This window comes from Allobosea sp. P1_A7 (genome assembly GCF_056406775.1).
Map to the genome: position 1 here is coordinate 1 of NZ_JBFTZN010000019.1, position 43,519 is coordinate 43,519.

The following is a 43,519-nucleotide window of genomic DNA, read 5'->3' on the forward strand; positions in this document are numbered from 1 at the left end:
CCCCCCTGAAAGCATAGCCAGACTGCGTGAGCCGGATCAGCGCTTCGAGAACTGGAAGCTGCGGCGGGCCTTGGCCTTACCGAACTTCTTACGCTCGACGACGCGCGAGTCGCGGGTCAGGAAGCCTTCCTTCTYGAGCGGACCGCGCAGTTCCGGCTCGTAGAAGGTCAGGGCCTTGGAGATGCCGTGGCGCACAGCGCCGGCCTGGCCGGAGAGACCGCCGCCCTTGACCGTGACGACGACGTCGTACTGGGTCATRCGGTCGACGATCATCAGCGGCTGCTGCAGGATCAGGCGCAGCACCGGACGAGCGAAGTAGACTTCCTGGTCGCGGGTGTTGACCGTGATCTTGCCGGAGCCCGGCTTGATCCAGACGCGGGCGATGGCGTTCTTGCGCTTGCCGGTGGCATAGGCGCGGCCCTGCGCATCGACCTTCTTGACGTGAACGGGAGCGTCGGGCTGAGCCGTCTTGGCGACCTGGCCGAGCTGCTCGAGAGACTGAAGAACCTCAGCCATGATCAGAGCCTCGCATTCTTGCTGTTGAGCGCGGCGACGTCGAGCGCCTCCGGCGACTGGGCGGCGTGGGGGTGCTCAGCGCCCTTGTAGACGCGCAGGTTGCCCAGGATCTGGCGGAACAGCGGGCCGCGCGGGAGCATGCGCTCGACAGCCTTCTCGACGACGCGCTCAGGGAAGCGGCCTTCGAGCAGGAACTTGGCGGAACGCTCCTTGATACCACCCGGAAAGCCGGTGTGGTGGTAGTAGACCTTCTGGTCGCGCTTGCGACCCGTCAGGACCACCTTCTCGGCGTTGATGACGATGATGTTGTCGCCACAGTCGACATGCGGGGTGTAGGCGGCCTTGTGCTTGCCGCGCAGACGCATCGCCACAACGGAGGCGAGACGACCAACGACCAGCCCGGAGGCATCGATCACAACCCACTTCTTCTCGACGTCGGCGGGCTTGAGCGAGACGGTCTTCATCGCGGCACCCTTCGGTTGCTTGAAAAAGGACAAGCCGCCGGAAGGCCGGCGGCGGTGTGGGGCGGTGGATAGGGGCAAGCTGCCGTACTGTCAAGCACCACGATCACGGTCCAAGGCGAAAAATCGCATTGTTTTCAGTGCAATGGCAAAAACGGTATTTAGATACCGCATTCCGTTCCAGCGATCCCGCGAGGTCCGGCAGGGTTATCCCTTTCCCTGCGCTTCTCCCGGCCCTCCGATTCCCCCATGGAGACGGTTCTGCGGCCAGGACCAGCGCTCGAATCCTAGCGCTCCGACGGAATCGAGTAGGTGCCGGTCGCATGGCAGACCATCTCGCTGTCGCCCTGCGAGAACAGCGCGACCTCTCCTACGGCGAGCCGCTTGCCGAGCTTGAGCAGCCTGGCCTCCGCGATCAGCGCCACCGGCCCCGGCTTGCGCAGGAAATTGTAGTTGAGGCTCGTCGTCACAGCGAGGCCGACCGGGCCGATCTGGCCGAGGATCGCGACATAGAGGGCGAGATCAGCCAGCGCCATCATGGTCGGACCGGAGATCGTGCCGCCCGGGCGCAAATGCCGCTCGTGATAGTCGCAGCGCATGCGCGCCGTCAGCGGGCCGACATCTTCGATGAAATAAGTGCGCCCGCCATGATGGAGTTGCGGGAAGACCTGATCGAGATAGGTCTCCACCTCTGAGATCGTCATGCGGGGTGTCATGTGCGGGAAACCGGATGCCAGCGGGAAACTCCTCCCCTTGCAGCATGACGGTTGGGCTCCGACAATAGCCGCGGATGCGAAAGGCCATGCCATGAATGCCCATATCGAGCCCGACACCGCCCCGGTCCTGCTGCGCGCAGACCAGGACGGCATCGCGACACTGACGCTGAACCGTCCGCAGGCGCGCAATCCGCTTGGCGAAGCGATGCTGGACGCGTTGAGCGAGGCTTTCCTGGCCATTGCGGCAGACGATACGGTGCGCGCCGTCGTGCTGACGGCAGCCGGCCCGGTCTTCTCGGCCGGTCACGACCTCAAGGAGATGAGCGCGCATCGCGCCGATCCAGACCGTGGCCGCGCCTATTTCACCGATATCCTTGGCCGCTGCTCGGCCATGATGCAGCAAATCACCGCCCTGCCCCAGCCCGTCATTGCAGCGGTGGAAGGCACGGCGACCGCTGCGGGCTGCCAGCTCGTCGCGACCTGCGATCTCGCCGTCGCCGGCGCGCAGGCGCGGTTCTGCACGCCCGGGGTCCATATCGGGCTGTTCTGCTCGACGCCGATGGTGGYGCTCTCGCGCAACCTCGCGGCGAAGCATGCGCTGGAGATGCTGCTGCTGGGCGAGATGGTCCCGGCCGAGGAGGCCGCCCGGATGGGGCTGGTCAACCGGGTTGTTCCGGCGGGCGCAGCGCTTGCGGAGGCCTTGCGACTGGCGGGCGTGATCGCATCGAAATCGACTGCCACGGTGAAGGTCGGCAAGCGCGCCTTCTACCAGCAGCGCGAGATGGGCCTCGCCGCAGCCTATGATCGCGCATCGGCGGTCATGGTCGAAAACATGCTCGCCCGCGACGCCGAGGAAGGGATCGGCGCCTTCATGGGGAAACGCCAGCCGGTCTGGAGCGGCAACTAGCGGCTCGCGAGCCTCGGCCGGGCCCTCTCCATCGATCCGGAATCAGCGCCGCACGCGGCGACAACCGTGACACGCCGCGTGCAGCTATCCATCAGGCGCCTGTTCACAGGATCGCGGGGAAGTGCTCCGGCATCTCGGTTTGCAGGTGCTCCTTGGCCTCTTCTTCCGGCTGCGGCACGGCTGGCAACTGCAAAACGGTCGCCTTTTGTCCCGTAGACAGGTTCGTCAGCAGAATGACCTGCCCGTCGGGCAGCTCGAGCGCATCGTGATGCGCATAGGGCTTGTCGAGATCGATCTGACGGAAGCGGGCCATCGTCGCTGCCATCTTGCGATGCGGCAGGAAGCCGACCACCCGATCGCACTCGATCTCGCTCGCGAACGCCAGCTCCGTGCCGGGCAGCACGCAGACCGCAACCTCCGGCTGTGCCGAGGTGCAGAACCCGCGCGTGCTCGAATTCGGGAAGCTGGTGGTCGTCAGTTCGTCGCCCACTTTGGCGGGAGTGGACATCACATTGTGCAGGCTATAGTCGTTATCCCCGTCAATCCCGGCCTTGCCGGCCAGACGCTGCTCGGCAAGACGGTCTACGGCTCGTTGAAGGAGATTCCGGTTCCCGTCGACATGGTCGAGATCTTCCGCAATTCGGAAGCCGCCGGGCCGATCGCGGACGAGGCTTTGGCGCTCTCCCCCCTGCCGAAAGTGATCTGGATGCAGTTGTCCGTCCGCAATGACGCGGCCGCCGCCCGCGCCGAGGCCAAGGGCCTCACCGTGATCATGAACCGCTGCCCGAAGATCGAGTATGGCCGGCTCTCCGGCGAGATCGGCTGGCAGGGCATCAACTCGCGCATCATCTCGAACAAGAGGCCGCAACTGGCCGGCAAGGGCTTCCAGAAATTGTCGATCGACCGGCCCGGGACCTGACCGGGCCATCCCCAGGAGAACGGCGATGCGCGAGGAAACGACTACTTGCTGCATCGCCGGGGGCGGCCCCGCCGGGATGATGCTCGGTTTCCTGCTCGCGCGAGCCGGCATCGAGGTCACCGTGCTGGAAAAGCACGCCGATTTCCTGCGGGATTTCCGCGGCGACACGATCCACCCTTCGACGCTCGAGCTGATGCATGAACTCGGATTGCTCGAGGCCTTCCTGAAGCTGCCGCACAGCAAGGAAGACCATATCGTCGCCCGCTTCGGAGACGAAGAGATCACGCTCGCCGATTTCTGCCATTTGCCGGTCAAGGCTCCCTATGTCGCCTTCATGCCGCAATGGGATTTTCTCGACTTCCTGGCGGAACGGGGCCGCGAGCAGCCCTCCTTCCATCTGCGGATGCAGACGAAGGCCGAGGGACTGATCAAACAGAACGGGCTCGTGGCGGGTGTCACGGCCATGGCGCCCGACGGCCCGCTCTCGATCAGGGCCGATCTCGTGGTTGCGGCCGACGGGCGCAGCTCCGATCTGCGCGCGGCGTCTGGCCTCCCGGTGAAAGTGCTCGGCGCGCCGATGGACGTGCTCTGGTTCCGGCTGTCGCGCAGCAAGAGTGATCGCAACCAGACCTTCGGCCAGGTCGCGGGCGGCCGGTTCTTCATCATGCTCAATCGCGGCGACTACTGGCAATGCGCCTTCATCATCCCCAAGGGTTCGCTGGAATCCTTGCAGGTCCGGGGCATGCGGGCCTTCCGGGACGGTGTCGTCGCGCTCTCGCCCTTTCTCAAGGACCGGATAGCGGAGCTGCGCAGCTGGGACGACATCAAGCTGCTCTCGGTCGCGGTCGATCGCCTGACGCGCTGGTGGAAGCCCGGCCTGCTCTGCATCGGCGACGCTGCGCATGCGATGTCCCCGATCGGCGGTGTTGGGATCAATCTGGCGGTGCAGGATGCCGTCGCAACGGCCAACCTGCTGGCAGCGCCGCTCCGCGAGAGGCGGCTGACGGATACCGCGCTCGCAGCCGTGCAGCATCGCCGTGAATTCCCGGCAAAACTCACCCAATCCATGCAGATCGCCATCCAGAACCGGGTGATCACGCCGCTGCTCGCCAGCCGCGGACCGGTGGCGCCGCCGCTGCCGCTGCGCCTCCTGCAGCGCTTCCCGCTGCTGCGCCGCCTGCCGGCACGGCTGATYGGCCTGGGGATCAGGCCGGAGCATATCGGCCCCGCTCTCAGGCCCGTCCGGCCGAATTGACGCCGCACAGAGCGTTCGTTAAATCGAACGAGACCGTTTCACGATCAGAATTTGCAGGGAGCACGCCATGTCAGACCGCTCACCGGGTTTCCATACGCTCGCCATTCATGCCGGTGCAGCGCCTGATGCAGCCACCGGCGCGCGCGCCACGCCGATCTACCAGACGACATCCTTCGTCTTCGACGATGTCGACCACGCCGCATCRCTGTTCGGCCTGCAGGCTTTCGGCAACATCTATACGCGGATCGGCAACCCGACCAACGCAGTGCTCGAGGAGCGCGTCGCCGCGCTCGAGGGCGGCACCGCGGCGCTCGCCGTCGCATCCGGCCACGCCGCCGAGTTCCTCTGCTTCCACGCCCTGCTGCAGCCGGGCGACGAGTTCGTCGCCGCGCGCAAGCTCTATGGCGGTTCGATCAACCAGTTCAACCATTCCTACAAGAATTTCGGCTGGAACGTGATCTGGGCCGATTCCGACGATCTTGAGAGCTTCGCCGCCGCGGTGACCCCGCGCACCAAGGCGATCTTCATCGAGTCGATCGCCAATCCGGGCGGGGTGATCGTCGACATTGCCGGCGTCGCGGCCATCGCCAAGAAGCACAACATTCCGCTCATCGTCGACAACACGATGGCGAGCCCCTACCTGATCCGCCCGTTCGAGCACGGCGCCGACATCATCGTGCATTCCGCCACCAAGTTCCTGGGCGGGCACGGCAACTCGATCGGCGGCCTGATCGTCGATGGCGGCTCGTTCAACTGGGTGGGCGACGAGCGCTACCCGATGCTGTCCAAGCCGCGGCCGGAATATAATGGCATGGTGCTTGGCGAGACCTTCGGCAATTTCGCCTTCGCCATCGCGACCCGCGTGCTCGGCCTGCGCGACATGGGCCCGGCGCTCTCGCCCTTCAATGCCTTCATGATCCTGACGGGCATCGAGACCCTGCCGCTGCGCATGCAGCGCCACTGCGAGAGCGCGCTCGCCGTCGCAAAGCACCTCTCGACGCATCCGGCGGTGGAATGGGTCAGCTATCCCGGCCTGGACGGCGATAAGTATCACGACCTCGCAAAGCGCTACTCGCCGAAGGGAGCGGGCGCGGTCTTCACCATCGGCCTGAAGGGCGGCTACGATGCGGGTGTCAAGCTGGTCTCGAACCTGCAGCTGTTCTCGCATCTCGCCAATATCGGCGATACGCGCTCGCTGGTGATCCACCCCGCCTCGACGACGCATCGCCAGCTCTCGGACGCACAGAAGACCGCGTCGGGCGCCGGACCGGAGGTCGTGCGCCTCTCGATCGGGCTCGAGGACGTGGCGGACCTGATCGGCGATCTCGACCAGGCGCTGATCTAGCATCCGGCAGCGCTCCGACGGGGGCGTCCACCCGGCAAGAGAAACGCAGACCCGGGATCCCTGCCTGAACCATTCCGGCCGGGATCCCGGGTCTCTTTCTTTTGCCGTCCGGGGGACAGCGTTCAGGCGGCGTCAGGCCCGGACAGGATGCGCGGTGCCGGCCCCGCTCCGCGTGACATGTACGACTGTCATCGCCAGCACCATGAAGGCGAGCGCCTGATGGGCGAGCCCCGCCCAGAGCGGGACCACCAGCAGCAGCGTAACGACGCCGAGCGCGGCCTGTGCCAGGGTGAGGCCCGCAATCGCCGTTGCGCGCTTGGCGCTGCCCGACCCAGGCGCCGCGCGGCGCATCGCAACGGCATGCCAGAGCGCGGTCGCCAGCAGCAGATAGGCGCCGATGCGGTGGTTGAACTGCACCAACGCGACGTTATCGACAAAGTTCTCCCAGAGCGGCGTCTGCGCAAACAGCGTCGACGAAGCCGGAGCCAGCCCCCCATCCATCAGTGGCCAGGTGTTGAAGGTGAAGCCCGCACGGGAGCCGGCGACGAGGCCGCCAAGCGCGATCTGGGCGAAGGTGAGCACCAGCAACACCCAGGCGGCCAGGCGGCCCCTCGCCTGTTCGACCCGCCGCAGCGGCGTCAGCCAGGTGGCGAACGCGACAACGGCGGCGAAGAACAGGCCGGCGAAGGTGAGATGAAGCGTCRGCTTGACGGGGGCGACCGCGATCATGCCTGGCTGGAGCCCCGACGCGACCATGATCCAGCCGATCGTGCCCTGCAGGCCAAGCAGCAGCCCCATGCCGAACAGCACGGCGCTCTGGCGCCAGGGCAGGAGCCGGCGGAGGGCGACGACAAGGAAGCCGAGGAGATAGACCAGGCCGATGAAGCGGCCGAGCTGACGGTGCCCCCACTCCCACCAGAAGATGAACTTGAATTCCGACAGCGCCATGCCGGCATTGAGCAGCTGGTATTGCGGGCTGGCGCGATACTTCTCGAATTCAAGCGCCCAGGCGGCGTCGGAGAGCGGCGGGATCGCGCCGGTGACCGGTCGCCATTCGGTGATCGAGAGGCCTGAGCCGGTCAGGCGGGTCGCGCCGCCGACCACGACCATCGCGAAGACGAGTGCCGCGACGATCCAGAGCCAGCGGCGGATGCCTGCGTGGTTGGCGGAGCTGACAGCGCCGCCACGCGGCTGATCGAGAGCAATCGTCACGGGATGGGGACCTCGGGTCGCAAATGTCGCGCTTCACAAGCGTCGTTGGGGGTGACAGATAGACCCGCGCGAAGACGCGAACAACGCCCGCAATGCCGCAGCCGCGCCGGCATGGAGACGAGAGATGACCCAGAGCCACCGCAAGCTGATCGGCACCGTGGTGATCCTGATCTTCGTCTGCGTCTATGCGCTGGTCGCCATGGCACTGGCGCAGGGGCGGATCACGGACGCGCCCAAGCTGGTGCAGACCATCGCCTATATCGCGCTCGGCCTCGCCTGGGTGCTGCCCCTGCTGCCGCTCATCAAGTGGATGGAGCGGAAGGACGGGCCACGCTGACATCCGTCTGAAAATCGGATTACGGTCTTCGGAAAAGCCGTTGCAAACATGGAAGCCTAGATCCCATCGGACCGGATATCCGGTCCTGAGCCTAGGCGACATTCAGCCGCCGCCCCTTGTTCCAAAGCAGGAACGGCAGCCCCGACAGCAGCGCCCGCAGCGCTGCCTCGCTCTGGTGATAGCCGTTCAGCGAGACACGCGGCAGCGCATGCAGATGCCGCTCATGCCGATCGAAGAGATGGCCCGGCCGCGTGGTGACCGCGCTGGTGAAGCCAGCCGCCCTGGCAAGGGCGAATTCACGTTTGCCGGCGGAGCCCGGATCACCAACGGGATAGGCGAAATGGCGCATGGGCAGGCCGAGCTCCTGCTCGAGCCGTGCCTTGCTCTCGACGATCTCGGCTCGGGCAAAATCCTCGGGATGCTTGGCCAGCATCGGGTGGCTCAGCGTATGCGCTCCAATGGTCACGCCGGGCGCGCCGGCGAGCGAGCGCAGTGTCTCCCAGGGCAGGCATTCGCGCTCGACCAGGGCTGCGCTATCGATGCCGGCCTGACGTGCAAGATCGGAAATCGTTGACAGCAGAATCGCTTCCGGCCCTTTGCGCAGACGCCAGTAGAGCGTCTCGAAGGTCAGCTGCTTCTCGCGATCAGATTCGGTGCGGGCCGAGAACCCGCCATCCGGCAAGTCCAGGGTGAAGCGCGGCAGAGCCCGGATCGCCTCCTCCATTTCCAGCCACCAGAGCCGCGCTGTGCGCTCGGCAAAGCCCGTCGTCACGAACAATGTCCAGGGCACGCCATGCTTGGCCAGGACCGGCCAGGCATGATCGAGATTGTCGCGATAGCCGTCGTCGAAGGTCAGCGCCACGAAGAAGCGCTGGGAGAGCGGGCTCTGCAGCCGCGCCACCGCTTCATCGAGCGAGACGATGTCATAGCCCTGAGCCTTGATCAGTGTCAGCGTCTGGTCGAGGAATTCAGGCGTGATCTCCAGCAGACGATTGGGGGCGAAGCCCCGCTCGCGCCAGGGCCGGACATGATGCAGGGTCAAAATCATGCCCGCGCCCTGAGCGAGGTCCTTCGCCCATCGGTCGGCGCCGGTCAGCGCAATCGCCTTGAATGCGGCGGAAAAGGCTTGGTGTCGCAGGCTCATCCGGCTCCGGGAAGCAACCGCTCGCTAATATTGTTCGCCGATGCTTCGGCTGGTCGAAGCCAACCTGGCAGGTTCGTTCACAATAGCGGGTTAAGGACAGCGAGGAATGCCGCCATCCGAGGGTCCAGAGACGATGTCTGCACTTGCCGAACGCGCCGGAACTCCGGCCTCGGCCCTGAACCTGACAGCGGTCAGGAGCAGGGGGGAGCGCGCGCGCCCCTGGCACAGCATCACGATCAGCAGCGACCCTGCCGCCCTGGAAGCCGAGTGGCGCAGCCTGGAAGCGGCGGCCCTGGTAACCCCCTACCAGGCCTATGGCTGGATCAGACCCTTCGTCGAGACGGTCGGGGCAGCCAACGGTACGGAGTTCCGATATGCCGCGCTGCGCGACGCGGCCGGGAGCACCCAGGCCATCCTGCCGCTGGCGCTGACACGGCGTAACGGCGTTCGCTTCGGCGAATTCATCGGCGGCAAGCACGCCAATTATCATATGGGGCTCTATGCCCCGGATTTCGCTGCCGCCCTCGATACGGCCGCGGCGCGTGCCCTGCTTGTCGAGATCGGCACGGCCATTGGAGATCTCGACGCCTTCATCTTCGTCAACCAGCCGAAGGACTGGCAAGGCGTTCCCAACCCGCTCGCGCAGCTTGCCGCTGGACCGAGTCCGAGCGGAGCCTACAAGCTCGCGCTGGAGGGACGAGACTGCGAAGGCTCGCTGCGCCGCTCAATGAGCTCGCATGCCCGCAAGAAGCTGAAGAACAAGCGGAACCGCTTCGCCAGTTTCGGCAGCTCAGTTCTGCTCAGGGCCGAAACCCCGGAGGAAATCGAGCGGGTCGTTTCCGCTTTCCTGAGTCAGAAGGCGGCGCGGTTTGCCAGCATGGGCGTTCCAAACCCCTTCGCGGAGCCCGCCCTGCGTGACTTCCTGCGCCAGGGAGCAAGCCCTGACCGCACTGACAAGCCCGTTCTCGAGCTCTACTCGCTCGATCTCGACGGCCGCTGTGTCGCAACCTATGTCGGCGCCGTGCAGGGCTTGCGTTTCTCAGGCATGGCCACATCCTTCGACATGGACGGCGACCTCGCCAAGTCGAGCCCTGGCGAGATCCTGCTGGTCGACCTGATCAAGCTGAAATGTCGTGCCGGAATCGAGGTCTTCGACCTCGGCGTCGGCGAAGCCCGCTACAAGACGACGGTATGCGACGACCGGGACGAACTCGTCGACACCTTCCTGCCGCTGACGCCGAAGGGGCATGCCTTTGTCCTATTCAGCCGGGCCAAACGTGCCGCGAAGCGCAGGATCAAGAGCTCGCCAGTGGCACTGAAGCTGGCGCAACGCGCCTCGGGCTGGCTGAACCGGAACCGGACACTTGCCACCGATGACGACTGAGCGGCAACGCCTCTCGCCAAATCAGATGCGCAAGGTCTGCGCATCTCGCAGGGCGTGCAGGGCCACCGGGCCCTGACGATCCCGGCCGCCCCCGGCCGGGATCCGCTTCGGCTCAGGCCATCGCCGCATCATGCTCGCGGACGGAGAACGGGACGCCCGCCGTCTCCTCGAGCTTGTCGACGACGAGAGAAACCGGCGCCGTTGTCAAATCGGCGAGCCGATAGGCGGCCTCCATGGCGTGCCCGTTGCCGATGCTGCCCGCCATGACGAAGACACCTTGCGCACGTCCGACCAGCGGTGCGAGCACGGCGCTCTCATCGCCCGAAGTCGCCGAGACCAGGACCCAGTCATAGGTCTCGCAGAGCGCATCGAGCGCCACCTCGACGATATCAGGCGCGGCCAGAACCGCCCTGCGCCCTGCGCGTCCAGCGCTGATGCGATGCAGACGCGAGCCCGGTTCGCGCATGATGATCTCGGAGAACTGGGCCTCGCCGGCAAGAAGCTCGGAGAACCCCAGCTCATCCAGTGCATCATCGTCGCTGGCAAGGTCGACCAGCACGCAACGGGAGTGGCGGGACAGCAGTTCCGCGAGATCCCGTGCCGACATCGCCTCGGGACCGGCCCCGTCGAGCAGCACGGCCAGCGGCGCCATCTCGGCGGGAGGCGCCGCAATCCGCTCCGAAAGCGCTGTGAGGGCCCCTTCGGGATCGGCCGCAGCCAGGGGAACCCGGCCCACCCGGCCGGTATGGGTCAGCAGCCCCGCAACGCGCTCGCGGCGCTCGTCTCCGTCGGACGGATATTGCGCGGCCCCAGCCCCGCCGCCGCCGACCCAGCCCGGCGCACGCCGCGGGCCATTGGAGCCGGGCGATGACCCCGCAGTGCCGTTGAGGAGCTCACGCGAGACCACCATGGCGAGCGCGACGAGGAAGGTCGCGAGCGTCGCAACGAGGATGATCGGGATCTTCTTCGGGAAGGACGGCTCGGTGGGTTCGACGGCGCGCGAAATGATGCGTGCATCGGCCGGGCTGGCGTTCTGGGTGTCGCGCGCTACAGCCTCGCGATAGCGCTGCATATATTGCTCGAGCTGATCGCGCAGGGTGCGTGCCTCGCGCTCCAGCGCGCGCAGCTGCACTTCCTTGTCGTTGGCGCTCGAGACATTCTTCTTCTGCCCCTCGAGGGCGGCCGTGAAACTGTCGACGCGCTGGCCGGAGATGCGTGCCTCGTTCTCCAGGGTGCGAACCGTGCGCTCGGCGGCCGCGCGGATCTGACCCTCCAGATCGGCGAGCTGGGCACTGAGCTCCTTGATGCGCGGATGCCCTGGCAGGAGCGAGCGCGATTCCAGCGCGATCTGGGCACGCAGATTGACGCGCTGCTCGATCAGGCGGCGGACCAGTTCGTTATTGGCAACGTCCGGAATCTCGAAGGTCCGCCCGCTCTTCATCGCATCGCGAATGACGCTGGCCTTGGCCTGGGCCTCGGCCTGTTGACTGCGGGCATTGGAAAGCTGGGTCGAGAGGTCCGCCAATTGCTGTGCGGTGATGGTGGTGTTGTTCGTTCCGACGAGCAGTCCGTTGCGCGAGCGGAAGTCCTCGACCTTGCCCTCTGCCTCGGCAACACGCTTGCGCAGCGGCTCGATCGTGGTCGAGAGCCAGGACGAAGCGCTGCGCGCGGTGTCCTGCTTCGCCGCCTCTAGCATCTCGAGATAGATATTGGCGATCTCGTTGGCCCCACGCGCTGCCAGCGCCGGATCGCGCGACGTGAACTCGATCGCGACGATGCGGGACCGGCCGACCGGGAAGACCAGCAGGCGGTCGTAGARCTGATCGAGCACGCGTTCTTCGGGCGAGCGATCGGCCGGATGCGCTCCCAGCCCGACCAGCACGCCGAGCCGCTTCAGCGCACTCAGCGCGCCGGCGCCCGAATCGAATTCGGGATTGCCGACGAGTCCGATGCGTTTGATCGCCTCGCGGGCGAGGTCACGCGACATGATGACCTGGACCTGGCTCTGCACGCCCTCGCTGTCGAATTGCTGGCTTGTGGCTTCGGCCCCGCCCTGCCCCGGACGGGTATAGAAGCTGTCCCGATTCTCGAGCAGGAGCCGCGCCTCGCCCGTGTAGCGCGGCGTGACCAGATTGACGGCGACGAAGGAGAGGCCGAGCGCCAGCACTGTGGGGCCGAGCACCCAGAGCTTGCGCCGCTTGATGGCGGCCCAGAGCGCGGAAAGATCGAGCATGTCGCCGCGGCTCTCGCCGGCATCCCGCATTCCGTCATCGGATCGAGAGGTCATGACTCACCCATTCACGCAAAACTCGCGCGCCCAGCACAGGACGCAGGGTCAATCAAAGCTGATTAAGGTTATTGGCGAGTTAAGAGGTGGCGGCATCTCCAGCGAGGGGGGCAGCGAGGGAGGTCGTGCTCAACTTTTGTTAACCATAGCCGCCCTAACGTGACGGAAGAATTTGGATGGACTGAATATGCGATGAGTCGATCACTCGCCCCACTGGCCCTGGCGGTCGCACTAGCGACGAGCGCCTGCGCGCCGCGCTATGCAGCGCAGGAACTCGCGGTCGTCGACGTCAATGTGCCCTATCGGCTCGCCAGCGGCGACCGGCTGCGGGTCATCGTCTTCGGTCAGGACAATCTGTCGAACATCTACGCCGTCGACGGTTCCGGGCGCATCTCGATGCCGCTGATCGGCCCCGTCGAGGCCCAGGGCCGCACGACCAGGCAACTCGAGCAGGCGATCGAAGGCAAGCTACGCGGCGGTTTCTTGCGCGAACCCAAGGTTTCGGTCGAGGTGGATACCTACCGCCCGTTCTTCGTCCTGGGCGAAGTCACCAATTCCGGCCAGTTCCCCTTCGTGAACGGCATGACGGTGCAGACCGCGGTCGCCATTGCAGGCGGCTTCACCCCGCGCGGCCAGCGCAACTATGCCGAGGTCACGCGCCAGATCGACGGCCAACTCGTCACCGGGACGGTGCCGATCACCTACCAGGTGCAGCCGGGCGACACGATCGTCATCAAGGAACGCTGGTTCTGAGCGCAAACGAGGTGACGGCCATGGCGGACGCCCCCGGCATGAAGCCGCTGCGCATCCTGCACGTCTTTCGGGCGCCGCTCGGCGGATTGTTTCGCCACGTCCTCGATCTGGCTCGCGGGCAAGTGGAGCGCGGGCATCAGGTCGGCATCTTCTGTGATTCGAATACTGGCGGCGGGCGTGCCGACCAGGTTTTCGCCGAGTTTGGCTCGGATCTCGCGCTTGGCGTCACGCGCGTGCCGATGTCGCGYTACCCGAGCCTCATGGACGCCAAGGCCCAACTGGCGGCCAACGCGACGCGGGCGCGCCTTTCCCCTGACGTCGTGCACGCTCATGGCTCGAAGGGCGGCGTTTATGCGCGCCTGCCTGCGCTGGTTTCACCGCAGCGGCGCTACATCACGGCCTATACGCCGCATGGCGGCAGCTTCAACTACAAGCCCGGCGGCGCCGAGCATCGCATCTATATGTCGGTCGAACGGCTGCTGGAGCGTGCGACGGACATGTTCTGCTTCGAGAGCGCCTTCATCGCAGGGCGGTTCGAAGCCTATATCGGTCACAAGCCGCGCAGCGATTACCGGATTGTCCTGAATGGCATTTCGGAAGCCGAGTTCGAGCCGATCGACCATGCCAAGGCAAGGTTCGACCTCGTCTATCTCGGGGAGCTGCGCTCCGCGAAGGGGGTCGATACGCTGATCGATGCGCTCGCCTTGTTGAAGCGCCGCGACAGCCTCGAGCCGCGCATCCTGATCGTGGGGTCGGGCCCCGACGAGGCCGTGCTGCGGCAGATGACGTTCGACCGCGGCATCGGCAGTCAATGCGTGTTCGAGCCGCCCGGCCCGATTCGCGCCGCGCTGGCACAGGCCCATGTCATGGTGATCCCGTCGCGGGCGGAATCGCTGCCCTATGTCATCCTTGAAGCGGCGGCAGCAGCCCAGCCGCTGATTTCGACGAATGTCGGCGGCATCAAGGAAATCTATGGCCCGGATCACGCGCATCGCCTGATACCGGCCGATGACCCGGCAATCCTGGCCGGGAGCATTCGTTCGATCCTGGCCATGCCCGAACCCGAACGACGAGCACAGGCGACCGATCTGGCACAACATGTCCGCCAGAACTTCTGCCTCAACGCGATGATCGACGGCGTACTGGCAGCATACCGCGTCGCGCTGGCGCGACGCTGTCTCGACGCGTGATGAAACGCAGCCACGTTAGATCGTCGGACAGGAAATCGTATCCAGTCCGATGATCTAACCCTTTGTRTTTGCATCGGCTTTGCCCCGAAAACCGCATTCCACTTTTCGGGCCGATGCTTTAGAGGAACTTCAGGCCGACGACGCCTGCGATGACCAGCGCGATGCCGACCCAGCCGGACAGATAGATCCGCTGCCCGAAGGCAAGGGCTCCAACGATGGYCGTGATCACCAGCCCCGCTCCGCCCCAGACCGCGTAGGCGACCGAAAGGTCCATGCCGCGTATGGCCTGTGCCAGGGCCGCGAAGGCGCCGACGACGAGGACCATCCCGACGGCACCGAGCAATCGCCGCCTCATGCCGTCGGAGAGCTTGAGCAGATAGGTACCGAGGACTTCGAGTATGACCGCAAGCCCAAGCCAGGCAAAGGCAAGCGACTGCGGCTGAAGAAGCATGGTCACGCCAGCCTCCCCTGCTTACCCTCCTCGACACCGTGCCCGACACCGCGCTCGAGCAGCACGATACCGGCGATGATGGCCGCAAGCGCCAGCAGGTGCTCAGGCGTCAGATGCTCGCCGAAGAGAAGATGGCCCGCGGCGGCGATGCCGACGATGCCGAGCCCTTCCCAAACGGCATAGGCAACTGCCATGGGGATGACACGCAGCGCCACGCTGAGCAGCGCGAAGGACAATCCGATCAGAACGAGCGGTAGAGCCGTGATGAGCCACGGCTCAGCGACGACCGACTTCAACGCGGCCGTCGCGACAATCTCGACAGCAATCGCTGCGAGCAGAACCAACCAATGAAAAGACATGATGCACACGGGCGAAGYCGGCGCTTACCGTCGGGAAGCGACGTTAGGCAGCTAAGCAAAGTTAGAGTTTTTACGAACGAGTTTCGAAGACGAAGCCTTGGCAGATTGAACTGCTGGGGTTGCACAGCGACTTGCCCAATTGCCTGAATTGGCAACCGCGGGCATCGCTCAGAAATGTGCTTCTCAGACACTCATCGCGAATGGATATGCCCGTTTTAATGCTTTTTGTCAACCAACATCAACTTTATGAGCCAGAAACGACTGCTTTTCGATACAAAATCGGAAAAAATGGGAGTGAGCTAATTCCTTGGCCGGACGAGAGAAAATCAACTTTCTTTGCATCGGGTTTGAGACGCCGCTTGCAGGGGGATAAACTGGACCGTTCGAGATGGTCCGGAATGCCGTAGAGTCGCCTTGCTGGCCACAAGACAGCGAAGCATCGGATTAAGCCTTCCGAGAGCATTTTGAGCTAATCGCAAGCCGGGACCGGGAGGTGAGTATTGCTCCGGTCTGAGTAGAGGTAGCGTGTGATGGGCACTTTCGATGTGCGTGACCTGATCCAGGCCGACGCGGCCGGAGCATCAGATCCAGCCGGCGGGAGCAAGACGGGTTCGACCCGCGCTTTCCATCCCCTGGCCGAACGCATCGCGGCGATGCCGGTCAAACCGACACTCTCCCCGGTCCTGATCGAAGGCCTGGTGCGCCTGTTCGACGTTCTGGCCATCGTCAGCGTGGCAGGGCTGGTCTACTGGTTCTATGTCGCGGGCACCACCAGCAGCACCCTTCTCTATCAGATCACCGTTCTCCTGGTGAGCGTCGGCGCGCTCGCCGCCTTCCAGGCGCTGCATCTCTACCATATCGGCGCTTTGCGCCATTTCGTCCCGACGGCCGCCCGGCTCGTCGCGGGCTGGACCATGCTGTTCCTGATAGCACTCGCCGCCTTCTTCTTCATGAAGGTCGGAAGCCAGTTTTCCCGGGTCTGGCTGGCTGGCTTCTATGGCGGCGGTCTCGCAGCCCTGCTCGGCGAGCGCCTTCTCGTGACGATGGCCGTGCGCCGGCTGACACGCACGGGACGGCTCGAGCGGCGCACGGCTATCGTCGGCGGCGGCGCTGCGGGCGAAGCGTTGATCAAGGCGCTCGAAGCGGAAAAGGACTCCGGACTGCAGATTTGCGGCGTCTTCGACGATCGCAACGACGATCGCTCGCCCGATCTCGTCGCCGGCTATCCAAAGCTCGGCACGATCGACGACCTTGTCGAGTTCGCCCGCCGCACCAAGCTCGACCTGGTGATCTTCACCCTGCCGATCTCGGCGGAGGGACGCATCCTGCAGATGCTGCGCAAGCTCTGGGTTCTGCCGATCGACATCCGTCTCTCCGCCCATATGTCGAAGCTGCGGCTGCGGCCGCGCTCCTATTCCTATATCGGCGCGGTGCCGGTGCTCGATGTGTTCGACCGGCCGATCGCGGACTGGGACATCGTGGTGAAATGGCTGTTCGACAAGATCGTCGGCACCCTTGCCCTGATCGCCCTCTCGCCGGTTCTGCTGATCACGGCGATCGCGGTGAAGCTCGACTCGAAGGGGCCGGTCCTGTTCCGGCAGAAGCGCTACGGCTTCAACAACGAACAGATCGAAGTCTTCAAGTTCCGCTCGCTCTATCACGAGATGCAGGATGTTACCGCCAGCAAGCTGGTGACCAAGGATGATCCGCGCGTCACCCGCGTCGGCCGGTTCATCCGCAAAACTTCGATCGACGAGTTGCCGCAGCTCTTCAACGTGGTGTTCAAGGGCAATCTCTCGCTGGTCGGACCCCGCCCGCATGTCGTCCACGGCAAGGCCGACAACCGCGCCTATGAGCAGGTGGTCGACGGCTATTTCGCCCGCCACAGGGTCAAGCCGGGCATCACCGGCTGGGCTCAGATCCATGGCTGGCGCGGGGAGACCGACACCGAGGACAAGATCCAGCGCCGCGTCGAGCACGACCTGTACTACATCGAAAACTGGTCCGTGATGCTCGATCTCTACATTCTGTACAAGACGCCGATCTCGCTGCTGACCAAGTCCGAGAACGCCTATTGAGCGCGCTCGCCGACCGCGCCGGACATGAAGGCGGCCGCGGCGGCCTGAGGGTGTCCTTGGCCTCGATCAAGCGAGGCACGCTCTGGCTGCTGACCGCCTCCAGCGGCTTCGCGCTGATCGAGCCGTCACCCTATGAATTCTTCTTCCTGCTCACGCTGTTCGTCTTCGCGCTGACAGGCATCCGCTTCTCGCAAAAGCTGCTGCCGATGGTCGTGCTGCTGCTGCTCTACAATATCGGCGGCATCTTCTCGCTAATTCCCTGGATGGACGAGCCGGCCTCCGTGCGCTTCACAGCCGTCTCGGTCTACCTGATGATCACCGCGATCTTCTTCGCAGCCATCATGGCGGAGGACCCGCTCGGCCGGCTGGAAACCCTGCGCAAGGGCTATCTCTTCGCCGCCTGGTGCGCGAGCTTTGCCGGCATCCTCGGCTATTTCGACATTGCCGGCCTTTCCGACGTCTTCTCCTATGCCGGCCGCGCCTCCGGCACGTTCAAGGATMCCAACGTGCTGGGGCCCTTCCTCGTGGTTCCTATCGTCTACGCGCTGCAGCATATCCTGATTGGGCGCCTGGGCCTGATACGCGGCTTCCTGGTGATGAGCGTGCCGCTGATGGCCGTGCTGCTGGCCTTCTCGCGCGGGGCCTGGGGCAATCTGGCCGGCTCGGCCCTGATGATGGTCGGGCTGATGTTCCTGACTGCCCCCAACGGTGCGCGCCGCGCCCGGATCGTGATGCTCACCCTCACTGCGCTTGGGGGCATCCTTGTCGCATTGCTGATCGCGCTCTCGTTCGAGAGCATCCGCGACATCTTCGAGATTCGCGCCAGCCTCAACCAGAGCTACGACCAGGGCGTAACCGGCCGATTCGGCAGCCAGCTGCGCTCGCTCCCGCTCCTCCTCGATGCGCCCAACGGGCTTGGCCCGTTGCGCTTCCGTTGGCATTTCCCGGAAGATCCGCACAACGTCTACATCAATGCGTTCGCCTCCTATGGCTGGCTCGGCGGCATCGCCTATCTCGGCTTGATGGTCACCACCTGCTATGTCGGCTGGCGTCTCGTCTTCAACCGCTCGCCCTGGCAGAACCACGCGATCGTGCTGTGGTCGGTGCTGTTCATCACCATCCTGCAGGGTGTCCAGATCGACACGGACCACTGGCGGCACTTCTACCTGCTGCTCGGGCTGGTCTGGGGCCTGGCAGCGCTCAAGCCGGGCGACGCTGCCGGTCAAATCCCGGGCGGACGATTGCCCGCTGGTCGGGCATAGGTCATCGGACTGGATATCGTCTCCGGTTCACTGACCTGCCCTTCTGTGTCCGCATCGGCCTTCCCCAAGACCGCAATCCATTTTTCAGGTCGGTGTCCTAGACCGGCGCCTTGCGGACCAGCACGTAGTCGTAGGTCGTCACCAGGTCCCAGCCAGTTTTCGCAGCCAGCAGGTTGAAGGCGTGGTCGATCTCCCGCAGCCCCAGCAAGCGCTCGAAATAGCCATGCCCCCAGAAGCGCTGGACGTGAACATCGCGGAATCCGGCCCGGTTGAGCATCGGCGTCAGCTGCGCGCGGCTGCCGCGGCACCAGTCGTAATAGGCCGGGAATTTGGGATCGCCGCCGTCCTGCCGACGTGCCGGAAACAGCGCGTGCAAGATGGCGCGCGAGGCGGCCTCCGGCAGGATGTGGTTCAGCGCGAAGACCGGCGCCCAGAGCGTCGGGAAGAAGGCCAGCGCCATTCCGCCTGGCGCCAGCAGCGCATGGATGTTCGTCCAGGCCCGCTCGACATCCCGGATATGCTCGAAGACCATGCGCGAGACCATCAGGTCGTAGCTGCCGCGTTCGACATCAGGTTCGGACAGATCGCCAGCAATGTCGAAACGCGCCGTCCGCAGGCCGGGCGCCGACAAGGCCAACTCGCTCGCGTCGATATCATTGACGACAAGGTCCAGACCATGGCTGGCGGCTTCGGCGGCAGAGAACAGCGGGTCGCGGCCACCACCGATCTCGCAGATCCGCCTCAAGCCGAACTGTCGGGTCAGGGCGAGAATCGTCCGCTCGTAGTTCTTCCAGGCCCAGCGCGAATGCCAATCGGGCTGCAGCTCGGCGAAGAAGGTTTCGAGAGCGCGGTCCTGATTCCGTTTCGCCCTTGCGGCTGTTCCCTCCGCACCCAACGCAATCGTCGCGGTCATGCCACTCTCCACCGATCATCCGGGAGGGAGGATGTGGACGAACGGCTCTCTCCGCAATGTTTTGCTTAACATGCAGTTAATGCCGACGGTTTCGAAGCCGGAAGGCTATCGCCCAAGCGTATGCGTCCAGCCGGCGCCTGCCATGGAGCCCCTTGGCGCTTGTTCCCGGTGCACGCCGAAAGCGCAGGTGGACGTGGTCCCTTCGCGCCCCGAACCAAGGCTTGGCGCGAGATATGGCAGCGCGGCATGGCGGCGATGCAGCGCTTCTGAAAAACCCTGCGGAGAGTATGCCGAAGCGCGTTGCATCCGCGCGCCCACCCCTCTATAAGCCGCCCTGTCGGAGCGTAGCGCAGCCCGGTTAGCGCACTTGTCTGGGGGACAAGGGGTCGGAGGTTCGAATCCTCTCGCTCCGACCATAAAACCTCATGGAAACATTGAGTTGGCGAACGGCATTAAGATGCCGCGGCGCCGTATCTGCTCGGGCACATTCGGGCTATACCAGCGCGATTCTGGCATTTCCAGCACGTGGGCCAAGCGTCAGTTGCGGCTCGCGAGGGAACTGCCGAGCTCTGACGCTATGCTGTTCTGATCTGGAAATTGATCGAGCGCGGCGGGAAGAGAATCAAGCGGCGGCGCACTTCAGCGCCGCGCATCGACCTCTGAAGCGACGGCGCCCTCCGCTCCCCTCAACCGGCCGAATCGTTCCCAGTTGGGCGGCATCGGCTCGCCGAAAATGCGGGCCAGCATCATGCGGCCGACCTCAGCGGAATAGTGAGCCTGGTCGCCCATCCAATAGTTCGGATCGTCCGAGAGCCAGTCGGCGCCCGTGAAGTCCCAGAGCGGCGTGACACGCGCAACCTGATCAAGCGCTTGCGCGAGATCCTTCGGCAAATAGCGGCTCTCGACGGCACGGTGGAGCGGGCTGACGGCCACAATGARCCTGGTGCCGTTCTGTCGAGACAGCGTGGCGATACGCTGCAGGATCTGCAGCTGGTCTGCGAAATACGCGCGCTGCGCGAACGGCCTGTTGTAGTCGCTTCCGGCCTGCGAGCCACGCCCGGCCAAGCTGCTCAACGATGCCAAACGGACGAATGCCAGTTTCACCTTGTCGACGACCGAAGGGCTCTTGCGATCCCTCTCCTCGATCGCGGCGCGGGCCTCGCGCAGGATACGCTGCCAGCTCCGGACCTGCATGGCCGTCAGATTGCGCCACCAGAAATACACGCCGCTTTCGCCGCTCAGGGCCTGAGGCAGCAAGGTCTCGATGTAGCGGTTTGTCGCCGGGGGATCTCCGAAGGTATCGATATCGAGGAGCAGGAACACCGTGCTCAAGTGCTGCGCTCGTTTCACCTTGTCGGCGAGGACGTATTCGAGCGCGGGCAGGAAGTCCGGCAGCATGCCGCGTGTGGCCCAGAAACTGGCGAAATTCACCCCGTCCAAGCGGCGGGACAGCTCCGCTGGCGCAGTGGCCTGGGCGCGAGAGGAGCCGAACAGCACGCCCTCGAAACTGTCCGGCGCAGCGTCATAGGCCGCGAGATTACGGTAGTGGTAATTGAGGTTGGGCGTACGCGGAAGGACGTTTGTGCCGAACACGCCCTGCGGATCGATCACGACATTCGCGACGACCACGCTGGCAAAGAGCGCCGCAGCGCCCAGGATAAGGGCCAGCGCATAGGTCCGAGGGTTCATCCCGGACGCAGCGGAAACCGGCTTCTTCTTACGCCAGAGCATCGGGCAAACCTGGCTGGAGTTCGGCAAGGCGTCCGTCGAGGAAAAGGCTGCGGGCAAGGCCGCGCTGGATCTTGCCGCTCGTCGTCTTCGGCAGGTTGCCGGGGCGGATCAGTACGACATCGTGGATGGCAAGCTCGTGCTCGGTGGCGATCGCCTCGCGGATCGTGTCCTCGATGTCATCGATGGAGACGTGGCGCATCTGCGTCCGCTCGATTTCCTGCACCACGACAAGACGGCCCTCGCCATCCTCGTCCAGGATCGAGAAGGCGGCGCCGCCATGCCTCCGCAAGGCCGGGTGGCTCGCCTGAACGGTGTCCTCGAGGTCCTGCGGATAATGGTTGATGCCGCGAATGATGATCACGTCCTTGATGCGCCCGGTGATGAAGAGCTCGCCGGTGTCATCGAGGAACCCGAGATCGCCGGTACGAAGCCAGCGCTCCGCGGCTTCCCCTTCGATCCGCGGCCAGAAGGTCGCGGCGGTGGCCTTGGCGTTTTGCCAATAGCCCTGGGTGACATTCGGACCGGAAATCCAGATCTCGCCGGCATGACCGGTTTGAAGGCGTCGGCATGTCTCCGGATCGACGATCGCGAGCCTTTCGCCGACGAGGGCCTTGCCGCAGCCTGCGACGAACTGCGCGTCGTCTTCGCTCGTCGGCGCGGCCGCGCGAAGGCGTTGCAGCGCCTCCCGGCTTATCCGACGTTTTACGAGCCCCCGCCCCCGTCCGCCGCCGGAGGCGAGAAGCGTCGCCTCCGCGAGCCCGTAGGCCGGCGAACATGCGTCCGGCGCGAAGCCATAGGGCGCGAAGATCTTGGTGAAGCGCTCCATCGTTTCCGCGCGCACCGGCTCGGCGCCGTTGAGCGCAATTTTCCAGTGGGACAGATCGATTCCCGCCATCTGGTCGGGGCGGAAGCGATCGACGCAGAGATCGAAGGCAAAGTTCGGCGCCGTCGCGAACTCGGCGCGGTAGTCGCTGATCGCGCGCAGCCAGTTCAGGGGGCGCTGCATAAAGCTGACGGGGGCCATGAGTACGCAAAGCGTGCCGACATAGAGCGTCTGCAGCACGTTCAGGATGAGCCCCATGTCGTGATAGAGCGGCACCCAGCTCACATAGGTCGTCGCGCGGGTGTTGCCGTATACGAGCCGGATCATCTCGCTATTAGCGAGAAGGTTGCCATGGCTCACCATCACGCCCTTGGGATCCGACGTCGAGCCCGAGGTATATTGCAGGAAAGCCAGGTCCTGCAGGCCGGGCTCCGGGAACATGCTTCCCGCCGGCGCCTGGGCCTCCTTCGTGGCGTCGACGGCCATGAAATCGAGCGCGGGGGCCTGGAGACGCTCCGAGAGGTCGCCGCGAGTCGCCTGMAGTGCCGGACTCGTCAATGCGATACGCGGCGTGCAGTCGGCGACGATGCTGGCGCTCGAATTGCGCGCGCCCAGGCGCCGTGGCGGCATCATCGGTACAGCGATCGTGCCGGCAATCAGGCAGCCGAAGAAGGCGACGAGGAAATCGAGCCCAGGCGGGAACATCAGGAGCGCTCGCTCGCCGGAGAGACCGCGCCCTACCAGCTCCGCCGCAAGCGCACGGGCGCGGCGCTCGAGCTCCGAGAAGGTGAGCGAGGCCTCCTCGCCGCCGCGATCCGACAGGAAGGCATAGGCGCGCTCGTTCGGCTGCTCCGCAGCGCGCGCACGCAGCAGCTCGACCATCGAGCTGTAGCCGGCCTCGAGGGCCGCCGGGCTCTCCTGAATTGTCAGAATCTGGTTCAATCCTGCGCTCCCGCGAGGTGACGGGCAAGCGCTGCGATGCTGGGGTATTCGAAGGCCAGTTCAGGGGCGAGTTCGCGCCCAAGCCATTCCTCGAGCTCGGCCACCAGGTAAACCGCCATCGCGGAATCGACGCCCAGGCGCGTGAACTTGGCCTGCGGATCGATCTTTTCCGCAGGGCGTCGCAGCCCCTTGGCGAGATGCGCGACGCACCACGCGGTGATTTCTGCTTCGCCCTTGTCAGTTGCCATCAAACGCCACGCTCCCAGACTGATCGTCAGAATTGGTAATAGAGGAACTCGCTCACCTGCCCGAGCCGGAAGAACACTTCGCCGAAGAGCAGGAAGGCCGTGCCGAGGGCGATGAGCGAGGGGCGCCAGGCTAGCGCGCCGACATGTCTTCGCCAGTTCGACTGAGCATCGCCTTCGCGATAACCGGTGATCTCCATCGGGTCCGGCAGGAGAAGGGCAATCGCCAGCGCCAGCAGAGTCAGCGCAGTCCCGGTGAGCGACCAGGTGCTGCCGAGCCAGGTGCGGATGAAGGCCTCCGAGATCCAGCCCTGGCGTATCGCCCACCAGTCGTGCTGCAGCGTGAGCGCCTCCGCGACCGGGGATTGACCCATGCCTCCCATGGCGGCGAAGAGATGCCCCGACGTCTCGATATCCGCAGAGCGAAACAGGACAGAGCCCACCACGAAGGCCGTGAAGGTCAGCGCCCATCCGACGAACCGGCCCGCCTGTGTCGGCTCATCCCGCTCGGGCACGATCCGCTGCCAGATCGTGTTGATGGTGAGAAGGCAGCCGTGATAGGCGCCCCATACCACGAACGTCCACCCGGCTCCGTGCCAGAGACCGGCCAGGGTCATCGTGATCATCACTGCGATGGCGCGCCACCACCCCATCGGCCGGCCGAAGGTCAGCGGCCCGTAGACATAGTCCCGCAGCCACTGCGACAGCGTGATGTGCCACCGCCGCCAGAAGTCCAGGATGCTGGTTGCGCGCAATGGTGCGGCAAAATTCACGGGCAGCCGGAAATTGAACAACAGCCCGAGGCCGATCGCCATCTCGGAATAGCCGGAAAAGTCGAAGTAGATCTGGGCCGAGAAGGCCAGGGCACCGCCCCATGCGGCGATGGCGGTAACCGGGTCGCCCCTCGCCGCAGCGTCGAAGACCGTGCCGACATGCGGCGAAAGCGAATCGGCGATCAGCACCTTCTTGGCGAGGCCGATGATGAAAATCGTCAGCCCAAGGGCAACGTTCGACCAATCCAACCGGAAGCGCGCATCATCGCCGAGCTGCCGGCCGAAGCTGTTCCAGCGCACGATGGGTCCCGCGATCAGATGCGGGAAGAAGGCGACAAAGAACGCGTAGCGGCTGAAATGAAGCGGAACTTTGCGGCGGTAGACGTCGACCAGAAAGGCGATCTGCACGAATGTCGTGAACGACAAGGCGAGCGGAACGACGGGGGGCGCGGCTTTGTAGGAATGAACGATCGAGAGAAGGAAATCAGCGTATTTCCAATAGCATAGCACGAGGATGTTGCTGACGATTCCGAAGACCAGGAGTCGCTTCGCCGCCGGCTTCTTCGCGGCTGCGATCAGCCGTGCGAACCAGAAATTCGCGACGATCGACGCCACGGGCAAGAGCACATAAGGCGGGTTCCACCATGCATAGAAGACGAGCGACGACAGCGTCGTGCCGATGATCGCGGCCGCGGCGCTCACGCGCGCCAATGCGAAGTGCAGAAGCACCGCAAGCGGAAGAAAGACGAAGATGAACTCGGTAGAATTGAAGAGCATCGGGCGTGCCGTTGGAGCCGTGCGAGGCTACAGGCATACAGCCGGTCCGGACGCACGCAAGACGGACCGGAAGCTTGTGGCCCATTAGCCGGCCATATGTGTGAAATATGTCACCGATACTGCCGCTACGGCGCCGTCGGTCGTTGGGCAATCTGCGCGACTGCGCAGGAGCCTCAGTAAAGGGTCTAGCTTTGCCACTCTTCGCCTTGATCGAGATTGAGAATCGCTACGGGCATCAAGCCCGGCTGGAGCTCGGAAGCCCGACCCAGTGATGTCGATGGCTGCGTGAATCTCTGCGGGCCTTTAGGGTACAGGTTGCTTTACCAGATTTTGATCCCCAGCCTGCCGTCATAGGCATGCGAGCGGCCATTCAGGCCGATCTGGTAGCCGACGGAGGCATAGAGAGCTCCCATAATCGCCTCGGGTGCGCCGCGATTGATCCGACCTTTGGTCACACGGCCGCCGCCGATCGCAAGCAGGATCTGGAGCATGATGCGCCGGGCCTGCGATTGACCATGCTGATTTCGATGATCGTGCTTGTGATGAACGGATTCAGCGGCCGGCGGAGGCGGCCTCGATTGCGGAGCAAGCGGCCGCGGCGCTGAACAGTGCGTCGGCGACGCTACGCGGCCGAGCGCGGACCGTGCACTTCCGGCGCTCGACGGAGACACCGCGCGTTGGCTTGCCAACGCGGCACATTATGTGCGCCGCGAGAGAGGACGTGCGCCCTTCATGTCCGCTCACGCGACCTTTGGAGTTGGTTCCGCGTGGGCGGAGCCAGCCGGTGACGTTCATCCTACTGCCGCCTCTTCCCAGGCGCCCCAGGCTTGGCCGGGCTCTGCGCGGCGACCGGGTCGCTTGCGGGGAACGTATCCTTCAGCGCCTTGTCGAGCTGCTGTTCCGGCGTGCTTTCACGCTCGGTCTTTCGCTGCTGCTTCTGCTCCTTCCGGAGACTTTCGACCGCCGGGGTTGTGTGCTCTCGCATTGCCATGCCTCTGCCGTTGATGAAGCCGATAGACGACGAGGTAACGCCAGCGAGACGCATACGTTCCCAAACCGTGTCGCTCCTCCCGGTCCCCGCGGGAGATGGCGAGGCGCTCGATCGAAGGTACTTCCGATCGTCGCCCGTCAATCCTGATCTGGCGCCTCGCTTCAGCGCCGGTATCAGGCCAGCCGCACGGAAATGCCGCCATCCACGAGCATCGGGCTTCCCGTCACGAAGCTGGACCTGTCGGACAACAGGAACAGGGCCGCCTGCGCGATCTCCTCTGAACTCGCCATGCGCTTCATCGGGTGCAGGTTGGCGACGAAATCCAGGACGGCCGGCTGTCCCTCGCCACCGCTTGGCGTGATGGTGCCGCCCGGCAGGAGCGCATTGACGCGGATGCCGTCCGCGGCATGCTCGGAGGCCAGCGACTGCATCAGGCCGATCATGCCCGCCTTGGACGCGGCATAGGCCGCCATTCCCGGCAGCCCGCCATTGCTGAAGCCGACGAAGGAGGATGTGAAGACGATCGAGCCCTGCCCGCTCTCCTTCATGACCGGGATCTGGGCTTTCGCTGCCAGGAACGCGCTCGTCAGATTGACCGCGATGACATCGTTCCAGTTGGCCATCCCCATCTCGGCGACCGGCATCATGTCGCCGACGATGCCGGCATTGTTGAAGGCACCGTCGAGGTGACCGAATTCCTTGAGGGCCAGGGCGACGAGCGCGCTGGCATAGTCCTCATCCCTGACGTCGCCGGCCAGACACACGGCCCGGCCATGGTTCTTCCGGATCTGCGCAGCCAAGGTTTCCATCTCGGCACCACGGCGGGCTCCGAGAACCAGCTTGGCTCCTTCGGCTGCGAACAATAGAGCCGCCGCAGCGCCGATTCCGCTGCTCGCACCCGTGATGATGATCGCCTTGTCTTCCAGTTCCACAGCTCGCTCCCCTGTCGGTGTCGTCAAGGCGAATTAGCGATTGGCCGCGGGGTGCAGCCACCCGTTTCCTGTGGTTGGGATCAGCCGCGCGGCGGAACCTGACGTCCGGCGGCACCGTTGTTCCGTCATTCGCGGATAGCCGCGAGCTTGAAACCGTGCGGAGGAAAACGCCATGGAAACGGAGACTGAACGCAGGGCCGAACGGCAATCGGCGACACGGGGCGGCGACCCGATCTCTCCTCTGCGCCCCGACGATCACTCGGCCGCCCATCCCGCACAGGAAACGCCCGTCGAAGCACGGCAGGGTTTCCTTGGCCGCCCGGTCCTGAAGGTTCTGATCGCAGGGCTTGTCCTGGCAGTATTGGCCTGGATTGTGGTCGCACTCCTGGCCCCCTGACCGGAGGCTCGCAGATGCCCCCCTGGACTGCTTGCCCCTGAGCCGAGGCCTGCCGGTGCCTCCCCTGCTCCGATCCAGACAACAGAAACCCGGCCCCCTTTAGGAGAGCCGGGCCAAGTTTGGGGTCACTAACTCGTCCTGTACTACGCGCCGCGAACGATTAGGTTCCGATGGCCGATGCGCGATGAGCGCGCTCCGTTTCCACGGCGTTCTGCCATCAGATAAGCGCCCGGCGACAGTCGCGATGACGTGATGACGCTCGACTGCGCTGTGATCTCTGGCTGCGACAATGCGTCGTATATTGCGGTTATTGCGAGGTTGAGGGGGCAATATCGTCTCACCTTTCACGATGAGGTGTAGTGATGACCTATGTACTTCGTCTTTCACTGGCTGCTCTTGTCTTACTGCCGCTCGCGGGATGCATGGAACAACAGGCGAGCCGCACGATGTCTACCCCCACGACAACATCCTCCATAGCAACTTGGCATTATAAGCCTGCTCCCGATTCAGTGAAGCTGATGGAGGAACGCACGTTCTGACGGCGCGATTGCGGAGCGGACCTTCCCGGGGTTTGTGAAGCGATGGGTCCGGAACAGCGTTTCCCTGTGACGTTCTGCTGCCGCCGGACCGTCRTCGCCCAGCCTGAGCGTATTCATCCACCTCGAGACCTTCCCCCGCATCGCTTGCGCCATGGCCGCGTCGCGTTTTCCGGCCGCAGAACGAGAACGAGCCCGCTGCACCATTCGGCGCAGCGGGCATAATCGGCGCCTATGAGCGGTCGTCCCCGGCGTGTCCGGCTCCGGCCCCATGGCCCAGATGCCTGCGCTGCGGGGCCTCGAAAGATCGGCCCCCACGTCAGCGCTGCGTGAAGAAGGTCAGCAGGACCTTGCCCTTTTCCCCGATCAGGCACAGGAACCGTCGCGGTTTGTCCGTGCGATCGGTGCGCAAATAGGCTTCGCCCATGATGATGCGTGTGATCGGCGTATCCCCCACCTTGGTTTCGGAGGTGGCGATCGTCGCCCCGTCCTCGTCGATATAGATGTCCTTGATCTCTGGCTCCCGCGACGAGATCGTATGGAGCGCCGTGGCCTTGCAGGCGACGATCTCGGGTGAGGACGGATTTTCTGCCGGAGCAGTCTGGCTGGACGCGGCGCCCGAGAGCAGCGCCAGCGCAATCAGGCTATGGAAAGTCGTACGGATCATGATTGGCACTCTGTTGAGGTCGAGGCTAAACGCATGGTCCTGGCGCTGGTTCAAAAATGCCCGACACCGGACACTCCATCCTCGCCGACGCACGGGCTCGCCGTGCTCTCGCCGCACGCCGCAGGGGCGCCCTCCGAGACTCCATCGATCACGGCCAGGTGAGCGTATCGCAGACACGCATGGCCGCCGAGATTTTGACTCGCACTCGCTCGAGAACATAACTAGAACAATCGAAGACCGCGGAGATTCACGCCATGAATGTCGACACCTTCATCATCCAGGAATTCGTCACCCGCCGGAAACGGCTGGTGCCGGGCAACAAGACGCCCGCCAAGACCAAGCACCACGCCCTGCGCGATGCGGAGCGGCTCGCGGGGCGGGCGGAAGGCGTCGCCGTCATCCATGTCGTGGCCGATGACGAGACCAGCGAACTCAGCTCGATAGAGGTTCTCGCCCGCCATGGCGCCATTCCCGAGGAGTTCGAGGAAGGCATCAGGGCCGCATGATATATCCCAAGGGGTCTAGGGTCTTAGGGCTTGGAAGACACCGGCCGTAAGTCTCTACCCGCGCACGCTCAGGCTGCATCATGCTCAGCGGCTCCCGCAGCTGGCGGTGATCGTTATGCAACCTGTCTATGACGACCTGATCCTTCGTGCGCGCAAAGCCGTCGTGTTCCTCAAGCAATGTGGTCTCGATCACAGCGCCGAAATCGTCGATGAGATGGTCGACGCGCTCAATGAGCTCACAGAGAGGGTCTCGCTGCTGATTGCCTTGAACGTCTCGCTCCAGACGGGGCAGGACAACGAGGCGGGCCACGGCCAGCTGGGAGAGCCTGGCCCTTTTCCCAATCCGGACAGCTGAGCGCTCTCCCGGGCCAGCGCGGTGCCAAGGCGCGTCCCAGGACGTTCCCGAGGACCCCTGCGAGATCGCGGGAGCAAGGGCATCGGGAGCGGAGCGCGCGCGCCTGCGTCAGATCAAGGCCGAGAGGTCCTACCTCATGCCGCCCCATCAGCGATGTAGAAGCCGATGGCCGAGGCACATGCCAGTACGATCGATAGCTCGAGAATGCCCATTGTCGCCTCCGAGGTTTGCTCAGCTTCAACTGCGGCAGCACTGCCCAAGTTCCGCCCCATCATCGCCCAAAATGAGAAAATTCTCCAGCCCTGTCGAAGCGACGGGCTTCTAGCGTTCTCCCGCAAAGCTGATTGCCACAGCTATGGAGCCGAGGATCAGAAGAAGCGTCGGCAGAGTGGCAGTGGACCGAGCGGCTTCGATCGCCTCTTCATCGTTCACCGCATCGATGAAGCTGAGAAGCAGCATGACGGCGTTTGCAAGCGCCAAAGCCGCCCCACCGAACCGCAAGACTTCGCGCGAAGAACCATTCATTACCCTTCTCCCGCAACCGACACCATCACGGCAGTCGAGCGAGGAGGCATTGACCTATCACAAACCGTCGATCAGGGGCCTGTCAGGCCGGCAACGGTCGGGTCAATCTCGATCGACTACTCTGCGTCGTCGCGAGCGGCGATAACCGGCGAAAAGGTCGAGATCGCCCGGACTACTGGAGCGCAGCCCGGCGAAGCGAATTGCGGCGAATATCCGGGCGAGCTCTTTTGTGAAGGCCTGATCAGGGATGCCGGAAGGTTTTCCGTCCGCTTCCGCTGCCGCTCGCAGAGCCTCCCTCACCTGATCGCAATGCGTCCGGAGCTCGGCGAGCGTGGCATTCGCCTCCTCGGCCGTGTCGGCCCCCGCAAGCGCGATTTGCCCCAGGGCCACGATCACAGCCGCTTCCAGCGCGGTGATGCATCCCACCAGGTCCGTGAGCTCTGCCGATCTGCAGGGATCGCCTGAACCTGCCATTTGCGCATTCCTCTCGGGTTCGAGCGACACCCCTGAGGGCACACGCCGAAGCGGAGTTGGATCGTTGCAAGCGATGGCCGTTGCAGGCGACCGCAAGGACAGTCCAACTGCTTCCAGCCATCGCCAGGGCTGGAAGACCAACGGCACGTGCGGCGATTGGTTCCGATTGCTGGGAGAGCCCTGCTTGCGGCACGACCGCCTTGCCCGGCATCGTGCTCGCCCTCCTGTCGACCGCATGCAGAGCGCGACAGAATACCAGCCCCGCAAGAGCGGCGGCGTATCACACGGATCTTGCGTCGGCGCCGGGCCGGGAGCAGATCGTCCCCATCGCGTACGACATAAGGACCGATCGCCATGTCAGACGAAACAGACAGCCTCGATCGCCGTGACTTCATGAGGGCAACCATTGCCTCGGTCGGCGCGTCGGCTGCCCTTGCGGCCCATGCCGGCCCCGCACGAGCTCAGGCCGCTTCGGCGCCGGCGGCCCGTTCGGCCCAGGCCGCGTCGCGCGGGACGGTCTTCACCGGAGACGTGATCGGCGGGAAAAGAGTGATCAGCGCACTCGACCTCGAGGACCTCGCGCCCGGCAGGCACCTTTTCTATTTCCAGGGCGTGCAGATGCCGACGGGGCAGCACTGGTACGTGTCCGTGATCGTCGCCAAGGGAGCGAAGCCAGGCAAGCGCATCGCGCTCATCAGCGGTGTGCACGGCGACGAGATCAGCCCGATGCACATGATCCAGTCGGTCATGTCCCAGCTCGATCCGGCCACGATGTCGGGCGGCGTCATGGCGGTTCTCGCTGTGTCGCGTCCGGCGCTGGAGGGCATGGCGCGCCGCTGGCCCAATTCCGGACGGGGCATAGATCTCATCGACATCAATCGCGAATGGCCCGGAAATGAAAACGGTGCCAGCGCGCCCAGCCGGCATGCCGGCTTGCTGTTCAACAGGCTGTTCAGGCCGAATGCCGATTTTGCGATCGACTTCCACACGGGGACCACCGGGATGGATCTCACGGGGTTCCATCTCGCCCGAATGGACCTGCCCGCGGTCAGGGCCATGGCCGAGCTCTATCCGATCGACCAGATATTCGACAATCGCGCCTATCCCACACTGCTGGCGAACGCCCTGATCGACGCAGGCATCCCAGCCTTCACGCCCGAGATCGGGGCTGCGCGCATTCTGGACCACAGCCTGATCCCGCTCTTCGCAGAGGGCACGATGAATGTGCTGAAGCATCACGGCATCATTGCCGGTCCGAGCGGGCGCACCGGCCGCGATTCAGGCGTGTTCCTCGCCAATAGCGGGCACACCATTCTTTCAACCCATGGCGGCTTCGTCGAGCTCCTGGTCAAGCTGAAGGACCAGGTCAAGATTGGGCAGAAGGTCGCCATCCAGCGCAATGCATTCGGCGAAGTGGTCGCGGAATATACCTGCGATGTGGAGGGCGAGGTCTGTGGCCGGCGCACGGACGCCACGGCCGAACCCGGTACACCACTCGTGTTCATCTTCTACAACGCTGCGCCCGCCGAAGCCCCGGTCGACTATTCCGAGTAGGCGCCAGCGGCCCCGCTGATATCGCTCCGGGCCGAATGGCTTGACGCCGGCAGCCCTGGAGCGGAGGCGCCCAGGCCGGCTCGCCATCGCGCCCGAGCCGCTCGCGCCTATTTGCCGGTAGCGATCAGCCGCATGACCTCCGACATCACGGGATCCTTGCCGGCGGCATAGTCTGCGAAGGTCGGTGCAACCGTCAGCGTCGGCTGGAGCGATCCTGCAGGCACGGCATAGGCATAGTTCAGCAGGAAGCACGTCATGATCTGCGAAAGGCTGCAGCCGTTCTCCCAATCGTGATAGGCTGTCGTATAGCGCAGCGTCAGTTTCGTGTTCGGCAACAGGGTGGTTCCGCCCTCACCCCAGAACTGGGACCGATCGCCCATCGCCTCTCCGATCAGGAGCGCGCGGGAGCCGGCGAAATATTTCAGCCGTGCCGCGGTGCTGATCGCCGCGGAGAAGGTGTTTGCGCTGGTCAGAATGAAGAGCCTGCCACCCGGCGGCAGAAGTTCAGGCAAACGGCGCGAGAAATCYGCGGTCAGGACATAATCGCCGCCGCGATTGAAGCGCAGGTCGACGACGGCGTTTCGAATTGATTTCTTAGCGGCATCGTCGAGCATGTCCGATAGATACCGGGATGCCGAGACCGGTCCCTTGTCGCTCATCCGGTTGATCTGGACATAGAGCAGGTCCTGCGCCGGATAAATATGCCAATAGTTCTCCTCAGGGCGCGAGAGATAGAGCGGCAGAGCAACGCCGTCGAGGACGTGCCGCCATTCGGCCGCCCCAGCGACTGGCGCAACGGGGCTGAGATGGCGCTTCGGCCAAAAATTGCCACTCAACGGCGCCTGGCTGGCAGGCAGCGCAGCAAGCTTTGCCCGCCTCATACTCCCATCTGCGGCCCGGATGTCGAACGTGCTGCTGCTTGCCGTGTCGGCGAGTCCGGCGGCATGGAGCAGTTCAGGCGAGATCAGGAAATTCGGCACGAACTCCTTCGACAGATTGGCGGGGCCGCCGACATAAGGGCGCAGCGCCTCCACCAGCGCTTTGGTCGGGCGCTCGTTTGTGCCGAGGATCTGCCCTCCGAGAAGATGACGCAGGTTGTCGGCGGCCGCGATCACGAACAATCCGTCAGAAAACCATCCCAGGCGAATGGGCGCAGCGTTGAAGCCATGATCCCCTGCCATCCCGATGATGTTGGTATGGCCGTTATCGGCTAGGGCCACGGCCTTCGCCGTCGCCATCGCCATGCCCGCCCTGTCGAGCTCACCTGCCCGCTGCTCGATCGCATCGAGAGCTCGCCCATACGCCGCGCGGGTTTCGCTGGTGAAGCTCCGCTCAACCTCGGGCAAACGCCGCAGATGCGCCAGATCCTGGCGATTCCTTTCGGCCTGGGAAGCGGCGGCTTGAAAATCCGTCTTGGGATACGGCTTGAGCGTCGGATAAAGAATGAGGCCGAGCGGCAGCAAGACGAGAACAAGCAATGCCGCTATTGCGATGAGGGAGACCTTGATCCAGCGCCGCTGCAACGACCGCTTGGGGGCATCACCGTCTCGTCGCATTGACCTGGCCAATCCCAAAAGCACCCTGTCGATCACGTGGCTATGGCATGGCCTCGGTCCGCTCCGCCAGCTTGAACGCAAAGGTTGTAGCCGGATGCGAAACGCGGCTGGCGCGTGTTGCAATAACGACGCGAATCCGTGGCTTCATCACCGGTCCGCTCAGGTGCGCCGGCCATGGCGGGAGAGCTCCCGCAAGACCCGGCCGATGTCTCCAAGTGCGGACCGATACGAAGTCCATACGGGCCGAACTCGCTGGATCAAGCGGGGCCTAAAAATCGAGTCACGGCATCGGATCTGAAATCATTTCGGAAGGCACTCCACATGATAGGCAATGATGATCTGTCCCGGGCTGGCCTTCCCGATGCTCTTCAAATCCTCCAAACCGCTTCTAATCTTGTCTCCAGCCTCCCTTAAACTGTCGTCGAGCTTCGATTTTGCGGACAGGCATCGCTCTTCCGTCGAGAATTCCTGGAACACCACGCTCGGGCGCAGCCTCCATTCCGCCCTGTCGTTTGTCGCGGCAGGGTTGACCGAGTAGGAGAAGACATACATCAGAATCCACATCGGCATGCTCCACTGGTGGCAGATGATCCCCGTGCGGCGGCCAAAGCCGCCTGGATTGCCTTGATCGACGCGCCTCTGTCCGGTCGAGCGCCGACAGCGCGCATGACCATCATGATCTCCGTGGCCTCGTCAGGCGACGTATGCTTGGTCGGTTCCAGACGAGGGAATACAAGGGCTCAGGAACCTCAAGTATATCGGCAGCGAATACCCGAGATATCCGGTGCATCGTTATAGCCCCTCCGGGGACGCATCGTAAGGCGTTTTTCGGGCGTCCCCCCCGCAAGGTGAGCCCGCTGAGCCGCAGTGCCGGCTTTCGCTCGAAGAGGATATCCGTCTGCGGCCTGCATCGCACATGTGATGTTGCAGCCGCCTGCCGTGGCGCAGCCCTGGGCTGCTGATTGTCCTCCCTCAACGGACCGGCCCTGCTCCGTCCATTACGTCGGACCGTCGCAATCAGCGCGCGGCTTCCAGCCACGCCAGGGCTTGCGCCCTTTCATCGAAGGGAAATTGCCGAACCTCCGCTGCAACGAAGTGCTTGGCGATATGCGGCATGATCTTCAGCAACTCGCTATCGGTCACCGCCGCGATGCGATCGATCTTGCGGTGGTGATCCCTGACGAAGCGGAGATGGGACACGAGCGCGCCGAAGCTGTCCCAGCCCGGAAAGGCCTTTGCGCGGATCATCACCCCGGCGAGCCTGCCATGGGATGCGATGAACGGATCGACCTCCCGGGCGATCCGCTCAAAATCGGCCTGTTCAATCGGCCCGTCCGGCGAGAGTACAAGGACAGCCTGGTCGCGCAGCAATTCGAACTGGATCATCGTTCCCTCCCGATCTGGCGTTCGAGGCGGTCCCTCGCAAACCCTTGGCGTCTTCCTCCGCCAGGAGCCTGTGAGCACATGTCATGGAGCGCATGCGGTTCGCATGAGGTAAGCGGCCCCCTTGCGGGTCTGGCTCAGATAATCGCTGAATCCCTCCGATGGTTCCATGAGCTTCCGCTGCGCCGGATCACGGCAACGCGGACAGGCCCAACGCCAATGGCTCTTGCGTTGATCCTGAGACCAGGCCTCCCCTTGGGCCGGCCGCGACCAACGCGAGCGGCCTCTTCCGCGCCGCCGAATTCCGTCTCGACGTCGACCGCGGATCAGGCATGCGCGCAAGGCGCTCTCTATCGACCGGGTCCGAGCGAGGGCCTCGCCCGGACGTCCGATCGGGAGCCTAGAAGCTCACCTTGACCAGAGCCTGTCCGCCGAGGCGATTTGCACTTGCTGCGAGTTCACCATCGAAGCGAGCGCCCAGGGTTACGGCTGGCGTGATCTTCAGATCGAGCCCGGCCGCCAGGAGCGCACTGTGGCGGGGAGCGCGCGCGCCATCGATCGCAAACCCTGAACCCGTGAGACCGCTGATCGTGGCGCTCAATCCGGCTTCGCGCTGATAGTAATGCGCCCAGCCAGCCCGGAGATAACCGGCAACCGGGAGGCCGTTCACAGCCCCACCGACATCAAGCTGCATTCCGAGCTCGCTTCGGCTGGTCACGTCGCTCCGCCGAGCCAGGTTCAACGCGGCGGCGTTGGCGCCATTCCAGCTCGCCTCGGTCAGGGCGGGGCTGCGGACCTGGATGGCCTGCAATGCTGCCACCGGTGAAAGCGTGACGCCGGACCACTCAAACAGAGCGGCGCTGGCCTGCAGGCGCCCGCTCCAGGCGTTGCTGCCATAGGACGATGAAAGGCTGGATGCACCGAGAGCCGGCACGGCCCGGTTCACATCGTTCTCCAGGCGCGCATAGGCCAGGGCAGCAGCCAGGTTGACCGGTCCGAGCTTGGTCATGCCGTAGATGCCGGCCTGTAAAATGTCTGCATCGGCCTTTCCGAGCCCGCCCGAGAGCGATGCGCGGGCGCTGCCGCCAGCCACGGCGAAGCCGACGGTACTGCCAGGGCCAACGCGAAGGTCGGCACCGACGGCGAGATGCACGTCGTCGACATCGCGCTTGGCCGAACCGTCCCGGGCTCCTCCGTCATTGCGCCCTACGGAGCCGAGCACCGCCCCCCAGACCGAGTATGCGGGGGCGTCGAGGAAGGCCGGTCGAGCCGGTTCGTCGCTTCCCTTGCCGCCCAGCGCCGAGAACGTCGCGGCGCCAGGGCCGGCCCCGCTTCGCCCGGCGCTCGCCGGGTTCAACATGGCGTGGAGGAACTGGTCCGCGGCGGCATTGGCCATGGCCGGCACCGACGTATGGGCTTCGCCGGAAAGCTGGTTCACGGCAGCGGGTATCTCGGCTGCCGGCAGGTTGTAGATCGTAAACAGCGGCGATGGATCGGCCCCGGCAGCGACGGCCCGATCGATCGCGCTGGCAATCGAGAAGCCGCTGAACATCCTGGCGCCAAACATGCGCGGCGACAGGCCTCCCGGGGGAGCTGCCGGCGGCGTGACGATCGGCACCAGCGGTTTTGGCGTCAATGTCAGGAGGACGTCGTTGCTGGTGTAGGAGATGGCCGTGGTGACGCCGTCGCCGAACGTGCCGGATGTTGCCTCGGTGCCGAAGCGGCTTCCTCCGAGCCCGCCCGCGGCCGAGAGCAACGTGTAGGGGCTGGAGAATGTGTACGCGCCGCCAAGCGGCACGATTCTGAGCGTACCGGCGAGTGCTGCAGCGCCCGTGACGTTGACGCGATCCGAGACCGCACCCTGTACCTCGGCGAGATAGCTCGATCCGGCGGCMAGCGTCAGGCTGCCGTTGACGGTAAGCGTGCCGGGCGAATTTCCGGGAGCGAGCGTGCCATTGACGATCATCGCGGGAATCTGGCCGGAGCCACTCAGCGTAGCGCCAGGCGAGACGGTCACGCTCGACGAGGATGCGATCGAACCATTCACGACGAGCGTGCCGCCGGTCACGAGTGTCGCGCCCGTATAGGTGTTGGTGCCGGCCAGGGTCAGCGTGCCGCTGCCCATCTGCGTGAGCGTGCCGCTTCCGGAGATGACGCCGCGATACGAAACGGTGTTCGATCGGTTGACGATCAATGCACCCGCATTGCTGATCGAGCCGACAAAGTTGCCGGTGCCGCCGATCCAGCCGGTCGTTCCGCCATTGCCCAGCTGCAACGTGCTCCCAGCTCCGATGAAGACGTTGCCTCGGGTGCTGTTCGTCGCGGTCAGCGTGAGCTTGCTCAATCCAAGATGCGAGAACGTCCCCGGGCCCGAGATGCTCCCGGCATAGGTCACGTCATCGGATCGTTTGAAGATCAAGCTGCCATAGTTCGTCACGTCGCTGGTGATCGACCCCGTATTGCCGTTATTGCCGATCTGCAGGGTGGCGCCACTCGCGATCCCGGCGCCCCCGGAGAAATCACTCGCGCCGGTCAGCATCTGGGTGCCGCCATTGATCGAGATTCCGCCGGTGCCGCGGATGGCGCCGGAAAAGATGCCGCTGGCATTGTTGACCATAAGGCTCGCGGGTCCGAGCCGGACCTCGCCGCTGCCGTTCAAGGCCTTGACCTGCGCAGAGGCTGCCCCGCTCACGTCAAAAACACCATCGACGGTGATGCCGCTCGACTGGTTGATGCGGCCCTGACCTGTCATCGCAAGGGTGCCGCCAGCCGCAACACTCGTCGCGCCCGTATAGGTGTTCATGCCGCTCAAGGTGAGGGTGCCGGCGCCGGTCTTGTTCAGGCCGCCGGCCCCCGCGATGTCGCGGGCGAACGTCGTGTCGAAGCCGTTGGTGTCAATGGTGCCGCCAGCGGCATCAAGGCTTAGCGCCCGCCCCGTCGAGAGGTTGAAGCTCGTATCGAACCGGAGCGTGCCGCCGTTGAAGATGACCCCATCGCCAGACGGACCGACATCGGCATCACTCGATACCGGCAAGAGGCCCGGGCCAATCGTTATGTCTGCGGCCGATGCCGGGGGAACCATGACGCCTGCAATAATACAGGCGGACAGCAAACTCGCGACAGACGTAGTTGAGCGCAGACCCCTCGATATCGCCTTCAGGCCGCAAGGTAATACAGGCGAAAACGAGATCACAGGCGCCGATAGCACCTGATAATTACATGGAACCGCCACAGAAAGCCCCCAAAAGACAGCATTTTTCTTTTGGGACTAGCACGCACGTTGCCGTGCAACCAACCTGGAATTAACGGATCGATAACGATTGTGACTGGCTGTTCACAGCCAATCCGACGGAACCCACCTGCCCTGCGGCGAGCGCTTCGCGCTGCCGCAGGAGTTTGATTTCATCCTGTTTCGCCAAGGCGCAGATCCAGACACCGCAAGCCACGGCTTGACCTCTTCGAAATCCACCGGCTTCCAGCTCATGTCGAAGGCCGCCGCCTCCGGGCCATAGATCCAGGATCGCTATGACAATGGTCCCGGTGAGGCGTTAAGTGGCTGGCAAACCAGCGCGAGAACGGGTCATCCCATGGCGAATACGAGCGGTCATCACGAGTGGTGGTGGACGGGCGCTTCGCTTTGCCTGAGTTCCCACTCCTTCAACGCATGAAACGCCGCGATATTTGCCTGTCCCTCGTCCATTGCCCTCTGCATTTGGCCGCTTTGCATCATGTCGTAGCTTTCATAGATGGCATCCATCGTGCAGCCCTTGGGGCTGTTGCACGAACCCTGACTGGGCAGAGGAACCCAGGCGGCCAGTACGACTGTCCCTGCCACCAAGACTGCGCGGTTGATCAGCTTGCTCATCGTCAAAGCCTCCACGCTCGGTCCGCGCATTGAACCTTGCAGGCTGCCGCGCGAGCCGTATCTATTCGTCGCCCTGAGTGCAGTATATACCTATGTTCGATTTCACCATCTGCGGCGAATTCTCGCAGCTTACTGATCAAGAGCCCTCGATCGGAAGAACATTATCCCAGCTTTCCCTGCTGTCTTTCTTTTCGATCAGGATTTTGCGGAGCGCCATCGTCTTCAGCTACTCGTCTCCGCCCCGCAATGCCCAGAGCGCTGCGCCGACGGGGCTCCAGTCGGATAGCTCGCCGCGACGGCCTAATTCGCATGGGTAAGACGCTGCCGGAGCGGAAAACCGGCGAGCCGGGCGCCTTCGATCAGGGCGGCGCGATCCTTTTCGTTGAAATTGCGCTTGGCGAGCTCCGCACCGAGATTGGCGAAGAAGTCGGGGCGCAGCTTGAGAAACTGCGACCGGCTCGCGGCTGCCTCTGCGTCAAGACCGGCGCGCGCATAGATGAGTGCGGCCACGAAATGATAGAGCGAGAAGCTGGCGAGGTCCGCCCGCCGGATCAGTGAGAGCGCCATCTGGTCGTCATTCAGCATATAGGCAGCGAGCGCCTGCATCCCAACATAGTAGCTCGATCGGACCGGATTTCTTGCAACCGCTTCATCGAGCAGATCAAAGCCGCGCTTCCACTGACCTGCCTGCGCAAGACGGCTGCCATATTCCCCGAGCAGTTCCATGTCGTTCGGGTTGAGAGCCAGCGCCCGCTCCCCGATCCGCAGTGCCTCGGCCGGCTCCTGGTTGAAGAACAGCATCGTCATCAGAGCCTGTTGAGCCCGCACATTCTCTGGATCGAGCTCGACCGCACGCAGGGCCGCGTTGCGGGCTCTGGAGATCGCATCCGGGGGTCCTGGCCGACGGTTCAGCCGGAAGCGGTCCTCATCGAGATAGAGATAGGACAGCATGGCCCAGCCCGTCGAATAGCTGGGGTAACGTATAGTCGTCTGTTCCAGGCATTGCCGCGTCGCGATGTGCTCGTCCTGACCCAGGCTTTGCCTGTACCGGTAGAACCGGAGCATGCACTGATAGGCATCGAAGCTCTCAGGCCTGCCGTCCTCCGCCTTCACCTGCGAGGTATCGAACACGATGCCATAGGGTTGTGCGACGGCCGTGGCGACCTTGGCGGCGATATCGGATTGGACGCCCAGGATGTCGCTGACGCGCAAATCCGCATCATACGCCCGGGACCAGAGGATCGCCGCCGTGGCGCCATCGAGCAGGCGGCTGGAGACCCGGAGCTTTCCCTCAGAGGTGCGTATGCTCCCTTCCAGGACGAACTCCCTGCCCGGCCTGCCTCCGGCCTCCGGCGCGGGGAGCACGGACGTCGGCTTGCCCGGCGACTCCCGCACATAGACCGACAATTCCTTGAACCTTGCCAGCTGGACGAGCACCTCTTCGGTGATGCCCGCAGCGAGCAGCCCGGCCTCGGAGCCGGGAGAGAGATTGGCGAAGGGCGCCACGACGAGGGCTGGCCGGACCGGGCCGTCCGCCCGATCGCTGCGCCAGACCTGCCCCGTCCCGACGCCGACGACGACCAGCGCCATGGCGCCGATCAGCGCCCAGACCCAGGGTGCCCGCGGCTTCGTCCTGGCCGAGACGGCTATAGCCGCGGGCTGCGCCCTCTGCCCGTGCTCGACCGATGGATCGAGCGACCGCCATGAGAAATGCGGAACGTAGCCGCCCTTCGGAATTTCGATGAGCACGCGATCTGCCTGCCCAGCGACAAGATAATAGCGCTCCATCGCGCGTCTGAGACGCCCGGCTTCAATGCGGACGACGGGATCATTCTGAATATCGAAATGTGAATCGCGGCCCAGAACCTGGGTCGCTATCGAATAGGCCTTGATACGCTCGGCACGGCCCGCAAGCGTCTCACTGGTAACATAGCTTAAAAACCGCCTGATCCGGTCGGATACCTTGAACTCCGGACTTGCCAGGATCAGTTCAAGTTGTTCCATAATATCTCTAGATGATGGGCCGCTCCCATCAGAGCTCAGCAAGGCCCTGCCAGAATTTCTCCGCTGCATGGACTTGGCCTCCCCCGACCAATATCTCCACGTACAGGTCCGAAATCCGTAACAAATTTAAGAAGACGCGGCGGGAGCTTACGCCTGCCCGACGGTTTCGGCCACCGTTTTTATGGGGATCTCGTGCGGCCGCTATGCCCTGCGAGAGCCAATGGCCGCGAACTCTGCGCATTGCGGGCGCGAGGGACGACGATCGATCGGTGGGTGAGCTGCCGGATCAGTGTCCGGTGAAGACCAGTGTTTGAATGGGCAGGACCAGCGCCTGGATCCTCAGCAGCATGGCATGAACAAGCGCGACCGCATCGACCGCATGAAGGAGGACCTTTTTGACGGATCCAGTTTCTTTGGACTCGATGCGATCGTGATTGCTGGAATAGGCGTTGGCGATGCAGCTGCTGCCTGGCGTCACGCCGTCGAGCCCATCGGGATAGAGCGGCTCAAGAAATGTCAGGATCGTGCCGGGCCGGGCGATCTGCTGAACATCGATCAACTGCTCGCCGCCGCGAAACTGCCCGGCTGCGATGAAGTCCTGCACCCCGGTCACCACCATCGGAATGACGACCCAGGGCTTCGAGATGCAGGTGGCTTCGGCCACCATGCCGACCTTCATGACCTGCGCTTCGATCTGGGAGAAGCCCGCCTGCAACGAGGAACGTCCGGCTTCCTCAGGGATCAATACGCCGCCCGGGCGCAGAAGCGGGTTGACGATGTCCCCGACACGAAGCGCAAATTGTTCGACACGCCCGGACACTCCGGCTCTGATCACAGTCTTTTCGAGATCGACCTGGGCTTGGGCCAGCGCCGCCTGAGCACTTTCCCTCTCCGCCGGCAGCAGCGTCGAGATCCGTGTTTGCGCCGTGTCTCGCGCCGCGGTCGCCGAGTTCACAGCGGCTTCCTTCCCGGCGACGAGGACTTGCAGCCGCTCGATCTCGCGCTGTGCGACGACATCCGCGTTCCGTCGCATCAATTCCTGTTTGGTCCGCAATTCGTCCTGCGCCTGCTGGAGGTCACTCCTCGCCTCCTGGATCTTGGATTCGTTCGAGGCGAGCTCGGACCGGGCGACAGCGAGCGCAGCGTCGGCCTCGATAATCTTGCGGAAACCTCGGCGACCCGCCCATTGATCTCGGGCACGATCGGCACCGCCCTGAAGAACAGGGTCGCGTTCGTAGTCGAGGGGTGATTGTAGAAGATCACCGTGATCAACCCGATGGTCAGCATCGCGCAGGCCGTGATGCCCCAGCGCAGCTCGAACCAGACCGAATAGAGCGTGATCTCCTTGCCGATCCGACGGCCTTGACCGTAGCGGCGAAAGAGGTAGTCCGGCAGGATCGTCAGAAGCGAGAAGAACATGAGCTCAAGCATGGGTCGGCTCCTTCTTGCGCCCATGCTGCTCCGCCCCTTGATCTGTAGGCATCTCCTGGGAATCGGACGGGTCTGGTGGCTCGGTTGTTGCTCCCCCGCCGCGGCGGGGCGTCGAACCCGCAATTCGCTCGAGAGCGTGAGCCATGCGACCGAAGAGGCCGGAGAAATCGGGCAAGTCGATCAGCGCCAGCAGGAGCCCTGCCACCCAGAACAGGTGGATATGGGTGAACAGCGCCAGAAGCCCGAGGACCGCGACAATCTCGAACTGGAGCTTCTGCGACTTGTGCGCCATCCGCTCCGGCAATGTGTGCAGCCGAAAGAAGATGATGCCAACCGTCAGGATCGCGACGAGGAGCAGCACCGCCATCGCGACCATGAGATAGTCGGTCTCTCCCGGAGCCGTGATGAAGGGCGGCAAATGGTCCGGGGCAGCAGGATGAATATTCGGCGACGCCATGGCTTCCCCATCCGACCCTGAACGCTATCGCAACGGTATCCGTGTCAGGCGCGGAACGCCAGCCCGCGCCGGCTCACTTCAGCGTCACCTGGAACGCCTCGGTAAAGACGAGCTCGATCATGTCGCCACGCTTCAGCTTCTGGAGATCGGTGGCAAGGACGGGGTCTGCAACCGGCAGGGAACGCCGGCCATCCGGACCGTCGATCGTGACAACCTTCTTGGCAGGGTCGAAGCCGTTGAACTTCGCCGTCACGGTCGCGGTACGGGTCACAAATCGTGAGGGAAGGTTCTGGAAAACCGCATCCGACTTGCCCTCGGAGTACCGGACGCCGGGTTTGAGGCCCTTCTTGCCCCTGGTGACGGCTGCGATCGCCCCGTCGATCCGCCTGATCTCGAGATTATCTCCGACCTTGACCTTGGAGAGATCACCGAAGATCTCCGGCACCTCGACGAGCCAACGGTGGCTTCGCTGCTGCACGATCATCGTGCGATTGGGCCGGTCGACTGCCGCAACCTTGACATTGAGTTCGTCGATGGCCGCCGGGCCGACGCCTGCGACGATGACCGTCTGCGCTCTGGCCGGCTGGCTGCCGGACCAGGACGCCACGCCGGCAAGCAGGGCAAAGGCAAGCGACCAGTTCTTCAATGTCGTCATGGCGTGGCCTCCGGGTTCGCCCGCTTCCGCCGAATACGGCATCCTGCTTCATTCGCCCGCGCGGTTGCGGCTGGGAGCGGGACTTCGGTGAAGGGGCAAGGATAGGCGACGGCCCAGGGGAGCGGGGGTTAAAAAACGGGGGAAGAAGCCGAGCGCGCGCTTGCGGAGTGGGAGAGTTCGCTGCTGCCCATCCGCAAGGCCCGCTGCATCGAGTACCAACAGCTCATCGAGAGCCTCGAAGCCGAGCTCAAGGAAACCCTCGGTCGTCCGGACGGCGTCTGACCAAGCAGGCAATCGCGATTTCGACTGGAGAGGAAACGGCAATGCCCCAGACCGCGGCGCACGGCGCGAAAGCCGACATTCTCGCCGACGAGAGTTTCATGTCGGCCGACGACCTGAAAGTCTACATGGCGGACATCGAGATGGCGAAGGCATCCAAGATGCTGGGTGC

At 64.2% G+C, this 43,519-nt stretch carries 40 protein-coding genes, 1 tRNA gene and 2 pseudogenes; 16 read left to right on the forward strand and 27 right to left on the reverse strand.

Annotated elements, in window-relative coordinates:
* Window positions 1-36 precede the first annotated feature (36 nt).
* The 3 genes from rpsI to AC1D34_RS05215 form a co-directional block, all read right to left on the reverse strand.
* On the reverse strand, window positions 37-516 hold the full coding sequence (gene rpsI, locus AC1D34_RS05205) for a 30S ribosomal protein S9 (protein ID WP_476823655.1): 480 nt from the start codon (window positions 514-516) through the stop codon (window positions 37-39).
* Between the two features lie 2 nt (window positions 517-518).
* A complete protein-coding gene (gene rplM / locus AC1D34_RS05210) occupies window positions 519-980 on the reverse strand; it encodes a 50S ribosomal protein L13 (RefSeq protein WP_113516586.1) in 462 nt (153 codons plus the stop codon).
* A 284-nt stretch (window positions 981-1,264) separates the two neighbouring features.
* The gene (locus AC1D34_RS05215; protein ID WP_441490934.1) at window positions 1,265-1,681 is read right to left on the reverse strand and encodes a PaaI family thioesterase; all 417 of its coding nucleotides are present in this window, start codon (window positions 1,679-1,681) and stop codon (window positions 1,265-1,267) included.
* A gap of 103 nt (window positions 1,682-1,784) precedes the next feature.
* Between AC1D34_RS05215 and AC1D34_RS05220 the strand changes: the two genes are divergently transcribed.
* Window positions 1,785-2,600, forward strand: a complete 816-nt coding sequence (locus tag AC1D34_RS05220; RefSeq protein WP_476823656.1) for an enoyl-CoA hydratase — start codon at window positions 1,785-1,787, stop codon at window positions 2,598-2,600.
* A gap of 103 nt (window positions 2,601-2,703) precedes the next feature.
* Here the strand turns inward: AC1D34_RS05220 and AC1D34_RS05225 are convergent, their stop codons facing one another.
* Entirely contained in the window at window positions 2,704-3,108 is a 405-nt protein-coding gene (locus AC1D34_RS05225) for a hypothetical protein (RefSeq protein ID WP_476823657.1), read from the reverse strand.
* Between the two features lie 21 nt (window positions 3,109-3,129).
* Between AC1D34_RS05225 and AC1D34_RS05230 the strand changes: the two are divergent.
* The 3 genes and pseudogenes from AC1D34_RS05230 to AC1D34_RS05240 form a co-directional block, all read left to right on the forward strand.
* Window positions 3,130-3,519 (forward strand): annotated as a pseudogene (locus AC1D34_RS05230) (CoA-binding protein); the annotation flags it as partial.
* A 25-nt stretch (window positions 3,520-3,544) separates the two neighbouring features.
* Entirely contained in the window at window positions 3,545-4,774 is a 1,230-nt protein-coding gene (locus AC1D34_RS05235) for an FAD-dependent oxidoreductase (protein ID WP_476823658.1), read from the forward strand.
* Window positions 4,775-4,841: 67 nt separating this feature from the next.
* Window positions 4,842-6,119, forward strand: a complete 1,278-nt coding sequence (locus tag AC1D34_RS05240; protein WP_476823659.1) for an O-acetylhomoserine aminocarboxypropyltransferase — start codon at window positions 4,842-4,844, stop codon at window positions 6,117-6,119.
* A 132-nt stretch (window positions 6,120-6,251) separates the two neighbouring features.
* Here the strand turns inward: AC1D34_RS05240 and AC1D34_RS05245 are convergent, their stop codons facing one another.
* The gene (locus AC1D34_RS05245) at window positions 6,252-7,331 is read right to left on the reverse strand and encodes a COX15/CtaA family protein (protein ID WP_476823660.1); all 1,080 of its coding nucleotides are present in this window, start codon (window positions 7,329-7,331) and stop codon (window positions 6,252-6,254) included.
* Window positions 7,332-7,455: 124 nt separating this feature from the next.
* Here AC1D34_RS05245 and AC1D34_RS05250 point away from each other — a divergent pair, with 124 nt between their 5' ends.
* Window positions 7,456-7,668: a DUF2842 domain-containing protein gene (locus tag AC1D34_RS05250; RefSeq protein ID WP_069881058.1), complete on the forward strand. Its 213-nt coding sequence runs from the start codon at window positions 7,456-7,458 to the stop codon at window positions 7,666-7,668.
* A 91-nt stretch (window positions 7,669-7,759) separates the two neighbouring features.
* On the opposite strand, the gene AC1D34_RS05255 is transcribed toward AC1D34_RS05250, so the two are convergent.
* Entirely contained in the window at window positions 7,760-8,812 is a 1,053-nt protein-coding gene (locus AC1D34_RS05255; RefSeq protein WP_476776354.1) for a polysaccharide deacetylase family protein, read from the reverse strand.
* A 106-nt stretch (window positions 8,813-8,918) separates the two neighbouring features.
* Between AC1D34_RS05255 and AC1D34_RS05260 the strand changes: the two genes are divergently transcribed.
* Window positions 8,919-10,196 (forward strand): GNAT family N-acetyltransferase, encoded by a 1,278-nt coding sequence (locus tag AC1D34_RS05260; RefSeq protein WP_476823661.1) that lies wholly within the window; start codon window positions 8,919-8,921, stop codon window positions 10,194-10,196.
* A gap of 112 nt (window positions 10,197-10,308) precedes the next feature.
* On the opposite strand, the gene AC1D34_RS05265 is transcribed toward AC1D34_RS05260, so the two are convergent.
* Window positions 10,309-12,483, reverse strand: coding sequence for a GumC family protein (locus tag AC1D34_RS05265; RefSeq protein ID WP_476823662.1), 2,175 nt, complete (start codon window positions 12,481-12,483; stop codon window positions 10,309-10,311).
* 192 nt (window positions 12,484-12,675) lie between these two features.
* On the opposite strand from AC1D34_RS05265, the gene AC1D34_RS05270 reads away from it, so the two are divergent.
* Both AC1D34_RS05270 and AC1D34_RS05275 read left to right on the forward strand, forming a co-directional pair.
* On the forward strand, window positions 12,676-13,236 hold the full coding sequence (locus AC1D34_RS05270) for a polysaccharide biosynthesis/export family protein (RefSeq protein ID WP_069881062.1): 561 nt from the start codon (window positions 12,676-12,678) through the stop codon (window positions 13,234-13,236).
* Window positions 13,237-13,256: 20 nt separating this feature from the next.
* On the forward strand, window positions 13,257-14,426 hold the full coding sequence (locus AC1D34_RS05275) for a glycosyltransferase family 4 protein (protein WP_476823663.1): 1,170 nt from the start codon (window positions 13,257-13,259) through the stop codon (window positions 14,424-14,426).
* 118 nt (window positions 14,427-14,544) lie between these two features.
* Here AC1D34_RS05275 and mdtI read toward each other — a convergent pair whose 3' ends face one another.
* Together mdtI and AC1D34_RS05285 are read right to left on the reverse strand one after the other, a co-directional pair.
* A complete protein-coding gene (gene mdtI, locus AC1D34_RS05280) occupies window positions 14,545-14,877 on the reverse strand; it encodes a multidrug/spermidine efflux SMR transporter subunit MdtI (RefSeq protein ID WP_476823677.1) in 333 nt (110 codons plus the stop codon).
* Between the two features lie 2 nt (window positions 14,878-14,879).
* Window positions 14,880-15,236, reverse strand: coding sequence for a DMT family transporter (locus AC1D34_RS05285; protein WP_476823664.1), 357 nt, complete (start codon window positions 15,234-15,236; stop codon window positions 14,880-14,882).
* A 530-nt stretch (window positions 15,237-15,766) separates the two neighbouring features.
* On the opposite strand from AC1D34_RS05285, the gene AC1D34_RS05290 reads away from it, so the two are divergent.
* A complete protein-coding gene (locus tag AC1D34_RS05290; protein ID WP_441490946.1) occupies window positions 15,767-17,314 on the forward strand; it encodes an undecaprenyl-phosphate glucose phosphotransferase in 1,548 nt (515 codons plus the stop codon).
* Window positions 17,311-18,576: an O-antigen ligase family protein gene (locus AC1D34_RS05295; RefSeq protein ID WP_476823665.1), complete on the forward strand. Its 1,266-nt coding sequence runs from the start codon at window positions 17,311-17,313 to the stop codon at window positions 18,574-18,576. The genes AC1D34_RS05290 and AC1D34_RS05295 overlap by 4 nt, the downstream gene beginning before the upstream one ends.
* 97 nt (window positions 18,577-18,673) lie before the next feature.
* On the opposite strand, the gene AC1D34_RS05300 is transcribed toward AC1D34_RS05295, so the two are convergent.
* Window positions 18,674-19,489, reverse strand: a complete 816-nt coding sequence (locus AC1D34_RS05300; RefSeq protein ID WP_476823666.1) for a class I SAM-dependent methyltransferase — start codon at window positions 19,487-19,489, stop codon at window positions 18,674-18,676.
* Between the two features lie 338 nt (window positions 19,490-19,827).
* On the opposite strand from AC1D34_RS05300, the gene AC1D34_RS05305 reads away from it, so the two are divergent.
* Window positions 19,828-19,905 (forward strand) — tRNA-Pro (locus AC1D34_RS05305).
* A gap of 223 nt (window positions 19,906-20,128) precedes the next feature.
* Here the strand turns inward: AC1D34_RS05305 and AC1D34_RS05310 are convergent.
* The 7 genes from AC1D34_RS05310 to AC1D34_RS05340 form a co-directional block, all read right to left on the reverse strand.
* Window positions 20,129-21,220, reverse strand: a complete 1,092-nt coding sequence (locus tag AC1D34_RS05310; protein WP_476823667.1) for a hypothetical protein — start codon at window positions 21,218-21,220, stop codon at window positions 20,129-20,131.
* Window positions 21,207-22,985, reverse strand: coding sequence for a fatty acyl-AMP ligase (locus AC1D34_RS05315; protein WP_476823668.1), 1,779 nt, complete (start codon window positions 22,983-22,985; stop codon window positions 21,207-21,209). The genes AC1D34_RS05310 and AC1D34_RS05315 overlap by 14 nt, the downstream gene beginning before the upstream one ends.
* Window positions 22,982-23,233 (reverse strand): acyl carrier protein, encoded by a 252-nt coding sequence (locus tag AC1D34_RS05320; RefSeq protein ID WP_441490951.1) that lies wholly within the window; start codon window positions 23,231-23,233, stop codon window positions 22,982-22,984. The genes AC1D34_RS05315 and AC1D34_RS05320 overlap by 4 nt, the downstream gene beginning before the upstream one ends.
* A 26-nt stretch (window positions 23,234-23,259) precedes the next feature.
* Window positions 23,260-24,780, reverse strand: coding sequence for an MBOAT family O-acyltransferase (locus tag AC1D34_RS05325; RefSeq protein WP_441490952.1), 1,521 nt, complete (start codon window positions 24,778-24,780; stop codon window positions 23,260-23,262).
* A 320-nt stretch (window positions 24,781-25,100) separates the two neighbouring features.
* Window positions 25,101-25,271 (reverse strand): hypothetical protein, encoded by a 171-nt coding sequence (locus AC1D34_RS05330; RefSeq protein WP_441490953.1) that lies wholly within the window; start codon window positions 25,269-25,271, stop codon window positions 25,101-25,103.
* Window positions 25,272-25,576: 305 nt separating this feature from the next.
* Window positions 25,577-25,765, reverse strand: coding sequence for a hypothetical protein (locus AC1D34_RS05335; protein ID WP_141740231.1), 189 nt, complete (start codon window positions 25,763-25,765; stop codon window positions 25,577-25,579).
* A gap of 179 nt (window positions 25,766-25,944) precedes the next feature.
* On the reverse strand, window positions 25,945-26,703 hold the full coding sequence (locus tag AC1D34_RS05340; RefSeq protein ID WP_476823669.1) for an SDR family oxidoreductase: 759 nt from the start codon (window positions 26,701-26,703) through the stop codon (window positions 25,945-25,947).
* A 172-nt stretch (window positions 26,704-26,875) separates the two neighbouring features.
* Here AC1D34_RS05340 and AC1D34_RS05345 point away from each other — a divergent pair, with 172 nt between their 5' ends.
* Window positions 26,876-27,100: a hypothetical protein gene (locus AC1D34_RS05345; protein WP_441508342.1), complete on the forward strand. Its 225-nt coding sequence runs from the start codon at window positions 26,876-26,878 to the stop codon at window positions 27,098-27,100.
* Between the two features lie 855 nt (window positions 27,101-27,955).
* On the opposite strand, the gene AC1D34_RS05350 is transcribed toward AC1D34_RS05345, so the two are convergent.
* Window positions 27,956-28,303 (reverse strand): hypothetical protein, encoded by a 348-nt coding sequence (locus AC1D34_RS05350; RefSeq protein ID WP_476823670.1) that lies wholly within the window; start codon window positions 28,301-28,303, stop codon window positions 27,956-27,958.
* Between the two features lie 254 nt (window positions 28,304-28,557).
* Here AC1D34_RS05350 and AC1D34_RS05355 point away from each other — a divergent pair, with 254 nt between their 5' ends.
* The 4 genes from AC1D34_RS05355 (at window position 28,558) to AC1D34_RS05370 (ending at window position 31,717) form a co-directional block, all read left to right on the forward strand.
* On the forward strand, window positions 28,558-28,809 hold the full coding sequence (locus AC1D34_RS05355; protein WP_069881075.1) for a hypothetical protein: 252 nt from the start codon (window positions 28,558-28,560) through the stop codon (window positions 28,807-28,809).
* A 115-nt stretch (window positions 28,810-28,924) separates the two neighbouring features.
* Window positions 28,925-29,164 (forward strand): hypothetical protein, encoded by a 240-nt coding sequence (locus AC1D34_RS05360; protein ID WP_441490957.1) that lies wholly within the window; start codon window positions 28,925-28,927, stop codon window positions 29,162-29,164.
* A 204-nt stretch (window positions 29,165-29,368) separates the two neighbouring features.
* Complete coding sequence (locus tag AC1D34_RS05365) at window positions 29,369-30,154, forward strand: hypothetical protein (RefSeq protein WP_476823671.1); 786 nt, start codon at window positions 29,369-29,371, stop codon at window positions 30,152-30,154.
* 363 nt (window positions 30,155-30,517) lie between these two features.
* Entirely contained in the window at window positions 30,518-31,717 is a 1,200-nt protein-coding gene (locus AC1D34_RS05370) for a M14 family metallopeptidase (RefSeq protein WP_476823672.1), read from the forward strand.
* Window positions 31,718-31,824: 107 nt separating this feature from the next.
* On the opposite strand, the gene AC1D34_RS05375 is transcribed toward AC1D34_RS05370, so the two are convergent.
* The 9 genes and pseudogenes from AC1D34_RS05375 to AC1D34_RS05415 form a co-directional block, all read right to left on the reverse strand.
* A complete protein-coding gene (locus AC1D34_RS05375; protein WP_476823673.1) occupies window positions 31,825-33,273 on the reverse strand; it encodes a hypothetical protein in 1,449 nt (482 codons plus the stop codon).
* Window positions 33,274-33,573: 300 nt separating this feature from the next.
* Window positions 33,574-33,837 (reverse strand): hypothetical protein, encoded by a 264-nt coding sequence (locus tag AC1D34_RS05380; protein WP_441490962.1) that lies wholly within the window; start codon window positions 33,835-33,837, stop codon window positions 33,574-33,576.
* 453 nt (window positions 33,838-34,290) lie between these two features.
* The gene (locus tag AC1D34_RS05385; protein WP_441490963.1) at window positions 34,291-34,659 is read right to left on the reverse strand and encodes a SpoIIAA family protein; all 369 of its coding nucleotides are present in this window, start codon (window positions 34,657-34,659) and stop codon (window positions 34,291-34,293) included.
* Window positions 34,660-35,056: 397 nt separating this feature from the next.
* Window positions 35,057-37,690 (reverse strand): autotransporter outer membrane beta-barrel domain-containing protein, encoded by a 2,634-nt coding sequence (locus AC1D34_RS05390; protein WP_476823674.1) that lies wholly within the window; start codon window positions 37,688-37,690, stop codon window positions 35,057-35,059.
* A 573-nt stretch (window positions 37,691-38,263) separates the two neighbouring features.
* Window positions 38,264-38,521, reverse strand: a complete 258-nt coding sequence (locus AC1D34_RS05395) for a hypothetical protein (RefSeq protein ID WP_441490965.1) — start codon at window positions 38,519-38,521, stop codon at window positions 38,264-38,266.
* A gap of 300 nt (window positions 38,522-38,821) precedes the next feature.
* Window positions 38,822-40,525: an adenylate cyclase gene (locus AC1D34_RS05400; protein ID WP_476823675.1), complete on the reverse strand. Its 1,704-nt coding sequence runs from the start codon at window positions 40,523-40,525 to the stop codon at window positions 38,822-38,824.
* 286 nt (window positions 40,526-40,811) lie between these two features.
* Window positions 40,812-41,956 (reverse strand): annotated as a pseudogene (locus AC1D34_RS05405) (HlyD family secretion protein).
* Window positions 41,949-42,413 (reverse strand): hypothetical protein, encoded by a 465-nt coding sequence (locus AC1D34_RS05410; RefSeq protein ID WP_441490968.1) that lies wholly within the window; start codon window positions 42,411-42,413, stop codon window positions 41,949-41,951. Before AC1D34_RS05410 ends, AC1D34_RS05405 begins: the two are co-directional and overlap by 8 nt.
* A gap of 73 nt (window positions 42,414-42,486) precedes the next feature.
* A complete protein-coding gene (locus AC1D34_RS05415; protein WP_476823676.1) occupies window positions 42,487-43,068 on the reverse strand; it encodes a hypothetical protein in 582 nt (193 codons plus the stop codon).
* Window positions 43,069-43,519: the final 451 nt, after the last annotated feature.

Bases quoted from the DNA above. Each gene is read 5' to 3' on its own strand.
- rplM (WP_113516586.1), bottom strand. From the start codon at position 980: ATGAAGACCGTCTCGCTCAAGCCCGCCGACGTCGAGAAGAAGTGGGTT.
- AC1D34_RS05215 (WP_441490934.1), bottom strand. From the start codon at position 1,681: ATGACGATCTCAGAGGTGGAGACCTATCTCGATCAGGTCTTCCCGCAA.
- AC1D34_RS05225 (WP_476823657.1), bottom strand. From the start codon at position 3,108: ATGTCCACTCCCGCCAAAGTGGGCGACGAACTGACGACCACCAGCTTC.
- AC1D34_RS05250 (WP_069881058.1), top strand. From the start codon at position 7,456: ATGACCCAGAGCCACCGCAAGCTGATCGGCACCGTGGTGATCCTGATC.
- AC1D34_RS05255 (WP_476776354.1), bottom strand. From the start codon at position 8,812: ATGAGCCTGCGACACCAAGCCTTTTCCGCCGCATTCAAGGCGATTGCG.
- AC1D34_RS05260 (WP_476823661.1), top strand. From the start codon at position 8,919: ATGCCGCCATCCGAGGGTCCAGAGACGATGTCTGCACTTGCCGAACGC.
- AC1D34_RS05270 (WP_069881062.1), top strand. From the start codon at position 12,676: ATGAGTCGATCACTCGCCCCACTGGCCCTGGCGGTCGCACTAGCGACG.
- AC1D34_RS05285 (WP_476823664.1), bottom strand. From the start codon at position 15,236: ATGTCTTTTCATTGGTTGGTTCTGCTCGCAGCGATTGCTGTCGAGATT.
- AC1D34_RS05290 (WP_441490946.1), top strand. From the start codon at position 15,767: ATGGGCACTTTCGATGTGCGTGACCTGATCCAGGCCGACGCGGCCGGA.
- AC1D34_RS05300 (WP_476823666.1), bottom strand. From the start codon at position 19,489: ATGACCGCGACGATTGCGTTGGGTGCGGAGGGAACAGCCGCAAGGGCG.
- AC1D34_RS05320 (WP_441490951.1), bottom strand. From the start codon at position 23,233: ATGGCAACTGACAAGGGCGAAGCAGAAATCACCGCGTGGTGCGTCGCG.
- AC1D34_RS05325 (WP_441490952.1), bottom strand. From the start codon at position 24,780: ATGCTCTTCAATTCTACCGAGTTCATCTTCGTCTTTCTTCCGCTTGCG.
- AC1D34_RS05330 (WP_441490953.1), bottom strand. From the start codon at position 25,271: ATGCTCCAGATCCTGCTTGCGATCGGCGGCGGCCGTGTGACCAAAGGT.
- AC1D34_RS05335 (WP_141740231.1), bottom strand. From the start codon at position 25,765: ATGCGAGAGCACACAACCCCGGCGGTCGAAAGTCTCCGGAAGGAGCAG.
- AC1D34_RS05345 (WP_441508342.1), top strand. From the start codon at position 26,876: ATGGAAACGGAGACTGAACGCAGGGCCGAACGGCAATCGGCGACACGG.
- AC1D34_RS05350 (WP_476823670.1), bottom strand. From the start codon at position 28,303: ATGATCCGTACGACTTTCCATAGCCTGATTGCGCTGGCGCTGCTCTCG.
- AC1D34_RS05355 (WP_069881075.1), top strand. From the start codon at position 28,558: ATGAATGTCGACACCTTCATCATCCAGGAATTCGTCACCCGCCGGAAA.
- AC1D34_RS05360 (WP_441490957.1), top strand. From the start codon at position 28,925: ATGCAACCTGTCTATGACGACCTGATCCTTCGTGCGCGCAAAGCCGTC.
- AC1D34_RS05365 (WP_476823671.1), top strand. From the start codon at position 29,369: ATGCCCATTGTCGCCTCCGAGGTTTGCTCAGCTTCAACTGCGGCAGCA.
- AC1D34_RS05370 (WP_476823672.1), top strand. From the start codon at position 30,518: ATGTCAGACGAAACAGACAGCCTCGATCGCCGTGACTTCATGAGGGCA.
- AC1D34_RS05380 (WP_441490962.1), bottom strand. From the start codon at position 33,837: ATGTGGATTCTGATGTATGTCTTCTCCTACTCGGTCAACCCTGCCGCG.
- AC1D34_RS05385 (WP_441490963.1), bottom strand. From the start codon at position 34,659: ATGATCCAGTTCGAATTGCTGCGCGACCAGGCTGTCCTTGTACTCTCG.
- AC1D34_RS05395 (WP_441490965.1), bottom strand. From the start codon at position 38,521: ATGAGCAAGCTGATCAACCGCGCAGTCTTGGTGGCAGGGACAGTCGTA.
- AC1D34_RS05400 (WP_476823675.1), bottom strand. From the start codon at position 40,525: ATGGAACAACTTGAACTGATCCTGGCAAGTCCGGAGTTCAAGGTATCC.
- AC1D34_RS05410 (WP_441490968.1), bottom strand. From the start codon at position 42,413: ATGGCGTCGCCGAATATTCATCCTGCTGCCCCGGACCATTTGCCGCCC.
- AC1D34_RS05415 (WP_476823676.1), bottom strand. From the start codon at position 43,068: ATGACGACATTGAAGAACTGGTCGCTTGCCTTTGCCCTGCTTGCCGGC.